Here is a 51,127-nt window from a genome sequence, read left to right as displayed (position 1 = left end):
TCCGCGAGGGCGGCCGCACCGTCGGTGCCGGCGTGGTCGCCGAGATCCTGGAGTAATCCCCCCGGAGTTAACAGGCTATGGCCGTCGAACAGCAACAAAAGATTCGCATCCGGCTGAAGGCGTACGACCACAAGCTGCTCGACCACTCGGCCGGCGAGATCGTCAACACCGCCAAGCGCACCGGCGCCCGGGTCAAAGGCCCGGTACCGCTGCCCACTCGAGTCGAGAAGTTCACCGTTCTGCGCTCACCGCACGTCGACAAGCGGGGCATGGAACATTTCGAGAGCCGCACCCACAAGCGTCTGCTCGACATCATGGATCCCACCGATCAGACGGTGGATGCCTTGATGAAGCTCGACCTGCCGGCGGGCGTGGACGTCCAGATCAAGCTTTGAGCGGGATGGACCAATGGCAATCGGCGTAATCGGCAAGAAGAAAGGTATGTCCCGCGTGTTTACCGAAGCCGGGGAAAGCATCCCGGTAACGGTAATCGAGGTGACCCCCAACCGGATCACCCAGGCCAAGGACATCGATACGGACGGCTACGCGGCCGTCCAGGTCACCACCGGCAGCCGCAAACCCAATCGCACGCCTAAGCCCATGGCCGGCCATGCGGCCAAGGCCGGTGTCGGGGCGGGGCGAACCTTCCGGGAGTTCCGTCCGGACGGCGACGAGGAGCTGCCCGAGGCCGGCGGCGCGCTTACCGCCGATCGCTTCGAGGAGGGTCAGGTGGTGGATGTCACCGGGCTGACCAAGGGGCGGGGCTATGCCGGCACCATGAAGCGCTGGAATTTTAGCGGTGGCCCCGCTTCCCACGGCGCCCACAAGATCCACCGTAAGCCCGGCTCGGTTGGGCAGATGCAGGATCCTGGGCGGGTGTTCAAGGGTAAGAAGATGTCCGGCCGCATGGGCGGGCGCCAGGCGACCCAGCAAAACCTCGAGGTAGTGCGGGTCGACAGCGAGCGCAATCTCTTGCTCGTCAAGGGTGCGGTTCCGGGCAGCAAGGAATCCGATGTACTGGTTCGCCCCGCGGTCAAGGGCTGAAAAGGGTAGAAAATGCAGATCCCAGTGAAGACCCCGACCAACCAGGAAAAGGGCGCCACCGACGTCAGCGACGCGGTGTTCGGCGCCCAATTCCGCGAGGGCCTGGTCCACCAGGTGGTAAACGCCACTCAGGCCGGCCAGCGCGCCGGAACCAGCGCCGCTAAGTCGCGCGGCCAGGTAGCCGGCGGTGGCAAGAAGCCCTGGCGCCAGAAAGGCACCGGCAATGCCCGCGCCGGGACCATCCGGAGCCCCCTGTGGCGCGGCGGCGGTATCATCTTCGGCCCCAAACCGCGTTCCTACGCGCAGAAGGTCAACAAGAAGATGCGGCTGGGGGCCATGCGCTCACTGCTGTCGGAACTCGCGCGCCGGGAGGAGCTCGTTGCTGTGGCCGATCTCGGCGTCAGCCAGGGCAAGACCCGGGAGCTCGCCACCACCCTGGATGCCCTGGGTGCCGACGACGCCCTGGTGGTCACCACCGCGGACGACACCCAAACGGCGCGGGCCGGCGGCAATATCCCCCGAGTTACGGTGATGCCGGCCCAGAACGTGGGGCCGCTGGCCCTGGTGCAGCACGCCCGGGTGGTGGTCACCGAGGACGCCCTGCGCGAGCTGGAGGAGCGCCTGACATGAATCATGAACGGCTGACCCAGGTGCTGCGGCGCCCCATCGTCACCGAAAAGTCCACCCGCGTGCGCGCCGAGGCCAATCAGCTGGCCTTCGAGGTGGCCAAGGGCGCCAACAAGCGTGAGATCAAGAAGGCGGTGGAGGACCGTTTCGGGGTCCAGGTTGAGAAGGTGACCACCACCAACGTCAAGGGCAAGCCAAAGCGTTTCGGGCGCATCCAGGGCCGCCGAAGCGATTGGAAAAAGGCCTACGTCCGGCTGGCCGAAGGCCAGGACATCGACTTCTTCGGCGCGGAATAAAAAGCAGGAGCCCCTAATGGGTACCAAAAAGCGGAAGCCTACCAGCCCCGGCAGCCGCTACCGCATCACGGTAGACGAGCCGTCGGTGCACAAGGGCAAGCCGGAGAAGAGCCTGCTAGCCAAGGGCAAACGGACCAGCGCCCGCAACAACGCCGGCCGCATATCCGTTCGCCGGCGCGGCGGGGCCCACAAGCGCCGCCAGCGCATCGTCGACTTCAGGCGGAACAAGGATGGCGTGCCCGCCCGAGTCGAGCGTTTGGAGTACGATCCGAATCGCACTGCCTATTTGGCTTTGCTGGTGTACGCGGACGGTGAAAAGCGGTATATTGTCGCTCCTCGCAACCTGAAGGCTGGCAATGAGGTTGTTTCCGGCGACGAAGCCCCCGTTCGCCCGGCCAACTGCCTTCCGATCCGGAATATCCCCACCGGGACCGTGATCCACAATGTCGAGCTCAGGCCCGGCAAGGGCGGCCAGATTGCCCGAGCTGCTGGTGCCAGCGCTCAGTTGTTGGCGCGCGAGGGCCGCGACGCTCAGATCCGCATGGCCTCCGGCGAGGTTCGCCGGGTTAGCGTGGATTGCCGCGCGGTCATTGGTGAGGTAAGCAACCGCGACCACGCCAATCAGGTCATCGGCAAGGCCGGAGCCAGCCGGTGGCGGGGGCGGCGTCCCAAGGTTCGCGGCGTCTCCATGAACCCGGTGGACCACCCGCACGGCGGCGGTGAGGGCCACACCAAGGGCGGCCGTCATCCGGTGACGCCTTGGGGACAGCCCACCAAGGGCCATCGTACCCGTAATAACAAGCGCACCGATAAGCTTATCGTCCGGCGCCGCAAGAAATAGGCCCGAGCGGTAACAGGGAGTCGCGAGAATGCCTCGTTCGATCAAGAAAGGCCCGTTTGTCGACGACCACCTTTTGAAGAAGGTGGATTCGGCAACGGTGGCCGGCGAAAAAAAGCCGATCAAGACCTGGTCGCGGCGGTCGACCATTACGCCCGAGATGATCGGTCTGACCATCGCCGTGCACAACGGCCGCCAGCATGTGCCGGTGGCGATTAACGAAAACATGGTCGGCCACAAGCTCGGGGAATTTGCCCCCACCCGTTTGTTCCGTGGGCATAAGGTAGACAAGAAGGCGCGTCGGTAATGAGTGAGGAAAAGCTCCAAGCGCGGGCCTCCACCAAGTCGGTGCGGCTATCACCGCGCAAGGCCCGGCTGGTGGTGGATCAGATCCGCGGAAAGACCGTCGAGCAGGCCCTTGAGTACCTGACCTTCGAGCGCCGCAAGCCGGCCCACTACATCCGCAAGACCCTGGACTCGGCGATCTCCAACGCCGAGCACAATGAAGGGCTGGACGTGGACCGGCTGGTGGTCAAGGAGGCCTTCGTCGACGAGGGCGCGACCCTGAAGCGGTTCCGCCCCCGGGCCATGGGCCGGGCCACCCCCATCAACAAGCCCACGAGCCACATCACCATCGTCGTGGCGCAGGCATAGAAGGGACGCGAGCATGGGACACAAAGTCCACCCGACCGGCATGCGCCTGGGCATCGTCAAGGATTGGGACAGCCGCTGGTTGGCCGAGCGCAGTGACTACGCCGGCCAATTGGCCGAGGACATCCGAATCCGCAACTACATCGAGAAGCGCCTCAAGCACGCGGCGATCTCCAGGGTGGTTATCGAGCGCCCGGCCCGCAATGCCCGCATCAGCATCTACACCGCCCGGCCCGGCATGGTGATCGGCAAAAAGGGCGAGGACATCGAGAAGCTCCGGAGCGAGGTGCAAAAGCTCTCTTCGGAACAGATCCACATCAATATTGAAGAGATTCGCAAGCCCGAGACCGATGCCCGCTTGGTGGCCGACAACGTGGCCCAACAGCTGGAACGACGGGTCTCCTTTCGGCGGGCCATGAAGCGCGCCGTGGGCAATGCCATGCGCCTCGGCGCTCAGGGCATCAAGATCTCTGCCGGCGGCCGCCTGGGTGGGTCCGAAATCGCCCGGACCGAGTGGTACCGCGAGGGCCGTGTGCCCCTGCACACCCTCCGAGCCGACATCGACTACGGGCTGGCCGAGGCCAAGACCACCTACGGGGTCATCGGCGTCAAGGTCTGGATCTTCAAGGGCGAGGTCCTTGAGGAGCAGGAGGTGGACACCGAGAGCCAAAGCCAGGCCCAGGCCCAGGCTGGTTAAGGGCCACAGGAGCGCAAGGCATGCTACAGCCCAAAAAGATCAAGTACCGCAAGCAGCAAAAGGGCAAGAACCGCGGTCTGGCTAGACGCGGGGACAAGGTTAACTTCGGCTCCTTTGCCCTCAAGGCGACCGGACGGGGCCGGTTGACCAGCCGGCAAATCGAGGCCGCCCGTATCGCCATTACCCGGCACATCAAGCGCCGGGGCAAGGTGTGGATCCGGGTGTTTCCGGACAAGCCGGTATCGAAAAAGCCGGCCGAGGTCCGCATGGGCAAGGGCAAAGGTAACCCAGAGTACTGGGTGGCCCAGATCCAGCCCGGCCGGGTGATCTATGAGCTGGAAGGGGTGCCTGAGGACGTGGCCGCCGAGGCTATGCGCCGGGCGGCGGCCAAGCTGCCGATGAGGACCCGCTTTATTACCCGCGGCGGGGGCAACTAGGAGGGTCGAATCATGGCAGACAACGCCAAAGAGCTTCGCGGCCAGGGCGGCGGCGAGCTGGAGAAGCAGCTCCAAGACCTGCGCGACGAGCAGTTTAATCTGCGTTTCCAGCACGCCACCGGCCAGCTGGAGAATACCTCCCGAATACGGCAGGTTCGCCGGGCCATCGCCCGGATCAAGACCGTTATGAACGAGAAGCGTAAGGCGGCGGAATAATGGCTCAGGAAACAAACAAGCGTCGCATGAACGGCGTGGTGGTCAGCACCCGGGGCAGCAAGACGGCGGTTGTGCGGGTCGACTACCGGCGACCGGATCCCCTGTACGGGAAGTACGTCCGGCGCTCGAGCAAGCTGCACGTGCACGATCCCGAAAGTGCCTGCGGCGATGGGGACTATGTTGCCGTCGAGGAGTGCCGCCGCGTATCCAAGACCAAGTCCTGGCGCCTGGTCGAGGTCCTGGAGAAAGCCGTCCAGGTCTGAGCACAGCGCAATCGCCAGGGCCTTCGAGCGCAGCGCAATGCGCCCGCGCATGGGACCTGTAGGGAGAGACGTCGATGATCCAGATGCAAACCCGGCTGGGGATCGCGGACAACAGCGGGGCCCGCGAAGTCCAGACGATCAAGGTCTTGGGCGGGTCGAAGCGGCGGTTCGCCAATATTGGCGACATCATCAAGGTAACCGTCAAGGAAGCGGCGCCACGAGGGCGTGTTAAGAAAGGCGGGGTTTATAACGCCGTGGTGGTGCGCTCGGCCAAGGGCGTTCGTCGCTCCGACGGCTCGGTGATCCGCTTCGACCGCAATGCCGCGGTGCTGCTCAATGATTCATTGGAGCCGATCGGCACCCGGATCTTTGGTCCGGTGACACGCGAGCTACGTGCCCAGAACTTCATGAAGATCATTTCCCTGGCACCGGAAGTGCTGTAAAGCCCCGGGAGAGGCCGAGATGGAACGAGTTAAGAAAGGCGACGATGTTGTCGTCCGCAGCGGCAAAGACGCTGGCAAGCGGGGCACCGTTCAGCGGGTGCTGCCCAGGGACAACCGGGTCGTCGTGGCCAACGCCAACATGGTCAAGCGCCACGTCCGGCCGAATCCCCAGGCGGGGGTGGCCGGCGGCATCCAGGAGCGCGAGGCGCCCATGGATTTGTCCAAGGTGAACCCCTACTGCCGCACCTGCGACAGGGGCGTCCGCGTCGGAATCAAGACCCTGGAAGACCGTCGCAAAGTGCGCATCTGCCGCACCTGCGGCGAGTCTCTGGACAGCTAGGAGGGCAGCAGTCATGGAAGCCCGGCTGCAACAGCGTTATCAGGAGGAAGTAGCGCCCCAGCTGTTGAAGGAGTTCGAGTACCGGACCCCGATGCAGGTGCCGAGGCTGAGCAAGATCGTGGTCAATATGGGGGTCGGCGATGCCCCCCGCGACCGTCAGGCCCTGGATAACGCCATGAATGAGCTAGCCAACATCACCGGCCAGAAGCCCATGGTCACCACCGCACGCAAATCCGTTGCGGGCTTCAAGATCCGCGAGGGCATGCCGGTGGGCTGCAAGGTGACCCTGCGCCGGGAGCGCATGTATGAGTTCCTGGACCGCTTTATCCAGGTGGCGCTTCCCCGCGTGCGGGATTTCCAGGGGCTCAACCCGAATTCCTTCGACGGTCAGGGCAATTACGCCATGGGCGTTACCGAGCAGATCATTTTCCCCGAGGTGGATTTCGAGAAGGTCGATCGCATTCGGGGAATGGACATCATCTTTTCCACTACGGCGTCCACCGACGAGGAGGCCAAAGCCCTCCTCGACGGCTTCGGGATGCCGTTCCGTAGCTAAGCCAAGGAGCGATAGGCTGTGCCACGCAAATCCCTAATCGCCAAGGCCAAGCGCAAGCAGAAGTTCAAGGTGCGGGAGTACAACCGCTGCAGTAATTGCGGTCGTGCGCGCGGCTATTACCGCAAGTTCGGCTTGTGCCGGCTGTGTCTCCGTAAGCATGCCCTGCAAGGGGAAGTCCCGGGCGTCGTGAAGTCCAGCTGGTAGGTGAGGATGAATCAATGAGCATGACCGATCCGATTGCCGACATGCTGACACGGATCCGCAACGGCCAGATGGCCGAGAAGCACACCGTGTCCATGCCCGGCTCCAAGCAGAAGACCGCCATTGCCCGCATCCTTCAGGAGGAGGGCTTTATCGCCGGGTACCAGGAGATCGAGGAGGGCAACAAAACGACCCTCACCATCGAGCTCAAGTACTTTCAAGGCGAGCCGGTCATTGCCAACCTGCAGCGGGCGAGCCGTCCCGGTCTGCGTCAGTACGCCAAGGCGGATGAAATTCCCAAGGTGCTGAATGGCCTGGGTGTGGTCATTCTGACCACCTCCAAGGGGGTCATGACCGACAGGCAGGCGCGGGCGGAGAACATCGGCGGCGAACTCCTCTGCACCGTCCACTAAGGGGAACCGAGCCATGTCCCGAATCGCAAACGCCCCGGTTCGATTGCCCGAAGAGGTGGAGGTCAGCCTCGACGGCGAGGCCGTTCGCGTAAAAGGCCCCCAGGGCGAGCTGGAACAGGACCTGCATCCCACCGTGAAGGTCGAGGAGGAGGAGGGGACCCTTCGCTTCCGTCCCCGGGAAGATTCCCGGAAGGCCGTGGCCTTCGCAGGAACCATGCGCTCGATCCTGGACAACATGGTCCATGGGGTGAGCCAGGGCTTCGAGCGCCGCCTGGAGATTACCGGCGTCGGCTATCGGGCGGACGTCCAGGGAAGCACCCTAAATCTGCAACTGGGCTTTTCCCACCCGGTTGCTTATGGAATCCCTGATGGGGTCAACGTCGAGGTGCAAGGTCAAACCAATGTGGTGGTTCGCGGCGCCAGCAAGGTACTGGTGGGCCAGGTGGCGGCGGATATCCGGGCCATGCGGCCTCCCGAGCCCTATAAGGGCAAGGGCATCCGGTACAGCGACGAGCGGATCATTCGCAAGGAAGCCAAGAAGAAGTAGGCGGAGCCATGAGCGACAACAACAAGTTTAAGCGGCGGCATCGGCGGGCCCAAAAGGCCCGTATGAAGATCCGGGAGCAGGGCAAGGCCCGCCTTTCGGTCTTCCGGTCCGCGAATCACATCTACGCCCAGGTGATCGATGACGGCCATGGTCACACCCTGGCCAGCGCATCCACCCTGGACAAGGGCGTGGCAGGCGATACCGCCCATTGCGGCAATACCGATGCCGCCCAAAAGGTGGGGGAGGCCATCGCCAACCGCGCCAAGGAGGCCGGGGTCGAGGACGTGGCCTTCGACCGCAGCGGCTTTAAGTACCAAGGCCGGATCAAGGCCCTGGCCGAAGCCGCTCGCGAGAACGGCCTCAAGTTCTAACGGATAGGAGACGGTAGTGGCAGGCGCGAACCCCAAAGCCGATTCCCCGGCAGACGATCTCAACGAGAAACTGGTCCATATCAACCGCGTGGCCAAGGCGGCCAAGGGTGGTCGGCAGTTCGGCTTCGCCGCGCTTGCCGTCGTCGGCGACGGCGCGGGCAAGGTCGGTTTCGGCCGGGGCAAAGCCCGTGAGGTGCCGGATGGCATCGCCAAGGCCATGGACCAGGGCCGGAAGGCCATGCGGCGCTATGATCTTAGCGGCGACACTCTGTACCACACAGTGGAAGGGACCCACGCCGGCGCCCGGGTCCTGCTCAAGCCGGCAAGCCCGGGTACCGGCATTATCGCCGGGGGGCCGGTGCGTGCCGTGATGGAGGTTATGGGCATCAAGGACGTGCTGGCCAAGTCCCATGGCTCATCGAACCCCATCAACGTCGTCCGCGCCACTTTCGACGCCTTGGACAGGATGATGAGTCCCGAACGCATGGCGGCCAAGCGCGGTAAGCCCGTCGACGAAGTGTGGAGCTAGCAACCATGGCGGGAACCATTCGACTCACGCTCAAGAAGAGCCTTATCGGTGCCAAGGCCAAGCACCGGGCCACCATCCGGGGCCTGGGCTTGCGGCGGCTTAATCATACCGTGGAGCGCGAGGACACGCCCCAAGTTCGGGGTATGGCCCGTTCCGTTGACCATCTCGTGGAAATCGAGGACGCCCAATGAAGCTCAACCAGATTAAGCCCGCCAAGGGCAGCCGAAGCCAACGCCATCGCGTCGGCCGAGGACGATCCTCGGGTTGGGGCAAGACCGCCGGGAAGGGCCACAAGGGTCAAAAGGCCCGCTCCGGTGGGGGCGTCAAGGCCGGCTTCGAGGGCGGCCAGATGCCACTGCAGCGGCGGGTGCCCAAACGCGGCTTCCACAACAAGTTCGCCGAGCGGCACAAGGAAATCCGTCTGGATGAGCTCAATCGCTTCGCCGACGGCACCGAAGTGACCGAAACGGAGCTGCGTCGGGCCGGTCTGATGAAGGGTGCGGACAAGTGGGCCAAGCTGCTCGGCTCGGGTGAGCTGGAACGCATGGTCACGGTGAAGCTGACCAAGGTTACCGCTGGCGCGCGCAAGGCGGTCGAGGCTGCCGGCGGCAGCGTGGAAGAGAAGTAAGCCGTGGCGGTCGGGAGCAACCTCGGGGGGCTGGCCCAGGTCGGTAACCTGACCAAGATCAGCGAACTCAAACGCCGTATCCTGTTTGTGCTGGGCGCCCTGATCGTTTACCGCATTGGCGCCCACATCCCTACCCCGGGAATCGATCCGCAGGCTCTGGCCCAGTTCTTCGAGCAGCAGCAGGGTTCCATGCTGGGCATGTTCGATATGTTCTCCGGGGGTGCGCTGTCCCGGCTGACCGTGTTCGCTCTGGGGATCATGCCCTACATTTCGGCCTCCATTATCCTTCAGCTGGGCACGGTGGTGTCCCCCAAGCTCGAGCAGCTGAAGAAGGAAGGCCAATCGGGCCAGCGTAAGATCAATATCTACACCCGCTACCTGACCATTGGCCTGGCGGCCTTCCAGGGGATGGGTGTATCGGTGGCCCTGGAGGGCATGCAGGGCGGTGATGTCGTGATTGATCCGGGCTGGGCGTTCCGTGCCAATACGGTACTTACCCTGGTGGCCGGCACCGCCTTTCTGATGTGGCTGGGCGAGCGCATTACCGAAAAAGGCATCGGTAACGGCATTTCCCTGATCATTTTCGCCGCCATCGTCTCGGGGCTGCCTTCGGCGCTTTACAATACGCTCGAATTGGCCCGCACGGGCGAATTCTCGCCTTTGTTCGTCCTGTTCCTGCTGGTGGGAGCTCTAGCCGTAATTGGTGGTATCGTGTTCGTCGAACGGGGCCAGCGGCGAATTACCATTCAGTACGCCAAACGCCAGGTGGGCCAGAAGATGTTCGGGGGCCAAAGCACCCACCTGCCCCTGAAGGTGAACATGGCCGGTGTGATACCGCCCATTTTCGCGTCCAGCATCATCCTGTTCCCGGTAACGGCGGCGGGTTGGTTCGGCAGCGCCGAGGGCATGGGCTGGCTGCAGGAGATCTCCCAGGCCATTCGGCCGGGTGAGCCTCTGTACGTGGTGCTTTACTCGGTGGCGATCATCTTTTTCTGCTTTTTCTACACTGCCATTGTGTTCAATCCGCGGGATACAGCCGATAATTTGAAGAAATCCGGCGGGTTTATCCCGGGAATCCGGCCCGGGGAGCAAACGGCTAACTACATCGACCGCGTGCTGACCCGACTGACTTTCTTCGGCGCAATCTATGTCACGTTGGTCTGTCTGCTGCCCGAGTTCTTGATGGTCAAGTGGAATGTGCCGTTCTATTTCGGTGGCACCTCTCTGTTGATCATCGTGGCCGTGACCATGGATACGGCCAATCAGATCCAGTCGCATCTGGTCACGCACCAATACGAAGGCCTCATGAAGAAGGCCCGTTTGAAAGGTGGACGCAGCTGATGCCCCCCATGGTACTGCTCGGCCCCCCCGGGGCGGGGAAGGGCACCCAGGGCCAGATGCTCGCGGAGGAGCTGGGCATTCCCCAGATCGCCACCGGCGACATCCTGCGGGCCGCGGTCAAGGCAGGTTCCGAGCTCGGCCAAAAGGCCAAATCCTACATGGATGCCGGGGACCTCGTTCCTGACGAGATCATGGTGGGCATAATCCGGGATCGCCTGCAGCAGCCGGATGCCGGCGAAGGCTATATCCTCGACGGCTTCCCCCGCACCGTGGCGCAAGCCGAAGCCCTAGACGACATGCTCGCCGCCATCGGCCAAAAGCTGGACCACGTGGTCCATATCGATGTAGACAACGAGTTGCTGGTGAAGCGTTTGTCGGGGCGGGTCATCTGCCGTGACTGCGGCGCCACTTACCACACCCGGTTTAATCCTCCGGCCAAGGATCGCGTCTGCGATTTGTGCGGCGGCGAACTGTTCCAGCGCGAGGACGACCAGGAAAAAACGGTTCGGTCGCGCTTGGCGGTGTTCCAGGAGCGCACCCAACCGCTGGTGGAGTATTACCGGCAGCAGGGCATTTACCGCAAGGTCGACGGCGACCAGGATCCCGAGACGGTTCGCGCCAGGATCCTGCAGGCCATCGAAGGGAAGTAAAGGCAGACAATGGCCAAGGAAGACACCATCGAGATGCAGGGCGAAGTGGTGGAGACCCTGCCCAACGCCACCTTCCGGGTGGAGCTGGAAAATGGCCACGAAGTGATCGCTCACATCTCTGGAAAGATGCGCAAGAACTACATCCGGATCCTGCCCGGGGACCGGGTTACGGTGGAGCTAACGCCTTACGACCTGAACCGGGGCCGGATTACCTACCGGGCCAAGTAAGGTCCCGGCCCGACCGAGTTCCGCTTTTCGCCCTAAAGGAAGGGGAGCATACCGATGAAGGTTCGCGCTTCAGTGAAGCCGATCTGTCGTAACTGCCGCGTTATCAAGCGCCGCGGCCGGGTCCGTGTGATTTGCTCGGATCCGCGTCACAAGCAGCGGCAAGGTTGACGAGGTCGGTTTTTTTCGCCTAAGATTGTTCGTTTACCCCTCGCCGGCTCGGCGAGACGAATTCGTACGTAGCTAGCGAGCGCTAACCCGATCAGTAGCCAGACGAGGACGAGCTATGGCCCGCATTGCAGGCGTCAATATCCCCGTGCGCAAGCGGGTAGTGGTGGCCCTCACCTACATCTACGGGGTCGGCGACAAACGCGCCATGAAAATTGTGGATAAGGCCGGCGTATCGGCCGATACCCGGGTGAAGGACCTCACTGACAGCGAAGAGGTCGCCATCCGCGATGCCGTCAATGAGTACAGCGTCGAGGGCGATCTTCGCCGCGAGGTCTCCATGAACATCAAGCGGCTGCGGGATATCGGGTCCTATCGGGGGATGCGTCACCGGCGCGGGCTGCCCGTGCGGGGCCAGAAGACCAAAAACAACGCGCGTACCCGCAAGGGGCCGCAGAAGCCGGCCAATCGCTAGCGTGACGGGAATACCACGAGGGGCAGTAACGGGAAATGGCTAAGCAACAGCGGCGCCAGAGCCGCACCCGGAAGAAGGTCAAAAAGAATATCGCCGAAGGGGTGGCCCATATTCAGGCCACCTTCAATAACACCTTGGTGAATATCTCGGACCGTCAGGGCAACACCCTGGCTTGGTCAACCCCAGGGGCGACCGGGTTCAAGGGCTCCCGGAAGAGCACGCCGTTCGCCGCCCAGTTGGCCGCCGAGGCGGCCGCGCGTTCGGCGCAGGAGCACGGCATCCAGAGCCTGGATGTTGAGGTGAACGGGCCGGGGCCGGGCCGGGAGTCCGCTGTCCGAGCCCTCCACGCGGCCGGCATCAAGATTTCCAGCATCCGCGACGTGACCCCGCTGCCGCACAACGGTTGCCGGCCGCCCAAAAAGCGTCGGGTGTAACCAAACAACGAGGGGTGGGAAGACAACCTTGGCTAAGTATACGGGTCCAAAGTGCCGGCTGTGCCGCCGGGAGGGCGAGAAGCTCTACCTGAAGGGCGAGAAATGCTACACCGATAAATGCGCCATCGAGAAGCGGCCATACCCGCCCGGGGAGGCGGGCCAGAGTCGCCGGCGCCAATCGGAGTACGGCCTGCAGCTGCGGGAGAAGCAAAAGGTCCGCCGCACCTACGGAGTAATGGAAGGCCAGTTCCGGCGCTATTATCAGGAGGCCGCCCGGCGCAAGGGAAATACCGGGGAGCTACTGCTCCAGTTGCTGGAACGGCGTCTGGATAACATCGTCTTCCGCATGGGCTTCGCGGGGTCCCGCTCCGAGTCACGCCAGGCGATCCGTCACAACCAGATACTAATCAACGGCTCGCGGGTTAACCTGCCCTCCTACCAGGTTAAGACGGGTGACGAAGTCACGGTGGTGAGCCATGCCCGCAATCACGACCGGATCCAGTACGCCGTCCAGCGCAGCGATGACCTAGGTCGCCCCGAATGGCTCGAGGTGGATGGCGGTAACTTCAAGGGCACAGTTAAGGCCCTTCCGGAGCGCGCCGATCTTTCCCCGGCCATCAACGAGCACCTCATCGTTGAGCTCTATTCCAAGTAAGTGCAGGTGACGGGCCGGCCTGACGCCGGCCCCCGGTCGACCGACCAAGGATGGCAGCGGCCCCGAGTCGCGCCATCGCAAACCAGTTTGGCGAAACGGAGTGGCGGCCATGCAGGACGCCTTAATCAAACCGGACAACATTGAAATCGAAAGCCTGGGGGACCGAGGGGCCAAGGTCACCCTCGAGCCCCTCGAGCGCGGATACGGGCATACCCTGGGCAACGCCCTGCGCCGGATACTGCTGTCCTCTATGCCGGGTACGGCGGTTACCAAGGTGCAGATCGAGGGCGTTCTCCATGAGTTCGGCTCCATCGAGGGGGTCCGCGAGGATGTGGTTGACATCATCCTCAACCTCAAGGGGCTGACGGTGGCCCTATCCGAGGACCACGACGAAATGACCCTGAGCTTGAATCGGACCGCCGAGGGCGCGGTGACCGCCGCCGATTTCGATGTACCCACGGGGGCGGAGGTGATCAATCCGGATCTGGAGATCGCCCACATCTCCTCGGGCGGTCAGTTGCAGATGGAGGTCACGGTGGCCCGCGGCCGGGGCTACGAGCCGGCTGCCACCCGGGAAGACGACGGCAGCTCCACCATCGGAGTGATTCCGGTAGATGCCACCTACACCCCCGTCACCCGGGCCACCTACAAGGTAGAGAATGCTCGTATCGGTCAGGTTACAGACTACGACCGGCTGGTCCTGGAAGTGGACACCGACGGCAGCCTCACCGCCGAGGAGGCCGTGCGGCGTTCGGCGGAGCTGCTGCGGGAGCAGCTGACCATTTTCGTGGACCTGGCGCCCTCCGAGCCCGGTGGCGGTCGTCCGGGAGAGGGCAGGGGCGTAGACCCCAATCTCCTGCGGTCGGTGGACGACCTGGAGCTGTCGGTCCGGTCGGCGAACTGCCTTAAGGCTGAGAACATCCACTTCGTCGGCGACCTGGTCCAGAGGACGGAACAGGAATTGCTCAAGACTCCCAATTTCGGCAAGAAGTCCCTCAACGAGATCAAGGAAGTGCTTGCCTCCATGGGGCTGTCGCTGGGTATGCAGCTGGAGAGCTGGCCGCCGGAGAATCTTCCCGAGCTGCCCGAGGGAGAGAGCGAGAACGACGGCCAGGAGGCCGGGTGAGGCGATCATCGCCTGCCGCGAGTGAAACGCCTAGCCCCTACCGGCCTTACTGACTAGTCAATCAAGGGATTCGAGTCATGCGTCATCGCAAATCCGGTCGCAAGCTCAGGCGCAGCGCATCCGAGCGCAAGGCTTTGCTGAGCAATCAGGCAAAGTCGTTAATCGAGCACGAGGCCATTACCACGACCGTGCCCAAGGCAAAGGAGCTGCGGCGGTATGTGGAGCCTCTGGTAACGAAGGCCAAGGAATCCAGCGTTCACCGCAAACGCCAGGCCTTCGGCAAGCTCCAGGACCGTAAGGCGGTTGCCAAGCTGTTCGATAAGCTGGGCCCCCGCTTCTCCAATCGGCCCGGTGGTTATACCCGGATCCTCAAGGCTGGCTACCGGGATGGGGATAACGCGCCCATGGCGGTTATAGAGTTCGTCGACCGGCCGGAGGCTGGCGAGGCCGAATAAGACTGCGTCCCATGGGGTAAACGAGGGCCGGGCTCCTTTCAGGGGCCCGGCCCTCGTCGTTTACGAGCGGGAAAAGAGAGAAGGTCATGTCGCAGCCCGTAATCGCTTTGTATACCGACTTCGGCAATACCGATCCTTACGTGGGGCAGATGCACGCTGCTCTGTTGACCAAGGCCTTGGGGACATCGGTGGTCGACCTTCACCATTATGCGCCGGCTTTCGCCCCCGGCCCTGCGGGTCTTCTGCTCGAGGCCTTGCTGCCCTTTTTACCCGAACAGGCGGTGGTGGTTAGTGTCGTCGACCCCGGAGTAGGAACCGACCGCGGTACGCTGGCCCTGTGGAGCCGGGGTCACTGGCTTGTGGGTCCCGATAACGGCCTTTTCGGGCCGCTCCTGGATGAGCCCGATGCGGTTGCCTATCGGTTGAACGTTAAGGGGCATGAGGCCGCCTCCGCCACCTTCCATGGCCGGGATGTCTTCGCTCCCGCGGCGGCGGAGCTTGCCCGTGGCCACCGCATGGTACTGGGTGAGTCCGTACCCCATCCGGTCCGCCTTGCGAGCCGTCGGGACCAGATCATCTATTGCGACCACTATGGCAATCTGATGACCGGCCTCCAGATTCCGGCGGACACCGGGTATTGGCTCCGGGTCCGGGACCGGGACCTAAGCTACGCAAGGACCTTCGGGGACGTTGCGCCGGGGGAGCCCTTCTGGTACGGCAACAGCCTAGGTTTGGTCGAGGTAGCAGTCCGCGAAGATTCGGCTCGGTATGCTCTGGATGCTGGCGAAGGGACGTCGGTGGCTTGGTCGCCGGCGCAAGCCCAACACCCAAAATAGTCCAGGTGACCCAGAAGGACCCCCAAAAAGGCCTCAGGCAAACGGGAGGCCTTAATGATGGGTGCCTCGGCTTTTGGTTACGTCGCTTCGGGTTTGATCTCAGGGGCCTGCGGCATTTGGGTAGCCTGGGCGGCTTCCCGCCTAGCTTCTAGCTTGGCGTCGATGGCATTTTTCAGGGCCATCAAAAAGCCGAGGACAATGAAGGCCCCGGGGGGCAGAATCATCAACAGGAAGGGCTTGTAATCCGGGAATACCGTGGTTTCCATCCACGCCATGCCGGGGCCGAACATGTTGCCGGCACCGGCGAACAGGGTGCCGCTGCCCAAAACCTCGCGAATCATGCCCAGAGCTACCAATACGCCCGAGAAGCCCAGACCCATCATGAACCCGTCCCAGGTGGCCAAGGGCACGGGATTCTTGGATGCGAAGGCCTCGGCCCGGCCCAGTATGGCGCAATTGGTAACGATAAGCGGCACGAACAAGCCTAGGACCTTGTGCAGGTCGTGGAAGTAGGCGTTCATCAGCAGGTCGATGGCGGTAACGAAGGAGGCAATGATGATGACAAAGGTGGGCATCCGGACCTCCTCCGGAACCGCCTTGCGAACCAGGGCCACCGCTGCCCCGGAAGCCGTTAGTACGGTTGTGGTTGCAATGCCCATGCCAATGCCGTTGACGGCGGTACCGCTGACGGCGAGCAGTGGGCATAGGCCCAAGACCTGGGTCAGGACCGGGTTGTTGTCCCAGAGCCCCTTACGGCCGACCTCCTTGAAGGCTTCGAGGTTGACCTCTTCGCTCATGCCGTCTCTCCCTTGGTAGGCCGAAGGCCGAGGTTTATCCGGCGCTGGAGCCCGAGGCCCCGTCGCTCTCGGCGAAAAGGGCTTCGGGGTCACGCAGCTCATAAAATTTCAACGCCCGGCGAACCGCCTTCACTACCGCCCGCGAGGTAATGGTGGCCCCGGTGATCTGGTCGAAGGTGCCGCCGTCTTTCTGAACCTTCCAGTCCTCCGGCGGCGGGTTGTCCAGGGAATGGCCGGCGAACTGGGTTATCCAATCGTTCTTACCGGTCTCGATCTGGTCCCCGAGACCGGGCGTTTCAGCGTGGTTGATGGCCCGCACCCCGGCAAGCTCGCCGTCGCTCCAGATGGCCACCAGGAGCTCGATACGGCCATTGTAGCCGTCGGGTGCAATGACCCGGAAGGCCAGCGCCACGGGCTCGCCGTCCTTGCGGGCGCGGTAAACGGTTACCGCCTCGGAGGTGCCCAGGTAGGCGGCGTCGGTAACCTCCAAGGTGTCCCGGAGGAGCTCGTTATCGAAACGCTCGGGCGGGATCAGCTCGCTGAGCTGCTTGAGCCGATCCGCCCGCAGGTTGGCCTGGATCACCGGTTCCGTAACTTGCTTGGTTCCCGCCAGCAGCCCGGCCCCCACCACCGCAATGAGCGCCAGGATGCCGCCGACAAGGCCTAACTGCCTCATTCCTCGCTACCCACCGGCGGCCCTCCGGCCTGCTCCTTGCCGAAAACGCGCGGCCGGGTGTAGTGGTCGATTAAGGGAACCCCGGCATTCATTAGCACCACGGCGAAGGAGACCCCTTCCGGATAGCCCCCCCAGGTGCGGATGATGTACGTAAGGACCCCGCAGCCGGCCCCATATACGAGCTGGCCGCGCGGGGTGGTGGGGCTGGTGACCATGTCGGTGGCGATGAAGAAGGCGCCGAACAGCAAAGAGCCGTTGAGCAGGTGGAAGGCCACCCCGGGAAAAGCAGAAGGGTCGTAAATATTAAAGACCAGTGCCATGGCGGCGGTTCCTGCGATCATGGAACCGGGGATCCGCCAGCCGATGACGCCCCGCCACCACAGGTAGAGCCCGCCCAACAGGACCAGCACGGCGGAGGTCTCGCCAGCGCTCCCGGAAAGGGAACCGAACAGGGCCTGGGTGTGGCTGTAGCCCTGGCCGAGAATCTCCTCCACCGTCAGGTTCATAGTCAGCTCGGTCTTCAGGTGCCCCAGCGGGGTTGCAGCCGAAGCCGCATCCGGGGGTAGTGCAGGGGTCTTGTCGCCGGCGAAGGTCACCCCCAGGCCTTCGGAGAAGGACAGGGCTTGGCCTGAGAAAAGGGGCTTGATCGCCGGCCATGTGGACAACTCCTTGGGAAAGGAGATGAGCAGCATGACGCGAGCGATCATGGCCGGATTGAAGGGGTTCGCACCAAGGCCGCCGTACAGCTGCTTGCCCACCCCGATCCCGAAAACGGCACCAAGGGCGGCGATCCACCAGGGTGTTGTTGCCGGCAGGGAAAGCCCCAGCAGCAGGCAGGTGACGGTCGCACTGCCATCGAGGAGATGGGGGCGCACAGGCCGGTCCATCAGCCGCAGCATGACCGCTTCGGTGGCAAGCCCCGCGGCCAAAGTGACCACCAAGAGGAACAGCACGGGCCAGCCGAACAGATACACCGAATAAAGAGATACCGGGGCCAGGCCAATGATGACCGCCGTCATCACCGAGCTGACGCTCCCCCCACCGTGGTCGTGGGGGGAGCTAGGAACAGCCAGGCTCGGTGTCCGGGATTGGGCTTGGGCCATGCGAGACCTTTAGCGCTGGTTCGATTCGTCGCTGGTGGCCGCGGTACCCGGACCCTCGGCGTCGCCTTCCTCGGCATCATTGCCGTCGTCGCTTGACTGCGGGCTTTTGCCGCGCATGCGGCGGCGCTTGTCGGCGGCCTTACGGGCGGCCTCCTCCCGCGGATCCGTCGTGTCGGATTCGGCCTTGGCGGCGTCAGTTTGCTTCTTCTTGGCGCGGCGCTTGGCCTCCTTCTCCTCCTTCTCCCGCCGGAGCCGGGCATCTCGGGCCTCGGTCCGGCGCCGGGCGATGTCGGCTACCTCCTTCTGCCGCTCCTTGGCCTGAATCTCGCTCTTGGCGTAGCGATAGTAGTGCACCAGCGGCAGGTTGGAGGGGCAGACCCAGGCGCAGCAGCCGCATTCGATGCAGTCGAACAGATCGTAGTCCTGTACCCGCTCGAACTCCTTGTTGCGGGCCAGGTGATACATCTCGTTGGGCACCAGGCTAACCGGGCAGGCCTCGACGCAGGCCCCACAGCGGATGCAGGGCATAACCGGTTCGTTGGGGACTTGCGACCGGGCATGGAAGATCAGCCCGTTGGTCTCCTTGACCATCGGCGGATCGGTGTTGTGCAGAGCCGAGCCAACAAACGGCCCGCCCATGATCAGCCGACCCAGATCGGCATAGCCGCCGCAGGCTGCTGCTATGGTCTCGATTGGGGTACCGAAACGCACCTCCAGGTTGGCGGGTTCGCGGATGGCCTCGCCGCTGACCGTGACCACGCGCTCGATCAGGGGCTCTCCGAGGACGATGGCGCGGTAGGTGGCATAGGCGGTGCCGACATTCTGGTTGAGCACCCCGACGTCCGCCGGCAAACGACCGCTGGGAACCTCCCGCCCGGTGACCGAGAGGATGAGCTGCTTCTCGGCACCCATGGGGTAGCGGTTCTCCACGGCAACCACTTCGATCTGTGGCCAGCCTACGGAAGCTCCTAGCATGGCGGAGATGGCCTGCCACTTGTTGGCCTCGATGGCCACCACAATGCGCTTAGCGCCCACGGTATAGCCGATGATGGAAGCCCCGTGGAGGATCTCTTTGGGGCGTTCACGCATGAGCCGGTCGTCGCAGGTGAGGTAGGGCTCGGACTCGCCACCGTTGAGGATGATCGTGTCCACGGCCCGGTCGGGCCCAGGGTTGAGCTTGACGAAGGTGGGAAAGCCGGCGCCCCCCATGCCCACCAAACCGGCCTGCCGGATGCGGCCCCGGATGCCGGCGGGCCCTAGCTTATGGAAATCGGGCCGGGGGTCGAGTTCGGTCCATTCGTCCCGGCCGTCCGCCTCCAGGTGGACGGTCGGCCCGTTTAGCCCGGAGGGGTGAGGGGCCGGGTAGTCCTCGATGGCAGTGACGGTTCCGGAGGTAGGGGCGTGGACGGGGGCGGACACGAACCCTTCCGGCTTGCCGATGACGTCTCCCTTGCGGACATGGTCCCCAGCCTTGACCAACGCCTGAGCGGGATTGCCGATGTGCTGCTTGAGGGGCACGTGCAGGACGTCCGGCACCGGCAGCCGTCGGATGGGCGACTCGCTGGTGAGCTCCTTGTGCTCCTCCGGCTCGATGCCGCCGGGGAAGAACGCCGGGAGGATGGGCGTATGCTGTTCAGCCACCGGCCGTCACCACCTTTTGGCTCGCCTCGTCGCGGATGGCCTCCTGCTTTTCGGGATGGCGCCACCGCCAATTCTCCAGGGTCTCGGGGATGGGCTCCATGTAGATGCAATCCACCGGGCACGGCTCCAGGCATAGCTCGCAGCCGGTACAGGCGTCCTCGATGACCGTGTGCATCTGCTTGGGCGCCCCCACGATAGCGTCCACCGGACAGGCCTGGATGCACAGGGTGCAGCCGATGCACTTGTCCTCTTCGATAATGGCCACCGACGGCGGGCGCTCCTCGCCTTCCAGACTGGGCGGCTCCACTCCCAGCAGCTCGGCCAGGGACTCGACGGTCTCCTGGCCGCCCGGGGGACAGCGATTGATCTCCGCTTCGCCGCGGGCGATGGCCTCGGCATAGGGATTGCAGCCCGGGTAGCCGCACTGGGCGCACTGGGTCTGCGGAAGACGGGCGTCGATCTCCTCCACCAGCGGATCCTTTTCCACCGCCAGTTTGCGAGAGGCGAAGGCGAGGAACAGTCCGATGGCTAGGGATAGGCCGCCAAGTATGAGAATTGCAGCCCACATGGGGTTAATGACCCCTTTCGGTATCTATACGAAACGGCAGCCAGCTAGATCCGGACCAGGCCGGTAAAGCCCATGAAGCCGAGTGACATCAGCCCGGCCGTGATCAAAGCGATGGGCATGCCTTTGAACGGTGTAGGAATGTCGGCAAGGGCGATTCGTTCCCGAATGCCGGAAAACAGGATCAGGACCAGGGAGAATCCCACGGCGGCGCCGAAGCCGTATACGGCGCTCTCCAGGAACCCGTGGCCCTGCTGCTGATTGAGCAAGGCCACACCCAGGACGGCGCAGTTGCTGGTGATCAAGGGCAGGAAGATTCCCAGCACCTGGTGCAGCAGGGGGCTGGTCTTGCGCACCACCATCTCCACAAATTGCACGATGGCGGCAATCAGTAGAATGAAGGCGAGGGTGCGCAGGTAGCCCACGCCGAAAGGTTGCAGGAGGAAGTTATCCACCACCCAAGAGGATACAGCCGCAAGGGTTAGCACGAAGGTGGTGGCCAGGGCCATGCCGGTGGCCGTCTCCAGGCGCTGCGAAGTCCCCATGAACGGGCACAGGCCCAGGAACTTCACCAGAACGAAGTTGTTTACCAGGACCGTGCCCAGGAGGATCGCCAGGTAGTGGCTCATGGTTGCCCGCCTTGTGGCCGGACCCCCCGAGGGCGGCACGCTCCCGCCGCAACGGGGACGGCCGCGGCTTCGATGAGGGCGTGGAATCTGTTATATTAGAAACAGCTAAATCAGGCGTCAACCGACAACCCGGCCGTGGGAGCCGTTTCAAGCCGACGCCGGGGATAGTAACATGGTTCCCTTACGGTCCACGCGGATCCGAAAAAACAGACCCTAAAACCCGACTAATAGGGTCGGGTAAAGAATCGCGTTTGGCAAGGAGTCTAGGCCATGGCAACGCCGACGGAAGAAGCCATCTGGGAAGCGCTAGGTCAGGTCACCGATCCCGACTTTAATGACAAGGACGTGGTTACCCTGGGCTTTATTCACGATTTGCAGGTAACCAAGAACAAGGTGGCGTTCAGCTTCGAGCCCGACACGCCGCTGTGCCCCTCGCGCCAAACGGTTGCCGAGCGGTGCCGCGAGGCGGTGGAGGGCCTGGAAGGGGTCAAGAAGGTCTCTATGAACGCCGAGCCCCACATCCAGACCCATCAGGTGCAGCAGGGTGTCCAGCTACTGGAGGGTGTCAAAAACGTCATAGCAGTGGCCTCGGGCAAGGGCGGCGTGGGCAAGTCCACCACGGCCGTCAACCTCGCGCTAGGTCTGGGCCAGTGCGGCGCCAGCGTCGGTATCCTCGACGCCGACATTTACGGGCCGTCCATCCCGCGCATGCTGGGAGTGTCGGGCAAGCCCACCTCCAAGGACGGCAAGACCCTGGAGCCCAAGGAGGCCTACGGGCTCAAGGCCATGTCGATCGGCTTCCTCATCGACGAGGAGACGCCCATGGTGTGGCGCGGACCCATGGTCATGCAGGCGCTGGAGCAGCTCATCGGCGATACCAACTGGGGCGAGCTGGACTACCTGGTGGTGGACCTGCCCCCGGGAACCGGCGACACCCAGCTGACCCTGTCGCAGAAGGTGCCGCTGACCGGCTCGGTGATTGTCTCCACGCCCCAGGATATCGCGCTGCTCGACGCCCGCCGCGGCTTCCAGATGTTCGAGAAGGTGGGCGTGCCCAGCCTGGGCATCGTGGAGAACATGTCGCTGTTCATCTGCCCGCATTGCGGCGAGGAGACCGACATCTTCTCCCACGGCGGCGGCGAGTCCTTCGCCAATGACTACGGGGTAACCTACCTGGGTGCGGTGCCGCTCGATGCCGCCATCCGGGAACAGGCCGACAATGGCCATCCCACCGTGGCGGCGGCTCCCGATTCCCGCCAGGCGGAGATCTATATGACCATCGCCAACGCGGTGGCCGTGGAGATCGCCAAACAAGCCGAGGACCATTCCCACAAGTTCCCCAATATCTCCATCCAGGCCGACTAGGCCCAGCTGAAACGGGAAACGCTACCGGCCCGGCGTGCGAGCGCCGGGCTTTTTGCGGGTGGCGGCACGCTGCGCCGGCCCTGCTAGAATGAGCGCTGTTTCCGGGTCGCACCGGCGAGGGATCGAATTCACGCGAGCGAGGCGAGACGCGTCATGGCCATCAAGTCCGACCGCTGGATCCGCCAGATGTCGCAGGAAATCGGCATGATCGAGCCCTTCGTCGACGGTCAGATCAAGGCCGACGACAACGGCGACAAGGTCATCTCCTTTGGGCTGTCGAGCTACGGCTACGACATCCGGGTTGCCGATGAATTCAAGGTGTTCACCAACGTGCGCAACGCCATGGTGGATCCCAAGGCCTTCTCCGAGGACAGCTTCGTGGACTTCAAGGGCCCGGAGTGCGTCATTCCGCCCAACAGCTTTGCCCTGGCCCGGACTCTGGAATATCTGCGCATCCCCCGCGACGTGCTAACTGTCTGCATCGGCAAGTCCACCTACGCCCGCTGCGGCATCATCGTCAATGTTACGCCGCTGGAGCCGGAATGGGAGGGCCACGTCACCCTTGAGTTTTCCAATACCACCCCGCTGCCGGCAAAGATCTATGCCAACGAGGGGGTAGCCCAGATCCTGTTTCTGGAGTCGGATGAAGCCTGCGAGGTGAGCTATGCCGACCGCGCCGGCAAATACATGGGGCAGGCGGGGGTGACGCTTCCCCGCTCCTGACGGGCTCGGAGGGCTTAATGGGCGGCGGGGTTTTGGTAGTAAACGCGCAAAAGGGTTACCGGCAGTCGCGTTTGCTGCCCTGGAACACCCCGGCAATCGTCTAATTTTACTGGCGGATTAGACTGTCTCGACCCGATCTCCGCCGGTGCTCTTTGCCCTCTGCGGGGCTTGGTCGGCGCGCCGGAGAAGCTCGTCGCGCTCGTCGCTCGGTTGGGTCTCGGCCACCACGTAGCTCGCTGTGATCCAGCCTGTCTCCTCGAACTGTGAACCCCGAACGGTATCGGCCACTTTGGCAGCAAGGTGCTAGGTTCTCTCGCGCTCGGTCTGGGGCGCCAGGATCACGAACTCCTCGCCACCGGTTCGGGCCAGGGTGTCCGATTGCCCCAGGAGGCTTCCAATCGTCCGGACAAACTGGATCAGGACCTGGTCGCCCACCTCGGGGCCATAACGGTCGTTAACCCTTTTGAAGGGGGTCGATGTCGATTGGAACCAGGGATACCGGCGTGCCGTAACGCCGGCGCAGATGGAGCTGATGGTCCAGCAATTGGTAGAAGTGGCGCCGGTTGGCAGCACCGGTGAGGGGATCGGTGCTCGCCAGCTGGTCTAGCTCGGCTTCCCTGGCCTTACGCTTGCTGATGTAACGGGCTACCGAGACGACGTACTCGCGGCCCTGAAAGCTCACCAGCCGGGTGGTGACCTCCACCGGCAGGCCCCCTCGTTGGCATCCAGAAGGCGACCGCTGTCGGCGTCGATAAAGAACAGGGATTCCTGCGATTCGTCGATGGCGCTGCGGAACAGCTGAAGGGCGTGCTGGTCGCCGCACCCAGGGGCCAAGTTGCGACTTCGGCCCAAGGCCTGGTCGGATGCCGTGGGCTCCGGGGACTGGGCGCAGAAAGCGTAGTAGCGCCGTCCAAGGAAGCTGGACCCAATCGCGGCCCATAACAGAGCCGTAATGACAGTAACCACGCCCAGGGAGAGGACGGCCGCAAACAGGAGCGGGGCCGCGCCCCTGCGACGCCGGCCATCACCAAGGCTTCCCGGACAGACTGGCGGTCGGGCAGGAGGAAGGGCCGCAGTAGGTGCGGCTTAATCGGCCCATGGGCCTTTATCCGGACACTAGCTGCCCCATCTGGCGAGGCCATTCTAGGCCTCGGCCAGGCTGGAGGGAATCGTCCCCCATGGATCAGGCGCCGGTGGAACCGAAGCCACCCAACCCTCGCTCGGAAGAAGCCAGGTCATTCGCCTCCCGCCACGCCAGCCTGGTGACCACCGCCGCAACCAGCTGGGCGATACGGTCGCCGCGCTGGAAGGTCACCGGCTCGTCACCCAGGTTGATCAGGATCACCTTTACCTCGCCGCGGTAGTCGGCGTCGATGGTGCCCGGGGTGTTGAGCACAGTTATCCCGGACTTGGCGGCCAGGCCCGAGCGCGGCCGGACCTGGGCCTCGTGGCCGGGGGGCAGGGCCATGGCCAGACCCGTGGGGACCAGGGCCCGGGCCATTGGCTCCAGGGTCAAGGGCTCGTCCAGCGCCGCAAGCAGATCCAGCCCGCTGGCGTGGGCGGTGGCGTATTCGGGCAGAGGCAGGTCGGCGGCGTGGTCCAATCGTTGGACCGGCACTTCGATAGGGGTGTCGGGCATGGGCAAGTCCTGTTGCGGATGAATGGACAGCAGAGTCGGCGAAGGCGCCTTTGCGGTTACTAAGCTCTCCCCGCCAGCTCGGTTGCCAGACGCTTGAGCAGGGCCCGGGCCACCTCTCGCTTGCTGCCGAAGGGCAGAGCCTGCTCACCCTCGGGACCGATCAGGGTCAGGCGGTTGGTCTCGGTCCCGAATCCGGCATCAGGGCGGCTGATATCATTCACCGCCAGGTAGTCCCCACCCTTGGCCCGACGTTTGTCTCTACCGGAGGCCAGGGCGGACTCCGTTTCGGCGGCGAATCCCAGGATGAGTGGGCGGTCGTTGCGACCGGCCGCCTCGGCCAGAATGTCCGGGGTGGGGGTCAGGGCCAGCTCGAAGGCCTCCTTGCCCTTGCGCTTGCTCGCCAGCCGCTCCTCGGGTCGGTGGTCGCTCACCGCGGCCACCGCGGCGAACAGATCGGCCTCGCTCAGCCGGTCACGCACCGTTGCCGCCATGGCCTCGGCGGTCTCCACCGGTACCACCGTAATCTCTTCCGGGTCGCGCAGGTGGGTGGGCCCCGTCACGAGGGTGACTTCGCCCCCCAGCTCGGCAGCGGCCGCCGCCACGGCATAGCCCATCTTCCCCGTGGAGCGGTTGGACAGGAAACGCACCGGGTCCACGGGCTCGCGGGTGGGCCCGGCGGTTACCAGCACGCGCCGGCCGGCCAGTGGCTTGGGGGCCAGGTGGCGGCGCAGGTGCTCGACGATGACTTCGGGCTCGGCCATGCGGCCCTCGCCTTCCTCCCCGCAGGCCTGGTCCCCGGCCGCCGGGCCGATCCGATCCACCCCGTCGTCGGCTAGCTGGTCGGCGTTGCGCCGGGTTGCGGGATGGGCCCACATGCGGTGGTTCATACCGGGGGCGACCGAAACCGGGGCATCGGTGGCGAGATAGACAGCCCCCAAGAGGTCGTCGGCCCGCCCCTGGCTCAGCCGCGCCAGGGAGTCGGCCGAAGCAGGGGCGACGAGCAGGCGGTCGGCCCACCGGGCCAGGGCGATGTGGTCCATGGCCGATTCCTCGGTCGGATCCAGCAGCTCCGTCCGAACGGGCTCGCCACTTACCGACTGCAGCGCTAGCGGGGTGACGAATTCGCAACCGCCCCGGCTCAGCACCACGCGCACCTCCGCCCCCGCACCCCGCAGCCGGCGCACCAGATCCGGTGTCTTGTAGGCGGCCACCGACCCGGTCACGCCCAGCAGGATGCGGGCGCCGGTCAGCGGATCGCGGGCGGGGTCGTCGGGCATGGGATTCCAGGCGGCAAGTTTTAAGTTTTAAGTGTTAAGTTTCAAGTGAAACCCCCGGACCGGCCGGGCCTTGCCGTTCCTTAAAACTTTAAACTTAACACTTAAAACTCCGGCAGAACTTACCACAGTACCCCCGGCCACACCCAGTAAAACAGCGCGGTAATCAGGACCGTGAGAACAGCGGTCATGACCAGATTGAGCACGATGCCGGCACGCATCATGTGGGCCTGGCGCAGGTGGCCGGCGCCGAAGACGATGGCGTTGGGCGGCGTGGCTACCGGCAGGGCGAAGGCGAAGCTGGCGGCGACGCCACCGGCGACCGCCAGAAAGACCGCGGCGGCCTGCTCGGACAGGCCCAGGGTGCCGGCCAGGATGCCGCCCAGGCCCACCAGCAGGGGGGCGAGGATGGTGGCGGTGGCGGTGTTGGAGGTGACCTCGGTGAGGAAGATCACCAGCAGCACCACCGCCGCAACCACCAGCATGATGGGTGCGCCCACCAGGGCCTGGAAGAAGCTCTCCCCCAGCCAGGCGGGGGCGCCGGTCTTGGCGAAGGCGTCGGCCAGGGCGATGCCGCCGCCGAACAGAAGAAGGGTGCCCCAGTCGATGTCGGCCAGCTCGTCCCAGTCCATGGTGTCGGCCAGCACCAGGGCGGGTATGGCGGTCAGGCCTACCACCACATAGTAAAGGATGCCCTGATGGCCGTCGGTGGTCCCCAGCAGGGTGGCGCCGTCGCCCCCGAACAGGGTGGTCTGAACCGCCTAGGGCAGGATCCCGGCGGTGAGGAAGTCCAGCCCGCCGAGCACCCACAACCCGGCGATCACCGCGAAGATCCACGCCACTCGGCGGCCGGCCGGATCCAGTCGGCCCTCCGCCGCCAGCACCAGCAGCCGGGGCGAGGTGCCCATGAGCGCCATCAGCCGCAGGGCGATGCGGCGGTCGATGCGGTATTTCTGCAGGGCGCTGGCGAGCATGAAGCCGGCGAGGAACAGGAAGATCAGGGGATCGGCAAAGCCGGCCAGGGCCGGCTCCATGTCGGCGTGGACGCCGAGCACGGTGAGGACCACCGGGATGGCCAGGGCGGTCACTGCCAGCGGCAGGGCGGCGGTGACCCACAGGAAGGCGGCGAAGAACAGGGTGGCCAGGGCGTACTGGCCCTCCAGGGCCAGGCCGTCCGGGCGGGGGGCGGCGGCGATGGCGGCAGTGCCCAGGACGGCGGCGGCGAACAGCAGCAGCCGGCGCCCGGCGGATCGATCGGCCAAGGCATCCCCCAGTCCGTTGCCCAAAGGGTGGGCCGTAGCCTACCAGAGCCTCGGACCACTGGCCTTGCGCGGTGAGATGCGGCATCCTGAAGAAAGAAAACGAATCGAGAACGAGGCATGCCCGCGACGGTGACCGCCCACCCCACTCAGGACCTCCTCGGTGACCTGCGCCGCGACGAGGCGTTCGCGCGTGAGCAGGCCGCCTACCGCTATGTTCCCCCCAAAGGCGGCGAATACGCCGACTTGGCGGTGGACGCCCGTCTGCGCCAGGTGCTCGCCGACCGCGGGGTGGAGCGGTTCTACAGCCACCAGGCCGAGGCCGTGGGGGCACTGCGCCGCGGCGAGCACGTGGCGGTCATGACCCCCACGGCCTCGGGCAAGAGCCTGATCTACAACCTGCCCGTGGTGGAGACCGCCCTCACTGACCCCGGGGCGCGGGCCCTGTACATCTTCCCCCTCAAGGGCCTGGAGCGGGATCAGGTGGATGGCCTCAACGACCTGCTCGACGCCCTGGCGCTGGCCCCCGAGCCCCGGGCGCGCGAGCGCCGGCCGCTGGCGGGGGCGGAGGTCTACGACGGCGACACCCCCGGCCACCGCCGGGACAAGATCCGGAACCGGCCGCCCACGGCGGTGCTCACCAATCCGGACATGCTGCATCTGGGCATCCTGCCCCACCACCCCCGCTGGGCCGAATTCTTCGCCAACCTGCGCTATGTGGTCATCGACGAGATCCACACCTACCGCGGCGTGTTCGGCTCCCACGCCGCCCAGGTTTTGCGCCGCCTGCGGCGGGTGGCGCGCCATTACGGCGCCGAGCCGCAGTTCATCGCCTGCTCCGCCACCATCGCCAATCCCCGGGAGCTGGCCGAAAACCTGACGGGATTGGCCTTCACCGCGGTCACCGATTCCGGGGCGCCCGCCGGGGGCAAGCACTTCTTTCTGGTCAATCCGGAGGACAGCCCCCCGACAGCGGGGACCCGCCTTTTCCGGCGCTGCCTGTCGGCGGGCCTGAAGGCCATCGCCTTCACCCCCTCGCGCCGGGTTACCGAGCTGGTCTCTCAGTGGGCGGGGGAACGGGATCCGGCCCTATGGGACCGCATAAGCCCCTACCGGGCCGGCTTCCTGCCCGCGGAGCGGCGCGATATCGAGGCCCGGCTGTTCAGCGGTGAGCTGGACGGGGTAGTGTCCACCTCGGCGCTGGAGCTGGGCGTGGACATCGGCGAGCTCGACGCCTGCGTGCTGGTGGGCTATCCCGGCTCGGTGGCGAGCACCTGGCAGCGCGCCGGGCGGGTGGGCCGCCGCGACAGCGACGCCGTGATCCTCCTTATTGCCCAAGAGGATGCCCTGGACCAGTACGTCATGCGCCACCCGGAGACCTTTTTTGGCGCCAGTCACGAGGCGGTGGTCATCGACCCGGCCAATACCCGCCTTTTGGCGCAGCATCTGCCCTGCGCCGGTGCGGAGGTGGCCTTGGGCGATGACGAGCCGGTGTGGCCCGAGGGAGGTTACATCGAGGCCCGGGGGCGGCTGGCGGAGGACGGCGTCCTGCGCCCCGAAAGCGGCGGCTGGGTGCCGCACCATCCCAGCCCCGCCCGTTCCGTGGGGATCCGGGGCATGGGGGCGACAGTGCGCATCGTCGACGAGCGCGATCGGCCCCTGGGTGAGGCGGACTTTGATCGCGCCATGCGCGAGGCCCACGATGGCGCCATCTATCTGCACCGGGGTCGAACCTACCGCATCCGCCACCTCGACCTGGAGGCCCGCCGCGCGGTCGCGGAGCCGGCGCGGGTGAGCTACCACACCCGGGCGCTGTCCGATGAGCAAACCGCCATCCGGGACGAGCGGGACCGGCGCCGGGGCCGGCGGCTGACAGCCAGCTTCGGCGACCTGCGCATCACTACTCGGGTTACCGGCTACGAGCGGCGCAATAACGCCGATGGCAAGCGCCTCGACAAGGAGGACTTGGACCTGCCCGCCACCACCTTCGACAGCGAGGGGCTGTGGCTATCGGTGACCGAGGCGGCCCGGGGCGTTCTGGTCGATGGCGGCTTCGACGTGGCGGGATCCCTGCACGCCGCCGAGCACGCCCTGATCAAGCTTCTGCCGCTATTCGCCCTGTGCGACAAGCAGGACCTTGGGGGTATCAGCTACCCGTTTTATCCGGACCTGGGCGGGCCGGCCATCTTCGTCTACGACGGCCCCGAAGGCGGTATCGGCTTCTCGCGGCGGGGGTTCGAGATTCTCGGCGATTGGCTCATCGCTACCCTAGACGCCCTGCGTGTCTGCCCTTGCGAGGCCGGCTGCCCCAGCTGCGTCCAGGACCCGCAGTGCGGCAACGGCAACGAGCCCCTGGACAAGCTCGGCGCCATCGCCTTGCTGGGCCATTGGCTCAACCGCTAGGCGGGATCAGGCCTCGTCCGGGGTCAGCCTGGGGCCGCCGGTCGGTCCGGGATGGGGGCCGGCCAGGGCCTCCAGAAGGGCCGCAGGCTCTTCGGCCACTTCCAGCAGGGCGCGCTGGTCAGGGCGCAGGAAGCCGGCGCCGACCATATCTTCCAGAAAGCGATTCAGGGGATCGTAGTAGCCGTCGGTGTTGAGTAGGCCGCAGGGCTTGTGGTGGATGCCGAGCTGGGCCCAGGTAAATACCTCGAACAGCTCCTCCAGGGTGCCAACCCCGCCCGGAAGGGCGACGAAGGCGTCGGCGTAGTCGTTCATCAGGGCCTTGCGGGTGTGCATGGAATCCACAACCTCAAGCCGCGTCACGCCCTCGTGGGCCAGCTCGCGGTCGCGCAGGGCCTCGGGAATAACTCCGATCACCTCGCCGCCGGCTTGCAGGGCGGCATCCGCCAGAAAGCCCATGAGGCCGGTATGGCCGCCGCCGAATACAACGCCCAGCCCGCGCCGGGCGAGCATATCGCCCAGGGCCGTGGCGGCCTCGGCGTAGGCTGCGCGGTGGCCCGAACCGGAGCCGGCGAATACGCAGATCCGCTCCATTTTCCCCTCCCTGGCATGATGGCTGGTGGCGGCTGCTTAATCCTGCCAGCTTGCGGGTCCGGTCGGAAGTGGGCGGGTTGGCCGGGTTACCACCAGAATTGGGGATAGCGCCGGCTGTGGGGAAGGTTATTCACCCCCAGGCCCACCGCCAGCATAATCAGGGGCCCGGCTCCGGCGGGGACCAGTGCGAACAGATAACCTAGTTCATGAACCCGCTCGGTCCCTATGACGGCGATCAATGCGGTGGCGCCTCCTGGGGGGTGGAGTGTGCGGGTGGCGTGCATGAGCGCAATCGCCGTGGCCACAGCGGTGGCGATGGCCACTTCGGGAATGCCACCCAGCCACTGGTAGCAGGCAACGCCCACCAGGGCTGACAGCACGTGGCCGCCGACCAGGTTTCGGGGCTGGGCCAACGGGCTGCGAATGGCACCGAACACCAGCAAGGCTGATGCTCCGAAGGACCCCATGAGCATCATCAGATCGGTATGCGAGACCAAGTCCTGGTGCACTAGGCCAAGGGCGCCCATGCCCAGGAAAGCTCCCAGCCACGACCAGGCGATCTCGGATGACGGTGCGGCCGGGGGACCTTGGGTGGTTCCGCGCATCTTCAGGAAGTAGATGAGCAACCGCCGGAAAGTGCGACCCTCCCCGCGCAAAATGCCTTGCATGGTGCTTGGTTTCGTCTCAGGAGAGCTCGGTATCGGTAGGAACAGGCAAAACTTACCGGATCAAAACCCGTAAGCAGGTTGCCCCGACGCAATTAAAGGTGCAACTGGAATGCACCAATGGCACACATAGAGCGTCACCGGGATCCCCCGCCGAAAGCGTTTGGCAGGGAGGAAAGTAGCGGTAGGGGGATCGAGTCCGTGCTCCGGGGCAAATTCCCCGGTCCCCTTCCGCGTCCTCCGCCTGGTCGGCACGCGCTGGCCCTTCAGTTGGGATCGGAGCTGTCGAGGGCGGCCAGGACCGATGGCACCAGATCCCAAGGGGAACCATGCCCTTTAGCCGGTGCTACCTGTCGGTGTCAGGCAGGCGCTTGACCTGCAATCGCCTGAAACGGGCAGCAATATGGGCCAGCCGCGTGTCTTCCTCCAGCGTTGCCACCTCCCGCGCCACGATTCAGCAGCGACATGGGCATAGCCTGATTGGCCCTTCCTATGATCCTCCTGCCCGTTGGCTGGTCAAATCTCGATGACCGTACGTCCATCTTCCTCACGGGCGTGGGTGGCGAAATCGTGCTCGGAAATGATGCCAACCGCGCGGTTGGCGTCGTCCAAAACCACCAGCCCGGAGATGCGGTGCCGCATCATGAGGTCCGCCACCTCGGGGAGGGGGGTGTGGAGACCCACCGTGACCACCTCGGGTTTCAGCAGGTCGCGGCTTTGAAGGGCCTGGCTGAGGCGTTTCAGGGCGTGCTCAAAGGCGAGGCGATAGAGCGCGCGGAAATCTGCGGAGGTAATATCGATATAGGCCGGAACCGAGGCCATCGCCGATTGAATGTCCGATTCGGTGAGTGCCAGCTCGACCGGCGATATCTATTCTTCAGCGGGGAATTCGGCCCTGAAGGCATCTTCCCTGGGTAGAGTTGTGGCAAAAAATAGACATCTTTTAAGGCGGCGTTCGTCCACAGACAGGCTCGGGCCCTGGTAGGGGCCGAGGGCCCTTCCGGTCGTTTCCGCCGCGGCCTGTGCTAGGCTGGTCGCAGTGCCACCAAGCAAAAGGGGGAGGGCATGGCCATTACTGACTGGCCGGCCACCGAGCGCCCGCGGGAGAAGCTCGCGGACCGTGGCCCGGAGGCCCTGACCGACGCCGAGCTCCTTGCCATCTTTCTGCGCACAGGGGTCCCCGGGCGCTCGGCGGTGGACCTGGCGGCTGAGCTCCTGGAGCGCTTTGGCGGCCTGCGGACCCTGCTTGCGGCGGATCGGGAGGCCTTCTGCGCCGGGCCCGGGCTGGGTAGCGCCAAATACCTCCAGCTGCAGGCGGTGACGGAGATGACCCGGCGTTTTTTGGCCGAGAGCCTGCATCGCGAGGAGGCCATCGAATCGGCCTCCGCTGCCCGGGATTACCTCACCGCCCGTCTGCGGGACCGCGAGCGCGAGGTGTTCGCCGCCTTGTTCTTGGACACGCGGCACCGGGTTTTGGCCTTCGAGGAGCTGTTCACCGGCACCATCGACGGCTCGGAGGTGCACGCCCGCGAGCTGGTCCGGCGCGCCCTTCACCACAATGCCGCGGCGGTCATCATCGCCCACAATCACCCCTCGGGGGTGGCCGAGCCCTCCGCCGCGGACGCCGACCTCACCCAACGCCTGCGCAGTGCCCTGGAGCTGATGGAGGTGCGGCTCTTGGACCATTTCGTCATCGGCGACGGCGCGGTGGCCTCATTTGCCCAGCGCGGGGAACTTTAGCGGCCCGCCCCAACGGAGCGCACCATGGGTCAAGGCATCCGGCTCGGCCGCGTGTTTGGCATCGATATCCACCTGGACTGGAGCCTGCTGATCATCTTCTTGCTCATCGTGGTCAGTCTGGGCGCCGGCACTGTCCCCGCCCTGCACCCCCAATGGTCGGCGGTCACGGTGTGGGGCACAGCCCTGGTGGCGGCGGTTCTGTTCTTCGCCTCGGTGCTGACCCACGAGTTGTGCCACGCCCTGGTGGGCCGCCTCCACGACATCCGTGTGCCCCGAATCACATTGTTCATTTTCGGCGGCCTGGCGCAGATGGAGAACGAGCCGGCCCACTGGCGGGATGAGCTGTGGATGGCCCTAGCCGGGCCGGCGGCGAGCCTGGTGCTGGGAGTGATCTTCATCACTCTGGGCAACCTGGTTATGGGACCGGAGACCTTTGACCCAGGTCAGCCGCGGGAGAGCCTGGAGCGGTTGTCGCCGCTGGCTACCCTGCTCATGTGGCTGGGGCCCATCAACATTGTGCTGGGGCTGTTCAACCTGGTGCCCGGCTTCCCCCTCGACGGCGGTCGGGTGCTGCGGGCCGTGATGTGGGGGGCATCGGGCAACCGGCGGCGTGCCACACGCTGGGCGTCCCGGGGCGGCCAGGCCTTTGCCTGGCTGCTTATCGCCACCGGAGTGGCCATGGTCCTGGGAGCCCAGGTGCCATTGTTCGGCCGCGGCCCCGTGAACGGCCTGTGGCTGGTTCTCATCGGTTGGTTCCTGAACAGCGCGGCCCTTTCCAGCTATCAGCAGATGCTGGTGGGGCAAGCCCTGCGCGGTGTCTCCGTCCGTGGTCTGATGCGCTCCGATCTGGTAACCGTGTCGCCGCGGCTGACCCTCAATGAGCTTGGCGAGGCGTATCTGGGGCCGGGGGGGCAGCGCGCCTTTCCGGTTGTGGAAGGCAAGCGGTTGGTGGGCCTGGTGACCCTGACCGACGTGCGCGCCGTTGACCGTGCCGTATGGGGCGAAAGCCCGGTTAGGGAAATCATGGTCCCGGCCAACGAGCTGGTGACGGTTTCCCCCGACGATGACGCCTTCAAGGCCTTGACCACGCTCACCCGCAGCGGGGTGGACCAGCTGCCGGTGGCTGGGGATGGCCAATACCAAGGCACGGTTCGGCGCCGGGACATCCTCAACTGGCTGTCAGTGTACGGCGATCCCCAGGTGGCCCGTCAGCTGGAAGAGGATTAGCGCGGAGCCCCACGCCGGCCCATCACCAGGCGTTCCAGCCCACGATCGGTGGGTGGCAGCAGCAGGAACCGCGCGATCAGCCGTTTCACCTCCGGGCGCGGCACCTTGATGGTGTCATGGGCGTCGAGGATCCGGTGGGGCTCGGCCGCCAACCGGTCCAGGGTCCGTCGTGCGAGAACGGCCGGAAGGCCGGCGGCCGCCCGCTGGCGGATCCAGTGGTAGGGCAGATGGTGGAAAAACTCCAGCCCTTTCTCCAGATCGGCTTGGGCGGCCTCGAGGTGGCCCCCCAGCAGAGGCTTGAGCCGCTTCATGGCGTCCGGGAAGTACAGATCGCGAGGGTCCAGGCCGTGGTCTGCCAGCTCGTTGGCGGGCAGGTAGCAGCGTCCCCGGCGCAGGTCCTTGGCCAGGTCGCGTAGGACATTGACTCGCTGCAAGGCCTTGCCCAGGTAGACCCCGGACTGCTCGAGGCTTTGCACGTCAAGCCCGGTAAAGCGATGGGAGGTGGTGGCCAGCTCCTGGGCCCAGTAGCCCCCCACGCAGCCGGCATTGCCGTAGAGATAGGTGTCCAGGGACGAGGGATCGGGCAGCGCCACCACGCGGTCGCTATTGATTCCGAAGCGGGCAAGGTCGCGGCGCATGGCCGCAAACAGGATGGTGCAAACCTCCCCGGCGCGCTTGCGGGCCGGCACCTCCAGCTCGTTCACCCACCCTGCCACCATAGGGAGCTGCGCCAGGAGGGTGCGCTCCTCGACAAGGCCGCCGGAGCCCAGCGGGGCCGCCTCCAAAGCGATGGGCTCGCCGCGGGCAAGGCGCCTGGCGGCGGCCTCCAGTTGGGCCAGCATGCGCTCCCGGGCCGCAGGGTCCACCGCCTCGGTGTCGGCCACGGTATCCCCCGCGCGCGCCAACAGGTAAGCGCGCGCGAAATGCTCCCGAAGCCTCGCCGGCAGGAAACGCAGGCTCAGGACGAAAGAGCGTGCCAGGCGGTTCAGGAGAGCGGCAGGCGCGAATGCCTCGGGCGTGGCCCCGGAATCAGCACTGGCGGCCGAAATGGCTGTCCTTCTCCCGGAAGTAGTTGTGCACCTGATCCTCGAAATCGTTCGGCACCGAGCCGGCCACGGCCGGCCGCTCCCTGAGGGCCGTCCACCAGCCCCGGAGGTTGGTGAAGTCGGCGTAGTCCGGTAGAGCGGTAATGCGGTCCACGACCTCGTAGCGCTGGAGGAGGGGAGCCACCGCCGCATCCACCAGGCTGAACGCCTCCCCGCGCCACAGGGGTCCGGCCACGGCGGCGTCGACGCGAGCTAGGCGGGGCTCCGTGTCGTGCCAGGCCGCCTCGAAGGTGTTGGCGTCCTCGGCCATCATCAGTCGGTACTGGTCGAACAGCAGGGTCTCGGCGAAGGCGATCCAGGCCCGGTCGTGGGCCTTGGCCACGGGGTCTTGGGGATGGAAATCGCCGGGAGTGACCTCGTTGACAAATTCGTTGATCACCGCTGATTCGAAGATCACGTGCTCGTCGTCCACCCGCAGCACGGGCACCTTGCCCAGGGGGCTGAGGGCTAAGAACCACTCGGGCTTGTTGGCCAGATCGATGTAGGTGACCTCGTAGGCCGCGCCCTTTTCCAGCAAGGTGATCACCGAGCGCTGGACGAAGGGGCAGATGGGGAAACTGATTAGGTCGAGCTTCATGGGCTTTTCTACTTGTGAAAGGCCGGGAAAACGCCAGGATGGGCTCCCAGTGTAGGGGCAAACCGGGCTGCAAGCTAGCCCGGCGCCGGGTCGGCAAGCCCGCCCCCGGCCGGCTACAATCGCCCCTACCATGCCACCCCGCCGGAGGCGAGCCGTGAAGATCGCTACCTGGAACGTCAATTCCGTGCGCAGCCGCGCCGACCACATCCGCACCTTCCTGAAGGAGCAGGCCCCGGATGTCCTCGCCCTGCAGGAGCTCAAGGCAGTGGCCGATCAGGTCCCGTTGGCGGCCTTCGCCGAAGCCGGTTACCAGGCCACGATTTTTGGCCAGAAGGCCTACAATGGCGTCGCCTTCCTTAGCCGGGAGGACATCTCCGAGCCGGCCGAGGTTCAGCGTGGCTTTCCCGATGATGGCGACGACGCCCCGGCCCGGCTGCTCAGCGCTCGTTTCGGGGACCTGCGCCTGATCAATGTCTATTTGCCCAACGGCTCGGAGGTGGGCTCGGACAAGTACAATTACAAGCTGGACTGGATGGAGCGGCTACGCGGGTGGCTGGACGCCGCCTTCGACCCGGCGGATCCGGTGGTGCTGGTGGGTGATTTCAACGTCGCGCCCGAAGACCGTGATGTCTACGATCCCGCGGCCCTGCGCGACCGGATCCTGTTCTCCGAGCCCGAGAAGCAGACCCTGGAGCGTATCCGCGACTGGGGTTTCACCGACTGCTTCCGCCGCTTCCACGAGGGTGCCGGCCACTTCTCCTGGTGGGATTACCGCATGAACCAATTCCGGCGGGGCAACGGCCTACGCATCGACCATATCTGGACCACCCCGGCCGCCGCCGGGGCCTGTACCAGCTGCGACATTCTCATCGAGCCCCGCCGCTGGGAGCGCCCCTCCGACCATGCGCCGGTGGTGGCGGAGATCGAGCTATAAAACAGGGTGTTCAGTGTTCAGCTTGCCGTATTCAGTGAGCTACCCACTCTCTGGCGGTCTCCGGGCTTCTTACCACCATGGCTCGGGAACCTTGCCGATCCTACCGTCTAATTCCTGAACACTGAACACTGAACACTGAACACTGAACACTGAACACTGAACACTGAACACTGCCCGAGCCCGCCCGGACGCCGAACGACCCACTCGGCCTAACCGCCCTCCGCCTGCTGCGCCCCCTGCACGGCGATGGCCGTCATGTGCACCACATCGGTGACCGGGGCGCCCCATTCAACGATCTGAACCGGTTTGTCCATGCCCACCAGGATGGGCCCCACCGCCTGGGCCTGGCCCATGTGTACCAAAAGCTTGTAGGTGGCGTTACCGGCGTCCAAATCCGGGAACAGCAGCACATTGGCGGCACGGCTGAGGCGGGCGGCGGGCAGCAGGGCGGCCAGCCTGTCGGGCTCTACCGCCACATCGGCCTGCATCTCCCCCTCCACTTCCAGCTCCGGGTGTTCGGCGTGGAGCAGTGCCACTGCTTGCCGCACCTTTTCGGCGCGGTCGCTGCGGGCGGCGCCGAAGTTGGAGAAGGACAGCAGCGCCATATGGGGTGCCATCCCGAATTCGCGCGCCAGGCGATCGGCCTCCACTGCCATGGCGGCCAATTCCTCGGCGGAGGGGTCGATGGTCACGGTGGTGTCTCCCAGCAGATACAGCCGCTCGCCGATGAACAGCATGTGCATGCCGAAGGCGTGCCGGTGAGGGATGATCTGCAGGGCTGGTCGCAGTAGAGTAGTATAATGGTTTTCCACCCCACCCACCATGGCGCCGGCGTCGCCCCGACGGACCATCATGGCTGCCAAGCGGAAGGGATCGGTGCGCACTGCCCGCTGCGCGTCCCCCAGGCTCATGCCCTTACGCCCGCGTAAGGCATGCAATTCAGCGACATAATCCTCGTCGGCTGCGAAATGGGCGGGGTCGACGATTGCCACCGCCTCGCCGGCTATGCCCTCCTCGGCCATGCGCTCGCGGATCACCTGCTCGCGCCCGATGAGAACGGGCCGGGCGATGCCCTCGTCCAGCACGGCGTCCACGGCCCGCAGGACGGTGCGGTTCTCGCCCTCGGGATAAACCACCTGGCGCGGATCCCGATGGGCCCGGTGCATGACCTTGCGCATCCAGAGCATGGATCGGTCCTGCATGCCTTCCAGCTGGGCGGCGTATTCGGCGGCCGGGGGTGGCGCCACTGTGGCCGTTCCGGTCTCCTCAGCGGCGTGGGCCACCGCCGGCGGTACCCACTGGATCAGGCGCGGATCCAGCGGCTTGGGGATGAAATAGTCGGGGCCGAAAGTGAGCCGGTCGACCTCATAGGCTTGGGCCACCTCGTCGGGCACCGGCTCTCGGGCCAATACCGCCAGGGCCCGGGCGGCGGCCAGCTGCATTTCGGTGTTGATGCCGCTGGCGCGCACGTCGAGGGCGCCGCGGAAGATGAAGGGAAAGCCCAGGACGTTGTTCACCTGGTTGGGGTAGTCGGAGCGTCCAGTAGCCATGATTAGGTCATCCCGAACCGCGTGGGCGTCCTCGGGCAGGATCTCGGGATCGGGGTTGGCCAGGGCGAATACCACGGGGCGCTCGGCCATTGCAGCCACGTGACGGGGCTCCAACATGCCGCCCACGGACACCCCGATGACCACGTCGGCGCCGGCCACGGCATCGTCCATGGTCCGCTCCTCGGTGGCCACGGCGAACTCGGCCTTGTATTCGTCCACCTCCTCGGCGCGGCCGGCGTGGATGATGCCCTTGCGGTCCACTAGGCGGATGTTGGCCGGGTCGGCCCCCATGGCACGGAGCAGGCGCAGCGTGGCAATGCCGGCGGAGCCGGCGCCCAGGCAGGTGATTCGGGCGTCGGCGATGCGTTTGGCCTGCAGATCCAAGGCATTGATCAGCCCGGCCGCCGTAATGATGGCGGTGCCGTGCTGATCGTCGTGGAACACCGGAATGGCCATGCGCGCTTTGAGCGTTTCCTCGATCCGGAAGCAATGAGGCGCGCCAATATCCTCCAGATTGATGCCGCCGAAGGTGGGCTCCAGCCGGGCCACTGTCTCGATGAAGGCGTCGGGGTCGTTGACATCGAGCTCCAGGTCGAAGACGTCGATGTGGGCGAAGCGCTTGAATAGCACAGCCTTGCCCTCCATGACCGGCTTGGCGGCCAGCGGCCCGACATCCCCCAGCCCGAGCACTGAAGTGCCGTTGCTGATCACCCCTACCAGGTTGGCGCGGTTGGTGTAGTCGTAGGCAGTGGCCGGGTCGGCGTGGATGGCGCGCACTGGCTCGGCCACGCCGGGGGTGTAGGCCAGCGAGAGGTCGCGCTGGGTAGAGCAGGGCTTGGTGGACTCCACCGATACCTTCCCCGGGCGGGGGTGGCTGTGGTAGCGCAAGGCGTCGGCTCGAAAGGAATCCTGGCTCGACATGGGGTGGCTTCCTCAGCGGTTACGGCATGTAGATGCGGCGGTCGTCGAAGTCGGCCTGGTCCAGGGCATCCACCGCCGCCGGGACTTCGGGAGCGTGAAGAGTGGCGACCAGGACTACGCCGCCGTCGGTGATACGGGTCTGCCAGAAGGGGGCCTCCTCTTTGGGGACCCCGTACGCCACCAGGGTGCCGGTTTGATCGCCCCGGAACAGGTCAAGATAAAAGCGGGCGAACCAGCCCCAGACAAAGCCGATGGCGACCACGCCCGGAAGCCACAGCCAGTGGAAGCCAGCGGCCCAGAGGGCGATGCCGATGGGCACGGCATAGGCGCCGGCTCTGCGTGCCCAGCGCCAGGGCGAAGTTACCCGGGGAAAGTGCTGGGGGGCTTCCTCGGCGGTGACCCCGCTGGGGAGCTGCTGGTGGAAGATATGCACTTGGCTGGGGGCAATGCCGGAATCGGTCAGGGCACGGGCTGCCCAGCCGGCCTGGTCCAGGTTGGTAGCCGAGGCGACGACTCGGTGACTTAAGCCGGTATCGCCGGTCATGGCACCGTTTCGACCTGCAGCGAGTGGAATAGCCGCATGCGTGGGCTCCCGTTGCGCATGCGAACCCAGCCCCGTACCACGATGGTGCGCCCGAGAAGGGCTTCCGGGCCTTTGCCCGCCTGGTTGAATGCCTCGGTGCGGTCTTTTGGCAACAAGGCTTGAAGGCCCGAGGCGAAGCCCAGATACACATACTTGCGCTTGGGCGTCACCGTGGCCACCCGGCCCCGGAGACGGCGGAAGGTGTTGCGCAGATCCCGGGACTGTGCCGCCGGCCTGACCGCGTAATGAGGCCGGTCCCACAGCCCGCGGTTGGCCTCCCGGGCCTGGCGCTCCACTTTGGAATAGGCGCGGGCCTTCGCCGTATTGGGCGGACGGGGGGTGACGAAGGCGTGGCCGGCGGCGAGCAGCCGTTTGGCCACATTGGTGCCGTCTTCCAGGAAGACGTGGGCCAGGGTGCGGTCGTACTTGTCGGTGGCCTCGGCGCCGAGGGTTAGCCGCACCCGTTTACCCGCCACCAAAGCCTGCAGGAAGCGCCGGGCCTGCGGGCCGCCCGCTTCTGCCGGATCGTCGCGATGGGCCACCTCGGGGGCGTTGATGCCGATCACTCGGACCTCAGTGCCGTCCGCCAAGTGGATGGTATCGCCGTCGGGAATGCGCTCGACGCCCCGATAACGGGTGCCGTCGTCCTCGTTCCCGCCGTCGTCCAGGCGCTCGGCGTCCGGCGGTGGGCGGTCGCCAAAGTGCGCTTGGCCGTCCTCGTCGGTCCAGCGGAAGATGCCGTCCGCTGCTACTGATGGCAGGGCTGCTAGCAAAAAGAGGGCGCCAATTGGCGCCCTCGCTCGTTTACGCACCGCCGTGCCGAGCGTGGCCCTAGCTGTTATCGGCCTGGCTCTGGCCATACTTGCGGCGGAACTTCTCGACCTGGCCGGCGGTGTCTACGATGCGCTGCTTCCCGGTGAAGAAGGGATGGCAGGCCGAGCACACGTCGACATGGATGTGCTCCTTGATGGAGCGGGTCTGGAAGCTGCTGCCGCAAGCGCACGTCACGGTGGCTTCTACGTATTCGGGATGGATCCCTTCCTTCATTACAGGGTCCTCGACGCGCTGGGTGGCCGTTGGCAAAGGGACGGAATGCTAACGATTCCGGAGCCCGCTGGCAAGTCAGCGGTTCATGCTGGCGAAGAAGTCCTCGTTGTCCTTGGTCGCCTTGAGCTTCTCCTGCAGGAATTCCATGGCCTCGATGGGATCCATGGGATGCAGCAGCTTGCGTAGGATCTGGGTCTTCTGAAGCTCCTCCTGGTTTAACAGGAGCTCCTCCCGCCGGGTTCCGGACTTGTTGATATTGATGGCCGGGTACACGCGCTTCTCGGCCATCTTGCGGTCCATGTGGATCTCGAGGTTGCCCGTGCCCTTGAACTCCTCGAAGATCACCTCGTCCATGCGCGAGCCGGTATCCACCAGGGCAGTGGCCATGATGGTTAAGCTGCCGCCCTCCTCGATATTGCGGGCGGCGCCGAAGAAGCGCTTGGGCTTGTGCAGGGCGTTGGCGTCGACGCCGCCGGTTAGGACCTTGCCCGATGAAGGCACGGTGGTGTTGTAGGCGCGCGCCAGCCGGGTTATGGAATCGAGCAGGATGACCACGTCGTGCTTGGCCTCGGCCAGCCGCTTGGCCTTCTCGATGACGATCTCGGCCACCTGGGTATGGCGCTGGGCCGGCTCGTCGAAGGTTGAAGAGATCACCTCGCCGTTCACCGAGCGCTGCATCTCGGTGACCTCCTCCGGCCGCTCGTCGATGAGCAGCACAATGAGGTAGCACTCGGGATTGTTGGCGGCGATGGAATGGGCGATGGACTGCAGCATCAAAGTCTTGCCGGCCTTGGGCGGCGATACCAGCAGTCCCCGCTGACCCTTGCCCACCGGCGCCACTAGATCGATGATCCGGCCGGTTAGCTCCTTGGGATCACCGTTCTCCATCTCCATGCGCAGCCGCTGTTCGGGGAACAACGGCGTCAGATTGTCGAGCAGCACCTTGTTCTTGGTGCTCTCGGGCGCCTCGAAGTTGATCTCCTCAACCTTGAGCAGGGCGAAATAGCGCTCACTGTCTTTGGGGGGCCGGATCTGACCGGCGACCGTGTCGCCCACCCGTAGGTTGAACCGGCGGATTTGGCTGGGCGAGACGTAGATGTCGTCGGGCCCGGCCTGGTAAGAAGCATCAGCTGCCCGCAAGAACCCGAAGCCGTCGGAGAGGATCTCCAGCACGCCTTCGCCGTAGATGCTCTCGCCCTGCTTGGCGTGGGCCTTTAGGACATTGAAGACCAGTTCCGGCTTGCGCAGGCGGCCGACGCCCTCGATGCCCATTTCCTGGGCGACTTCATTGAGTTGTTGGGCGGTCTTCGCCTTGAGATCATTCAGGTTCATGGGTCCAGATAGGTCCTGCTGCGGTTGGCGTAAGCGAATCCAGAGCGGGATTTCGGGTCGGGTGCTGGGATAATGCGACCGGTTTGGGCAAGGCCGCCGCGGGACGGCTGGATAAAGCGGCGGCTGCGGGCACCGCTATGGGTATGGGTGATCACGGCAAGCGCGGCGGCCGTGGGATCGGTTTTTGCTGGTCACGGAGGTTTCGGGGATGCAAGCGACCTCGCGGCGATGGGGCTTTGCCGCTGACGAGGTCGAAAAAACCTTAGCATCCGACTCTGGGGTCGTCCAGCGCTTCACCGCTGACCCCCGGGTTGCGAGCGGGGCGGGCAATGCCCCGCTCCATCAACCCTTAAAGGTTCTCTTCGATGAAGGCCTGGAGCTGGGCCTTGGATAGGGCGCCCACTTTGGTTGCCTCGACGTTGCCGTTTTTGAACAGCATCAGGGTCGGAATACCGCGCACCCCGTATTTGGGCGGCGTATTGGGGTTCTCGTCGATGTTGAGCTTGGCCACCTGGAGCTTATCGGCGTACTCGTCCGATATCTCGTCCAGGATCGGAGCCGTCATCTTGCAGGGCCCGCACCACTCGGCCCAGTAATCCACGAGGACAGGCTTGTCGGCATTCAGCACCTCATCTTCAAAGGTGCTGTCGGTGACATCTACAGTCGAACTCATCCCTTCCTCCTGCGAGGATCGGCCCCAATTGGTGGCAAGGAGGGGCTCGATCGCGGTGTGGGTATCCGCATTGGGAAACCCGGCTTTCCTGAGCCGCGTCAGTGACTGCGCGCCGCCAGTCAACTCCGCCGGGTCGCGAAACCGGCGGCCCTTGGCGCTCCCGCCTTCACCTCCGATCCGTGAAGGCGAGCGACAGTGGCGTGGTCAATTTAAGGGGACGGTTGGCGACGGTCAACCCATTGGTGCGCTTTTTAGGAGGCCGCCAGGTGCCGATCCACCGCTTCCTGAAGGATGCCCGCGTCAAGCAGGGCGTAGCTCGGTTCGCCAAAAAAGACAAAGCTTTCGCATCCCTTTGCCGCCCGCTGCAATAGGTGCGAGGCGAAGGTCTCAAGGGTTTCCGGGTGGTAGCGCCCAGGGCCTTCCAAGCGCCAGTAAAGGAACCCGCCCTGGGGCTCTGGAGTCCCGATGGGCAGCTCGGTCAACGGTCCAGTGGCGCTATCCACATGGTAGACCCCGGGCCAGAAGTCTTCCGCTTGTGTGGAGGGGGTTTGGGGCCATAGCACCACCGCCAGCTTGTCCTCCAACGGGGCCAGGGCCTTGGCGAGGGGCCGCAGATCCCCGCCGGCGGCAAGGTGTTGTCCCCAATCCCCCACCAAGGGCAGGGCCAGGGCTGCGTCTTCCAGGGTTTCGGCTTCCCATTGGGCGACATCCTCGGAATCGGGGAGCGCCCACTGCGGCGGCAGCTCTAGGGCATGGAACTGCGTGGTATAGAGCTCCAGCCGCCAGTCCGGGGGCAGGTCCTCGGGAAAAAAGCCGCTGACGTCGTGAGGGTAGTGCCATCCGCGGGTGCCGATGTGGATTCGCGTTTGGCGCCGATCCATGAGGATGTGTTCCTTTTGCTGAGCGGTAGGGGATGGTTTGGTAAGATTTAGGGTCCAATTCTAGCAAGCCCGAGGGTCACCCCCTACCGGTTGGCTTTCGGGGTGCGGCGATTCCGGAGGATGCCATGGAGCGTTTCTGGCCGGCTTGGCGGCGTTCACACGCCAACTCTGAAGCCGATGAGTCCCGCCGCGGTTTGCTGCGCGGCCTAATCGGTACCATGGGCGGAGGCGCCCTTGCCCTTGGCGGCGCCCGTACGGCGCAAGCCCAAGATCCCCTGGCCATGCCGGGCGATGAGCCCGAGGTCAAAGTTTTGTATCAGCTTAACAAGGGCGATCCCGAGTACCAGGGCCACATCGTCCACAGCGCCTCGGTCGTACTGCAGCACTACGACAACCGGGTGGGCATCGTGATAGAGGTCTTTGGACCGGGGATCCACATCCTGCTCCAGGAACCGGGGCGCCCGGTGGATCCGGCGATCCGTGAGCGGGTGACAAGCCTGTCGGCCTATGGTGTCAAGTTCCACGCTTGCGGCGAGACCCTGAAGGCCCTAGGGCTGGACCAGGAGGCCTTGATCGACGAGGCCATTTACGTCGATAGCGGTGTGGTGGACATGGTCGAGCTGCAGCACCAGGAAGGCTACTACTACGTTGCCTGGTAACCGAGAGAGAACCAAGGAGCACCCATGCTGGGTAAGATCATTCTCGCCGGGGGCATGGTCTCGGTCCTCACTGGCGGTGTTGGCGGGTTCCTAACCGAATTCCAGTCGGCCATCTATGTTCTGGTCCCTGCCGGGGTGCTGATGCTTACGGTGGGCGCCGTACAGTCCCTTAACACACCCGACGAGTAACGGCGAAGCCATGGCCACCCTCTATCATTACCCCTTTTGTCCGCCCGCCCAGCGGGTGCGGCTTGCCCTGGGAGCCAAGGGGCGGGAGGCGGCGGAGACCGTCCTTCCCTATACCGATGTTGAAACCCCTGTCGAGCTCGCTGGCCGCAAGCAGGTTCCCATCTACGTTACCGACGACGGCGAAGCCCTCCTGGAATCGGAAGCCATTCTGCGCCGCATCGAGGTGGAGGCCCCCGAGCCACCCCTGTTCGATGGCGCCATCGAGCCGGCCGATTACCAGGCCCTGAAGGGCTGGATGGCCGAGTTCGACCCGCTTGTGGACCGCCTGCGGGGTCCCACTCAGCTAGGTTATGCCGGACTCGGTGACGACCCCGATGCCGCCGAGTATTTCCGCCGCCAGGTGGAGACTCGCACCGGCGCCCAGCTCGAGGAGCTGGTGAACGCCCGCTACGCCGATTACCTGGACTTCGAGGCCCGGGCCGGGCTCAAGCGCTTCGCCAACGTCCTTGCCAAGGGCCGTTTCTTCAGTGGCCGGCTGTCGGTGGCCGATCTCTACATCGTCAGCGAATGGGGCTTTCTGCGCTGGGTGGATGGCGTCTCGCCGCCCTTGGATCTGCTCTACTATTTCGCGCGGGTGGAGGATGCCTGTGGGGTTAAGCTAGCCAGCGGGGATGAAGCGCTGTTCTGACGGCAAAAGGGCCCTTCCAAGGCTCAGACCTTGGGCTTGGTCCAGTGCGCCGCCCATCCGCTCACACCCCCTTGTAGAAGCGCATGCTGCCGGCGTCTGGGTCCAAGTCCACCAGATAGCCGTTATTGTCGGCGGTTTCGTGAAGCCGGGACAAGGGTTGGATGTGCTCGTGCCGGTTAGCCCCTAGCAGCGCCTGAGCCGGGTACAAGCCGGGTCGCTTGAGATCCGGCTTTTCGTTGAGCGGATCCAGATGCTGGGCCATGGCAATCAAGTCCTGGGCGGGCTCGCCCTCGAACCAGACCACCACCTCGTTGCCGTTATGCAGGGCTTCGGATAGCAGATCCAGGCTGTTCCCGTCCTGCCATTGGATCTCCTGCGCCATGATCATCTCCTTATTGATTGCCGTCGCCGCCCCCACATGGGGACGTTCAGGTCGGTTACAGGCGTTGTGAGCCTCCGGGGCCCCGGCTATAGGGGGCCTCGGGACCCTCATCGATCTGGTAGTCGGCCTCCTTTTCGGGCTGGGCTTCCCCCTGCTCGATCTTGGCCATTTTGATGGCCAAGCGCACGTCGTTGACCGAATCGGCGTGGCTTTGGGCCTCATCACCGGTGATAAGACCCGCGTGGTAGAGGTCAATCAGGGCCTGGTCGAAGGTCTGCATGCCCTCATCGCGAGAGCTCTCCATGATCTCCTTGACCTGGCCGAATTGCCCCTGAGCGATGGCGTCCGCGAGCGTCGGTGTGTTGAGAAGGACCTCCACCGCGGCCACCTGCCCCTGGCCATCGGCGCGCGGCACTAGGCGCTGGGAGACGATCGCCTGTAGATTCAAGGACAAATCCATGAGGGTTTGGTTGTAACGGTCCTCGCTGAAGAAGTTGACGATACGCTCCAGGGCTTGGTTGGCGTTGTTACTGTGCAGGGTGGAGATGGCCAGGTGGCCGGTGTCCGCAAAGGCAATAACGTGGTCCATGACCTCGGCGTTGCGGATCTCGCCCACCAGGATGACGTCCGGGGCTTGGCGCAGCGTGTTCTCCAGCGCGGACTCCCAGCTGCGGGTGTCCATGCCGATCTCGCGCTGATTGACCACGGATTTGTGGTGCTGATGGACGTACTCGATGGGGTCCTCGACGGTGATGATATGCTCGGCGTGAGCCCGGTTGCGGTGGTCAATCATGGCCGCCAAGGTGGTGGATTTACCCGAGCCCGTAGCGCCCACAACCAGGACCATGCCGCGCTGGGTCTCAATGATGTCGCTCACCTGGGACGGCAGATTGAGCTCCTGGAAAGAGGGCATCTGGTCGTAGATGCGCCGGATGACCAGGCCCACCGTGCCCCGCTGGCGGAAGATGTTGACGCGGAACCGGCCCAGACCGGAGTAGGAAAGGGCCAGGTTGAGCTCCATCTCCTGCTCGAACTGGGCCTTCTGGGAGTCATTGAGAATGGCTTCGGCAATGGCCTCGGTGTCCTCGGGCGTCACGCTTTGCTTGCCGATTCGGGCAAGCTTGCCGTCCACCTTCATGGACGGCGGCGTGCCGGTGCTCAGGTAGAGATCGGAGCCCGTTTTGTCCACCATGAATTTTAGAAACGGTTTTAGGTCCATGGTCTCGTGCCCTTGGCCGGTTCGGTAACGATTGCCAACGCTGCGATCGTAATCGCCGAAATGTCCACCTATCCCTACCACAATGGAGCCGCCGTGTGCAGGCGCAACGCCCCGGAGCCCAGCCCCGGCGAAGGCACCCCGCTCAAGTATGGCTGGGCAATTCTGGCTTTCTTGCTGATTGGCGTTTCCCCTCCGAACCAAGCCGATGGGCTGCGCGTGACCATCAATCTGCCCGCCTATAGTTTGCGCCTGTTCGATGGTGACGAGCTGGTGATGGAGCGGCCGGTAACCATCGGAGCCCCCGAGCATCCCACGCCTGTCGGCCGTTGGCGGGTAGAACGCCTGATCTGGCAGCCCAACTGGATGCCGCCGCCCTCGGTTTCGGCCGGAAGGGCCGAGCCGGTCCCTCCTGGCCCCGACAACCCCATGGGTGCGGTCAAGCTGCCCCTTACGGGGGCCATCTACCTGCACGGAACCGAGCGCCGTGGCCGCCTGGGTCAGCCGGCGAGCCATGGCTGCATCCGTTTGGCCAATGAGGATGCCCGAGCGCTGGCCGAGCACCTGCAGCGACGCCTGCTCGCGCAGGCCGACCGCCGCCGGATCCAGCGCCGGCGCCAGGCCCGGCCCGATCAGCCGGTGAGGGTTCGGCTGCCCGAGGCCCTCCCGGTGCGGGTGCGCTACCAGCCCCTGGAGATGGGGCAGGGCCGCGGGGTCCTGCACCCCGACGTCTACAATCGCATAGCCGATGAGCGCAGCTACCTGCGGCGGGCTCTGGCCCGGAGCCTGGGAATTCCGGCGAAGCAGCTGAGCCTCACTGACGGCGAGCTGCTTAACCGACTGAACGGGGACGCCGAGGGTCCCCTACGCTTCGATCTGGAAATCGATTAGCCTGCGGCTTTCACTAAGCGCCGCTGACCAAGGCGGCAGGATGCAAAAGAATGGATACCCTTCAGGAAGCTGGCAAAACCGTGCGATTACCCGTGACGGGGATGACCTGTGGCCACTGCGAGGCCTCGGTGGAGCAGGCCGTTACCGGCATTGACGGTGTCGCCGGTGCCGAGGCCGACGCCCACAACGACCGGCTGGCCTTGACCTTGGACGGTGATCCCGGCGAGGTGGTAGCGGCGGTCGCCGAGGCCGTTGCCGAAGCCGGTTACCAGGTCGATGTGCGTACCGAGACCTTTACCGTCACGGGCATGACCTGCGGCCACTGCGAGGCCGCCGTAGCGCATGCCCTGAACGGCCTCGATGGGGTCCTGGCCGCAAGCGCCGACGCCGGCGATGACAGCGTTACCGTGACTTGGGAGCCCCAGCGGGTGGACGAGACCGCCATGGCCACGGCCGTGGCCGAAGCCGGTTATTCCCTGGTGACCCAGGAAGTCGTTCCTGCCGGATCCGGGGACGAGGCCGGCGAGGAGCCGTTGCCGGTTCTGCCCGCGGCCACCACCAACGCCATTTTGCCGGTTTCCGGCATGAGCTGTGCCGCCTGCGTTGCCCGCGTGCGGGAGGTCCTCCTGGGCCTGAAGGGCGTGGCCGCCGCCGAGGTCGACGTGGCGGCGGAACAGGCCAACGTTCGGTATGACCCCGAAAGGGTCGATGCCGGCGATCTCGTCGCAGCCGTCCAGGAGGCGGGCTACGAGGTGCCGGTGGCGACCGCCCGCTACCCCGTGCGCGGTATGCAGTGCGCCTCCTGTGTCAGCAAAGTGCAGGGCGCCCTACTCGACCTGCCGGGGGTGGTGGAGGTGAGCGTCAATCTGGCCCTGGAGGAGGCCACGGTCACCTACGTCCCGGGCCGGGCGGGCTTCGCCGATTTCCAGCAAGCCGTCAAGGCCACCGGCTTTGAGCTGATCAAGCCGGCCGGGGACGACGAGGCGGTCCTGGAGCGCGAAGAGGCCGAGCGCACCCAGCGCTTGGGCCGCCTCAAGGGCCGCTTCCTGATCGGTGCCGGGCTGCTGGTGCCCATCCTAATCCTGGCCAACTGGTCCCATCTGGGTCTGAGCGCCCTGGCGGGGCTTCCCTCGGGGGTCAACCACGGTCTGCAGTTGCTGTTCGCTTTGCCCTTGCAGGCCTACGTGGCCGCTCCCTTCTACGCTGGCGCCTGGCGGGTGGGCCGTCACGGTGCCACCGATATGAACACTCTGGTGGCGGTGGGCACCACCGCCGCCTTTGCCTACTCCTTGGCGGCCATGGTGTGGCCCGACTTCTTCCGGGCGGCGGGACGGGATGCGGCGGTCTACTTTGATACCGCCGGGGCCATAATCGTCATCCTTCTGCTCGGGCGCTGGTTGGAGGGCCGGGCCAAGGGGCGCACCTCCGAGGCCATCAAGCGCCTCATGCGGCTGGCCCCCCGCCGGGCGCGGGTGCTTCGGGACGGTAAGGTCCACGACCTGCCAGTGGACGAGGTGGTGGAGGGCGACCAGCTGGTGGTCCGGCCCGGCGAGCAGGTCCCGGTGGACGGCACCGTCATCGAAGGCCGGTCCAGCCTCGACGAGTCCATGGTCACGGGCGAGTCTCTGCCGGTGGAGAAGACCGCCGGCGATGAGGTGGTGGGTGGCACCATGAATCAGCACGGAACCTTCCGTTTCCGCGCCGACAAGATCGGGAGCCAAACGGTGCTGGCCCGCATTGTCGAGCAGGTCCGCCAGGCTCAGGCCCAGCAGCCCCCGGTGGCCCGGCTTGCCGATCAGGTGGCGGCGGTGTTCGTCCCCGCCGTAATGGCGGCGGCTGGGGTTACGTTTGGTGTGTGGTGGGTCTTCGGCCCCGAGCCGGCGCTCACGTTCGCGGTCCTCAATGCCATCGCGGTTCTCATCATCGCCTGCCCCTGCGCCCTGGGCTTGGCCACGCCCACCTCGGTCATGGTCGGTATCGGCTTGGGCGCCGCCCGCGGCATCCTCATCCGCAGCGCCGAGGCCCTGGAGAGCGCCCACAAGATCGACACCGTGGTGTTTGACAAGACCGGGACCCTGACCCAGGGGCGACCGCGGGTCACCGAGGTGGTCGCTTCCGGGGATCGTGCCGAGTCCGAATGGTTGCCGTTGGTAGCGGCGCTAGAGGCGGGTAGCGAGCACGTCTTGGCCGATGCCGTGGTGGCCTACGCCCGCGAGCAGGGTTACGAGGTTCCCGCTGCCGAGGATTTCGAGGCCCAGCCCGGACAGGGTGTGCGCGGGAAGGTGGATGGGGCTTGCGTGATCGTCGGCAACGCTTCGCTGGCCGGCGGCGAAGGCGCCGCTACCGCTCCCTTAAGCGAGCGGGCCCAGAACCTGGAGGAGAACGGCCGAACGGTGCTGTGGGTGGCGGTTAACGGAGAGCTGGCCGGGCTGGTGGCCGTCGCCGATCCCCCGCGAGCCGAGGCGGCCGAAGCCGTGCGCGAGCTGCAGGACAGCGGTGTACGCGTGGTTCTGCTCACCGGTGACAATCCGCGTACCGCCAATGCGGTGGCCCGCCAGGTGGGCGTCGGTCAGGTTCTGGCCGGAGCCCTTCCCGAGCGCAAGGCGGACGAGATCCAGCGCTTGCGCGACGCCGGGGCCCGTGTGGCCATGGTGGGTGACGGCATCAATGACGCGCCGGCCCTGGCGAGGGCCGATATCGGCATCGCCATGGGCCAGGGCACCGACGTCGCCATCGAGGCGGCCGATATCGCCCTGCTGCGCGATGATCCGCGCCACGTACGCCGGGCCGTCCGGCTTTCCCGGCTGACCCTGCGCAACATCAAGCAGAATCTGTTCTGGGCCTTTGCCTACAATGTCACGCTCATCCCGCTGGCCGCCGGGGTGCTGTATCCATTCACCGGGTGGACGCTGTCGCCCATCCTGGCGGCGGCGGCTATGGGGCTTTCTTCGGTTTCGGTGGTCTCCAATGCCCTGCGCCTGCGGGGGATGCGTCTGTGAGCTCCGAGCTGGCCTGGTGGCTGATCACCGCAGCCGCCTTTGTCGCCGCCTACGCCATCGGGTCGCTTACCTCGGCGGTGGCGGTGGCCAGGGCCATGGGACTGCCCGACCCCCGCTATCACGGCTCGGGCAATCCAGGGGCCACCAACATTCTGCGCCTGGGTGGCAAGCTATCGGCAGGGCTGACCCTGGCCACCGACATCCTCAAGGGGACCCTGCCGGCTGCGGGGGCCTTGCTCTGGCTCGAGGGCTGGCAACTGTCGGTGGTGGCGGCGGCGCCCTTTCTGGGCCATCTGTTCCCGCTCTATTCGGGCTTCCGCCACGGAGGCAAGGGGGTTGCCACCGGGCTGGGGGTCTATGCGGCCCTGGCGCCTCCGGTGGCCGGCCTGCTCATCGCCACCTGGCTGGTGGTGGCCGGTGTTACTCGTTACTCCTCGGCGGCGGCGTTGGTGGCCGCGGTGAGCCTGCCGCTGTGGTCGGCGCTGTGGTATCCGGGACAGCGGCCGCTGCTGGCCCTGGGCGTGTTCCTGGCGGCGCTGCTGATCTACCGCCATCAGGGCAACATCGCCCGCTTGCTGCACGGTGAGGAATCGCGCATGGGGCGGAAGTCGTGACGACAGGAACAGAAAGTTTTCAGTCGACAGTTTTCAGTGTTCAGTAACGGCCCACGGCGAATGGCAAGCCGGCTGGAAAGTCGCCGAGCCTGTTTCTGCCAACTGCCAACTGCCAACTGCCAACTG

General features: G+C 65.2%; 69 protein-coding genes and 1 pseudogene. 43 read left to right on the top strand and 27 right to left on the bottom strand.

Annotation, left to right across the window (positions count from 1 at the left end; genetic code table 11):
- Positions 1-77: 77 nt before the first annotated feature.
- The 31 genes from rpsJ to V5A19_RS08030 all read left to right on the top strand — a co-directional run bounded on the left by rpsJ (position 78) and on the right by V5A19_RS08030 (position 15,462).
- A complete protein-coding gene (gene rpsJ, locus V5A19_RS08180) occupies positions 78-395 on the top strand; it encodes a 30S ribosomal protein S10 (protein ID WP_332318669.1) in 318 nt (105 codons plus the stop codon).
- Between the two features lie 13 nt (positions 396-408).
- Positions 409-1,044 (top strand): 50S ribosomal protein L3, encoded by a 636-nt coding sequence (rplC, locus tag V5A19_RS08175; RefSeq protein WP_332318668.1) that lies wholly within the window; start codon positions 409-411, stop codon positions 1,042-1,044.
- 12 nt (positions 1,045-1,056) lie between these two features.
- On the top strand, positions 1,057-1,674 hold the full coding sequence (rplD, locus tag V5A19_RS08170) for a 50S ribosomal protein L4 (protein WP_332318667.1): 618 nt from the start codon (positions 1,057-1,059) through the stop codon (positions 1,672-1,674).
- Entirely contained in the window at positions 1,671-1,967 is a 297-nt protein-coding gene (gene rplW, locus V5A19_RS08165) for a 50S ribosomal protein L23 (protein WP_332318666.1), read from the top strand. The genes rplD and rplW overlap by 4 nt, the downstream gene beginning before the upstream one ends.
- A gap of 16 nt (positions 1,968-1,983) precedes the next feature.
- On the top strand, positions 1,984-2,808 hold the full coding sequence (gene rplB, locus V5A19_RS08160; RefSeq protein ID WP_332318665.1) for a 50S ribosomal protein L2: 825 nt from the start codon (positions 1,984-1,986) through the stop codon (positions 2,806-2,808).
- 28 nt (positions 2,809-2,836) lie between these two features.
- Positions 2,837-3,112: a 30S ribosomal protein S19 gene (gene rpsS, locus V5A19_RS08155; protein WP_332318664.1), complete on the top strand. Its 276-nt coding sequence runs from the start codon at positions 2,837-2,839 to the stop codon at positions 3,110-3,112.
- Entirely contained in the window at positions 3,112-3,459 is a 348-nt protein-coding gene (gene rplV / locus V5A19_RS08150) for a 50S ribosomal protein L22 (protein ID WP_332318663.1), read from the top strand. The genes rpsS and rplV overlap by 1 nt, the downstream gene beginning before the upstream one ends.
- A 13-nt stretch (positions 3,460-3,472) precedes the next feature.
- Positions 3,473-4,153 (top strand): 30S ribosomal protein S3, encoded by a 681-nt coding sequence (gene rpsC, locus V5A19_RS08145; RefSeq protein ID WP_332318662.1) that lies wholly within the window; start codon positions 3,473-3,475, stop codon positions 4,151-4,153.
- A gap of 20 nt (positions 4,154-4,173) precedes the next feature.
- The gene (gene rplP, locus V5A19_RS08140) at positions 4,174-4,590 is read left to right on the top strand and encodes a 50S ribosomal protein L16 (RefSeq protein WP_332318661.1); all 417 of its coding nucleotides are present in this window, start codon (positions 4,174-4,176) and stop codon (positions 4,588-4,590) included.
- 12 nt (positions 4,591-4,602) lie between these two features.
- Positions 4,603-4,806 carry a 50S ribosomal protein L29 gene (gene rpmC / locus V5A19_RS08135; protein WP_332318660.1) on the top strand — a complete coding sequence of 68 codons (204 nt, stop codon included), beginning with the start codon at positions 4,603-4,605 and terminating at the stop codon, positions 4,804-4,806.
- Positions 4,806-5,069, top strand: a complete 264-nt coding sequence (rpsQ, locus tag V5A19_RS08130) for a 30S ribosomal protein S17 (RefSeq protein ID WP_332318659.1) — start codon at positions 4,806-4,808, stop codon at positions 5,067-5,069. The genes rpmC and rpsQ overlap by 1 nt, the downstream gene beginning before the upstream one ends.
- A 74-nt stretch (positions 5,070-5,143) precedes the next feature.
- Positions 5,144-5,512: a 50S ribosomal protein L14 gene (gene rplN, locus V5A19_RS08125; protein ID WP_332318658.1), complete on the top strand. Its 369-nt coding sequence runs from the start codon at positions 5,144-5,146 to the stop codon at positions 5,510-5,512.
- 19 nt (positions 5,513-5,531) lie between these two features.
- Positions 5,532-5,852 (top strand): 50S ribosomal protein L24, encoded by a 321-nt coding sequence (rplX, locus tag V5A19_RS08120; protein WP_332318657.1) that lies wholly within the window; start codon positions 5,532-5,534, stop codon positions 5,850-5,852.
- A gap of 13 nt (positions 5,853-5,865) precedes the next feature.
- Complete coding sequence (rplE, locus tag V5A19_RS08115) at positions 5,866-6,408, top strand: 50S ribosomal protein L5 (RefSeq protein WP_332318656.1); 543 nt, start codon at positions 5,866-5,868, stop codon at positions 6,406-6,408.
- An 18-nt stretch (positions 6,409-6,426) separates the two neighbouring features.
- Positions 6,427-6,612 (top strand): type Z 30S ribosomal protein S14, encoded by a 186-nt coding sequence (locus V5A19_RS08110; protein WP_332318655.1) that lies wholly within the window; start codon positions 6,427-6,429, stop codon positions 6,610-6,612.
- Positions 6,613-6,626: 14 nt separating this feature from the next.
- The gene (gene rpsH / locus V5A19_RS08105) at positions 6,627-7,022 is read left to right on the top strand and encodes a 30S ribosomal protein S8 (RefSeq protein WP_332318654.1); all 396 of its coding nucleotides are present in this window, start codon (positions 6,627-6,629) and stop codon (positions 7,020-7,022) included.
- A 13-nt stretch (positions 7,023-7,035) separates the two neighbouring features.
- Positions 7,036-7,569 (top strand): 50S ribosomal protein L6, encoded by a 534-nt coding sequence (gene rplF, locus V5A19_RS08100; RefSeq protein WP_332318653.1) that lies wholly within the window; start codon positions 7,036-7,038, stop codon positions 7,567-7,569.
- Positions 7,570-7,577: 8 nt separating this feature from the next.
- Positions 7,578-7,940 (top strand): 50S ribosomal protein L18, encoded by a 363-nt coding sequence (gene rplR / locus V5A19_RS08095; protein WP_332318652.1) that lies wholly within the window; start codon positions 7,578-7,580, stop codon positions 7,938-7,940.
- A 16-nt stretch (positions 7,941-7,956) separates the two neighbouring features.
- Entirely contained in the window at positions 7,957-8,469 is a 513-nt protein-coding gene (gene rpsE / locus V5A19_RS08090; RefSeq protein WP_332318651.1) for a 30S ribosomal protein S5, read from the top strand.
- Between the two features lie 5 nt (positions 8,470-8,474).
- Positions 8,475-8,660: a 50S ribosomal protein L30 gene (gene rpmD / locus V5A19_RS08085; protein WP_332318650.1), complete on the top strand. Its 186-nt coding sequence runs from the start codon at positions 8,475-8,477 to the stop codon at positions 8,658-8,660.
- Complete coding sequence (rplO, locus tag V5A19_RS08080) at positions 8,657-9,097, top strand: 50S ribosomal protein L15 (RefSeq protein ID WP_332318649.1); 441 nt, start codon at positions 8,657-8,659, stop codon at positions 9,095-9,097. The genes rpmD and rplO overlap by 4 nt, the downstream gene beginning before the upstream one ends.
- A 3-nt stretch (positions 9,098-9,100) precedes the next feature.
- Positions 9,101-10,438 (top strand): preprotein translocase subunit SecY, encoded by a 1,338-nt coding sequence (gene secY, locus V5A19_RS08075; RefSeq protein WP_443081430.1) that lies wholly within the window; start codon positions 9,101-9,103, stop codon positions 10,436-10,438.
- A complete protein-coding gene (locus tag V5A19_RS08070; RefSeq protein WP_332318648.1) occupies positions 10,438-11,088 on the top strand; it encodes an adenylate kinase in 651 nt (216 codons plus the stop codon). Before secY ends, V5A19_RS08070 begins: the two co-directional genes overlap by 1 nt.
- A gap of 9 nt (positions 11,089-11,097) precedes the next feature.
- A complete protein-coding gene (gene infA, locus V5A19_RS08065; RefSeq protein WP_332318647.1) occupies positions 11,098-11,316 on the top strand; it encodes a translation initiation factor IF-1 in 219 nt (72 codons plus the stop codon).
- 54 nt (positions 11,317-11,370) lie between these two features.
- Positions 11,371-11,484 (top strand): 50S ribosomal protein L36, encoded by a 114-nt coding sequence (gene rpmJ, locus V5A19_RS08060; protein WP_332318646.1) that lies wholly within the window; start codon positions 11,371-11,373, stop codon positions 11,482-11,484.
- A gap of 115 nt (positions 11,485-11,599) precedes the next feature.
- Positions 11,600-11,956, top strand: coding sequence for a 30S ribosomal protein S13 (rpsM, locus tag V5A19_RS08055; RefSeq protein WP_332318645.1), 357 nt, complete (start codon positions 11,600-11,602; stop codon positions 11,954-11,956).
- 35 nt (positions 11,957-11,991) lie between these two features.
- Positions 11,992-12,390 carry a 30S ribosomal protein S11 gene (rpsK, locus tag V5A19_RS08050; RefSeq protein WP_332318644.1) on the top strand — a complete coding sequence of 133 codons (399 nt, stop codon included), beginning with the start codon at positions 11,992-11,994 and terminating at the stop codon, positions 12,388-12,390.
- Between the two features lie 28 nt (positions 12,391-12,418).
- Entirely contained in the window at positions 12,419-13,045 is a 627-nt protein-coding gene (rpsD, locus tag V5A19_RS08045; RefSeq protein ID WP_332318643.1) for a 30S ribosomal protein S4, read from the top strand.
- Between the two features lie 109 nt (positions 13,046-13,154).
- Entirely contained in the window at positions 13,155-14,171 is a 1,017-nt protein-coding gene (locus tag V5A19_RS08040) for a DNA-directed RNA polymerase subunit alpha (protein ID WP_332318642.1), read from the top strand.
- Positions 14,172-14,248: 77 nt separating this feature from the next.
- Entirely contained in the window at positions 14,249-14,626 is a 378-nt protein-coding gene (rplQ, locus tag V5A19_RS08035; RefSeq protein ID WP_332318641.1) for a 50S ribosomal protein L17, read from the top strand.
- A gap of 86 nt (positions 14,627-14,712) precedes the next feature.
- Entirely contained in the window at positions 14,713-15,462 is a 750-nt protein-coding gene (locus V5A19_RS08030; protein WP_332318640.1) for an SAM hydrolase/SAM-dependent halogenase family protein, read from the top strand.
- 77 nt (positions 15,463-15,539) lie between these two features.
- On the opposite strand, the gene V5A19_RS08025 is transcribed toward V5A19_RS08030, so the two are convergent.
- From V5A19_RS08025 to rsxA, 6 genes are read right to left on the bottom strand one after another with little or no spacing between them, the layout of a single operon-like run.
- The gene (locus V5A19_RS08025; RefSeq protein WP_332318639.1) at positions 15,540-16,259 is read right to left on the bottom strand and encodes an electron transport complex subunit E; all 720 of its coding nucleotides are present in this window, start codon (positions 16,257-16,259) and stop codon (positions 15,540-15,542) included.
- Positions 16,260-16,293: 34 nt separating this feature from the next.
- The gene (gene rsxG, locus V5A19_RS08020; protein ID WP_332318638.1) at positions 16,294-16,935 is read right to left on the bottom strand and encodes an electron transport complex subunit RsxG; all 642 of its coding nucleotides are present in this window, start codon (positions 16,933-16,935) and stop codon (positions 16,294-16,296) included.
- The gene (locus V5A19_RS08015) at positions 16,932-18,038 is read right to left on the bottom strand and encodes an RnfABCDGE type electron transport complex subunit D (protein WP_332318637.1); all 1,107 of its coding nucleotides are present in this window, start codon (positions 18,036-18,038) and stop codon (positions 16,932-16,934) included. Before V5A19_RS08015 ends, rsxG begins: the two co-directional genes overlap by 4 nt.
- Positions 18,039-18,047: 9 nt before the next feature.
- Positions 18,048-19,679, bottom strand: a complete 1,632-nt coding sequence (rsxC, locus tag V5A19_RS08010) for an electron transport complex subunit RsxC (RefSeq protein ID WP_332318636.1) — start codon at positions 19,677-19,679, stop codon at positions 18,048-18,050.
- Entirely contained in the window at positions 19,672-20,247 is a 576-nt protein-coding gene (rsxB, locus tag V5A19_RS08005) for an electron transport complex subunit RsxB (RefSeq protein ID WP_332318635.1), read from the bottom strand. Before rsxB ends, rsxC begins: the two co-directional genes overlap by 8 nt.
- 44 nt (positions 20,248-20,291) lie before the next feature.
- Positions 20,292-20,873, bottom strand: a complete 582-nt coding sequence (gene rsxA / locus V5A19_RS08000; RefSeq protein ID WP_332318634.1) for an electron transport complex subunit RsxA — start codon at positions 20,871-20,873, stop codon at positions 20,292-20,294.
- A 270-nt stretch (positions 20,874-21,143) separates the two neighbouring features.
- On the opposite strand from rsxA, the gene apbC reads away from it, so the two are divergent.
- Both apbC and dcd read left to right on the top strand, forming a co-directional pair.
- Positions 21,144-22,238: an iron-sulfur cluster carrier protein ApbC gene (apbC, locus tag V5A19_RS07995; protein ID WP_332318633.1), complete on the top strand. Its 1,095-nt coding sequence runs from the start codon at positions 21,144-21,146 to the stop codon at positions 22,236-22,238.
- 153 nt (positions 22,239-22,391) lie between these two features.
- Positions 22,392-22,961 carry a dCTP deaminase gene (gene dcd / locus V5A19_RS07990; RefSeq protein ID WP_332318632.1) on the top strand — a complete coding sequence of 190 codons (570 nt, stop codon included), beginning with the start codon at positions 22,392-22,394 and terminating at the stop codon, positions 22,959-22,961.
- A gap of 117 nt (positions 22,962-23,078) precedes the next feature.
- Here dcd and V5A19_RS07985 read toward each other — a convergent pair whose 3' ends face one another.
- The 7 genes and pseudogenes from V5A19_RS07985 to V5A19_RS14365 all read right to left on the bottom strand — a co-directional run bounded on the left by V5A19_RS07985 (position 23,079) and on the right by V5A19_RS14365 (position 27,085).
- Entirely contained in the window at positions 23,079-23,249 is a 171-nt protein-coding gene (locus V5A19_RS07985) for a hypothetical protein (protein ID WP_332318631.1), read from the bottom strand.
- Positions 23,250-23,264: 15 nt separating this feature from the next.
- The gene (locus tag V5A19_RS07980) at positions 23,265-23,396 is read right to left on the bottom strand and encodes a diguanylate cyclase domain-containing protein (protein ID WP_332318630.1); all 132 of its coding nucleotides are present in this window, start codon (positions 23,394-23,396) and stop codon (positions 23,265-23,267) included.
- A gap of 19 nt (positions 23,397-23,415) precedes the next feature.
- Positions 23,416-23,664, bottom strand: a complete 249-nt coding sequence (locus V5A19_RS07975; protein ID WP_332318629.1) for a GGDEF domain-containing protein — start codon at positions 23,662-23,664, stop codon at positions 23,416-23,418.
- A complete protein-coding gene (locus V5A19_RS07970; protein WP_332318628.1) occupies positions 23,640-23,795 on the bottom strand; it encodes a hypothetical protein in 156 nt (51 codons plus the stop codon). The genes V5A19_RS07975 and V5A19_RS07970 overlap by 25 nt, the downstream gene beginning before the upstream one ends.
- 349 nt (positions 23,796-24,144) lie before the next feature.
- Positions 24,145-24,600 (bottom strand): dUTP diphosphatase, encoded by a 456-nt coding sequence (gene dut, locus V5A19_RS07965; RefSeq protein ID WP_332318627.1) that lies wholly within the window; start codon positions 24,598-24,600, stop codon positions 24,145-24,147.
- 59 nt (positions 24,601-24,659) lie between these two features.
- Positions 24,660-25,877: a bifunctional phosphopantothenoylcysteine decarboxylase/phosphopantothenate--cysteine ligase CoaBC gene (coaBC, locus tag V5A19_RS07960; RefSeq protein WP_332318626.1), complete on the bottom strand. Its 1,218-nt coding sequence runs from the start codon at positions 25,875-25,877 to the stop codon at positions 24,660-24,662.
- Between the two features lie 119 nt (positions 25,878-25,996).
- Positions 25,997-27,085: pseudogene (locus V5A19_RS14365) on the bottom strand (SLC13 family permease).
- A 168-nt stretch (positions 27,086-27,253) separates the two neighbouring features.
- Here V5A19_RS14365 and V5A19_RS07945 point away from each other — a divergent pair.
- On the top strand, positions 27,254-29,536 hold the full coding sequence (locus tag V5A19_RS07945) for a DEAD/DEAH box helicase (protein ID WP_332318623.1): 2,283 nt from the start codon (positions 27,254-27,256) through the stop codon (positions 29,534-29,536).
- 6 nt (positions 29,537-29,542) lie between these two features.
- Here the strand turns inward: V5A19_RS07945 and V5A19_RS07940 are convergent, their stop codons facing one another.
- The 3 genes from V5A19_RS07940 to V5A19_RS07930 all read right to left on the bottom strand — a co-directional run bounded on the left by V5A19_RS07940 (position 29,543) and on the right by V5A19_RS07930 (position 31,614).
- Complete coding sequence (locus tag V5A19_RS07940; RefSeq protein ID WP_332318622.1) at positions 29,543-30,127, bottom strand: TIGR00730 family Rossman fold protein; 585 nt, start codon at positions 30,125-30,127, stop codon at positions 29,543-29,545.
- A gap of 86 nt (positions 30,128-30,213) precedes the next feature.
- Positions 30,214-30,795 (bottom strand): HPP family protein, encoded by a 582-nt coding sequence (locus V5A19_RS07935; RefSeq protein WP_332318621.1) that lies wholly within the window; start codon positions 30,793-30,795, stop codon positions 30,214-30,216.
- Between the two features lie 513 nt (positions 30,796-31,308).
- The gene (locus V5A19_RS07930; protein ID WP_332318620.1) at positions 31,309-31,614 is read right to left on the bottom strand and encodes a CBS domain-containing protein; all 306 of its coding nucleotides are present in this window, start codon (positions 31,612-31,614) and stop codon (positions 31,309-31,311) included.
- A gap of 243 nt (positions 31,615-31,857) precedes the next feature.
- On the opposite strand from V5A19_RS07930, the gene radC reads away from it, so the two are divergent.
- Both radC and V5A19_RS07920 read left to right on the top strand, forming a co-directional pair.
- Positions 31,858-32,532, top strand: a complete 675-nt coding sequence (gene radC, locus V5A19_RS07925) for a RadC family protein (RefSeq protein WP_332318619.1) — start codon at positions 31,858-31,860, stop codon at positions 32,530-32,532.
- A 24-nt stretch (positions 32,533-32,556) separates the two neighbouring features.
- Positions 32,557-33,759: a site-2 protease family protein gene (locus V5A19_RS07920; RefSeq protein ID WP_332318618.1), complete on the top strand. Its 1,203-nt coding sequence runs from the start codon at positions 32,557-32,559 to the stop codon at positions 33,757-33,759.
- On the opposite strand, the gene V5A19_RS07915 is transcribed toward V5A19_RS07920, so the two are convergent.
- Together V5A19_RS07915 and V5A19_RS07910 are read right to left on the bottom strand one after the other, a co-directional pair.
- On the bottom strand, positions 33,756-34,739 hold the full coding sequence (locus tag V5A19_RS07915; protein ID WP_332318670.1) for a phytoene/squalene synthase family protein: 984 nt from the start codon (positions 34,737-34,739) through the stop codon (positions 33,756-33,758). The genes V5A19_RS07920 and V5A19_RS07915 overlap by 4 nt on opposite strands.
- A 49-nt stretch (positions 34,740-34,788) precedes the next feature.
- Entirely contained in the window at positions 34,789-35,442 is a 654-nt protein-coding gene (locus tag V5A19_RS07910) for a glutathione S-transferase family protein (protein ID WP_332318617.1), read from the bottom strand.
- A 154-nt stretch (positions 35,443-35,596) separates the two neighbouring features.
- On the opposite strand from V5A19_RS07910, the gene xth reads away from it, so the two are divergent.
- Positions 35,597-36,376, top strand: coding sequence for an exodeoxyribonuclease III (gene xth / locus V5A19_RS07905; protein WP_332318616.1), 780 nt, complete (start codon positions 35,597-35,599; stop codon positions 36,374-36,376).
- Between the two features lie 209 nt (positions 36,377-36,585).
- Here xth and V5A19_RS07900 read toward each other — a convergent pair whose 3' ends face one another.
- The 7 genes from V5A19_RS07900 to V5A19_RS07870 all read right to left on the bottom strand — a co-directional run bounded on the left by V5A19_RS07900 (position 36,586) and on the right by V5A19_RS07870 (position 43,363).
- Positions 36,586-38,847, bottom strand: coding sequence for an NADP-dependent malic enzyme (locus V5A19_RS07900; RefSeq protein ID WP_332318615.1), 2,262 nt, complete (start codon positions 38,845-38,847; stop codon positions 36,586-36,588).
- 19 nt (positions 38,848-38,866) lie between these two features.
- Positions 38,867-39,391 carry a hypothetical protein gene (locus V5A19_RS07895; RefSeq protein ID WP_332318614.1) on the bottom strand — a complete coding sequence of 175 codons (525 nt, stop codon included), beginning with the start codon at positions 39,389-39,391 and terminating at the stop codon, positions 38,867-38,869.
- Positions 39,388-40,203, bottom strand: a complete 816-nt coding sequence (locus tag V5A19_RS07890) for a thermonuclease family protein (protein WP_332318613.1) — start codon at positions 40,201-40,203, stop codon at positions 39,388-39,390. The genes V5A19_RS07895 and V5A19_RS07890 overlap by 4 nt, the downstream gene beginning before the upstream one ends.
- Positions 40,204-40,261: 58 nt before the next feature.
- Complete coding sequence (rpmE, locus tag V5A19_RS07885) at positions 40,262-40,477, bottom strand: 50S ribosomal protein L31 (protein ID WP_332318612.1); 216 nt, start codon at positions 40,475-40,477, stop codon at positions 40,262-40,264.
- A 75-nt stretch (positions 40,478-40,552) separates the two neighbouring features.
- Positions 40,553-41,809, bottom strand: a complete 1,257-nt coding sequence (gene rho, locus V5A19_RS07880; protein ID WP_332318611.1) for a transcription termination factor Rho — start codon at positions 41,807-41,809, stop codon at positions 40,553-40,555.
- Positions 41,810-42,158: 349 nt separating this feature from the next.
- Complete coding sequence (trxA, locus tag V5A19_RS07875) at positions 42,159-42,482, bottom strand: thioredoxin TrxA (protein WP_332318610.1); 324 nt, start codon at positions 42,480-42,482, stop codon at positions 42,159-42,161.
- Between the two features lie 251 nt (positions 42,483-42,733).
- Entirely contained in the window at positions 42,734-43,363 is a 630-nt protein-coding gene (locus V5A19_RS07870; RefSeq protein ID WP_332318609.1) for a hypothetical protein, read from the bottom strand.
- 125 nt (positions 43,364-43,488) lie between these two features.
- On the opposite strand from V5A19_RS07870, the gene V5A19_RS07865 reads away from it, so the two are divergent.
- From V5A19_RS07865 to V5A19_RS07855, 3 genes are read left to right on the top strand one after another with little or no spacing between them, the layout of a single operon-like run.
- Positions 43,489-44,022 (top strand): DsrE family protein, encoded by a 534-nt coding sequence (locus V5A19_RS07865; protein ID WP_332318608.1) that lies wholly within the window; start codon positions 43,489-43,491, stop codon positions 44,020-44,022.
- Positions 44,023-44,046: 24 nt separating this feature from the next.
- The gene (locus V5A19_RS07860) at positions 44,047-44,211 is read left to right on the top strand and encodes a hypothetical protein (protein WP_332318607.1); all 165 of its coding nucleotides are present in this window, start codon (positions 44,047-44,049) and stop codon (positions 44,209-44,211) included.
- 10 nt (positions 44,212-44,221) lie between these two features.
- Positions 44,222-44,899, top strand: coding sequence for a glutathione S-transferase N-terminal domain-containing protein (locus tag V5A19_RS07855; RefSeq protein WP_332318606.1), 678 nt, complete (start codon positions 44,222-44,224; stop codon positions 44,897-44,899).
- 61 nt (positions 44,900-44,960) lie between these two features.
- Here the strand turns inward: V5A19_RS07855 and V5A19_RS07850 are convergent, their stop codons facing one another.
- Entirely contained in the window at positions 44,961-45,281 is a 321-nt protein-coding gene (locus V5A19_RS07850) for a hypothetical protein (protein ID WP_332318605.1), read from the bottom strand.
- A gap of 55 nt (positions 45,282-45,336) precedes the next feature.
- A complete protein-coding gene (locus V5A19_RS07845; RefSeq protein WP_332318604.1) occupies positions 45,337-46,500 on the bottom strand; it encodes a PilT/PilU family type 4a pilus ATPase in 1,164 nt (387 codons plus the stop codon).
- Between the two features lie 93 nt (positions 46,501-46,593).
- On the opposite strand from V5A19_RS07845, the gene V5A19_RS07840 reads away from it, so the two are divergent.
- The 3 genes from V5A19_RS07840 (at position 46,594) to plsY (ending at position 51,001) form a co-directional block, all read left to right on the top strand.
- Positions 46,594-47,388 carry a L,D-transpeptidase gene (locus V5A19_RS07840; RefSeq protein ID WP_332318603.1) on the top strand — a complete coding sequence of 265 codons (795 nt, stop codon included), beginning with the start codon at positions 46,594-46,596 and terminating at the stop codon, positions 47,386-47,388.
- 80 nt (positions 47,389-47,468) lie between these two features.
- The gene (locus V5A19_RS07835; RefSeq protein ID WP_332318602.1) at positions 47,469-50,387 is read left to right on the top strand and encodes a heavy metal translocating P-type ATPase; all 2,919 of its coding nucleotides are present in this window, start codon (positions 47,469-47,471) and stop codon (positions 50,385-50,387) included.
- Complete coding sequence (gene plsY, locus V5A19_RS07830) at positions 50,384-51,001, top strand: glycerol-3-phosphate 1-O-acyltransferase PlsY (RefSeq protein ID WP_332318601.1); 618 nt, start codon at positions 50,384-50,386, stop codon at positions 50,999-51,001. Before V5A19_RS07835 ends, plsY begins: the two co-directional genes overlap by 4 nt.
- Positions 51,002-51,127: the final 126 nt, after the last annotated feature.

This window comes from Thiohalorhabdus sp., from assembly GCF_036628635.1.
GTDB lineage: Bacteria > Pseudomonadota > Gammaproteobacteria > Thiohalorhabdales > Thiohalorhabdaceae > Thiohalorhabdus.
The sequence above is the reverse complement of the archived record's forward strand: the minus strand, read 5'-3'. Positions and strand labels throughout refer to the sequence as shown.

Coding starts and splice junctions, on each gene's coding strand:
- rpmC (WP_332318660.1), top strand. CDS start 4,603: ATGGCAGACAACGCCAAAGAGCTTCGCGGCCAGGGCGGCGGCGAGCTG.
- V5A19_RS07865 (WP_332318608.1), top strand. CDS start 43,489: ATGGAGCGTTTCTGGCCGGCTTGGCGGCGTTCACACGCCAACTCTGAA.
- V5A19_RS08040 (WP_332318642.1), top strand. CDS start 13,155: ATGCAGGACGCCTTAATCAAACCGGACAACATTGAAATCGAAAGCCTG.
- rsxA (WP_332318634.1), bottom strand. CDS start 20,873: ATGAGCCACTACCTGGCGATCCTCCTGGGCACGGTCCTGGTAAACAAC.
- rpmE (WP_332318612.1), bottom strand. CDS start 40,477: ATGAAGGAAGGGATCCATCCCGAATACGTAGAAGCCACCGTGACGTGC.
- rpmJ (WP_332318646.1), top strand. CDS start 11,371: ATGAAGGTTCGCGCTTCAGTGAAGCCGATCTGTCGTAACTGCCGCGTT.
- rsxG (WP_332318638.1), bottom strand. CDS start 16,935: ATGAGGCAGTTAGGCCTTGTCGGCGGCATCCTGGCGCTCATTGCGGTG.
- rsxB (WP_332318635.1), bottom strand. CDS start 20,247: ATGTGGGCTGCAATTCTCATACTTGGCGGCCTATCCCTAGCCATCGGA.
- infA (WP_332318647.1), top strand. CDS start 11,098: ATGGCCAAGGAAGACACCATCGAGATGCAGGGCGAAGTGGTGGAGACC.
- V5A19_RS07935 (WP_332318621.1), bottom strand. CDS start 30,795: ATGCAAGGCATTTTGCGCGGGGAGGGTCGCACTTTCCGGCGGTTGCTC.
- rplX (WP_332318657.1), top strand. CDS start 5,532: ATGGAACGAGTTAAGAAAGGCGACGATGTTGTCGTCCGCAGCGGCAAA.
- trxA (WP_332318610.1), bottom strand. CDS start 42,482: ATGAGTTCGACTGTAGATGTCACCGACAGCACCTTTGAAGATGAGGTG.
- rplO (WP_332318649.1), top strand. CDS start 8,657: ATGAAGCTCAACCAGATTAAGCCCGCCAAGGGCAGCCGAAGCCAACGC.
- rpmD (WP_332318650.1), top strand. CDS start 8,475: ATGGCGGGAACCATTCGACTCACGCTCAAGAAGAGCCTTATCGGTGCC.
- rplE (WP_332318656.1), top strand. CDS start 5,866: ATGGAAGCCCGGCTGCAACAGCGTTATCAGGAGGAAGTAGCGCCCCAG.
- rpsC (WP_332318662.1), top strand. CDS start 3,473: ATGGGACACAAAGTCCACCCGACCGGCATGCGCCTGGGCATCGTCAAG.
- rpsQ (WP_332318659.1), top strand. CDS start 4,806: ATGGCTCAGGAAACAAACAAGCGTCGCATGAACGGCGTGGTGGTCAGC.
- V5A19_RS07895 (WP_332318614.1), bottom strand. CDS start 39,391: ATGACCGGCGATACCGGCTTAAGTCACCGAGTCGTCGCCTCGGCTACC.
- V5A19_RS07850 (WP_332318605.1), bottom strand. CDS start 45,281: ATGGCGCAGGAGATCCAATGGCAGGACGGGAACAGCCTGGATCTGCTA.
- apbC (WP_332318633.1), top strand. CDS start 21,144: ATGGCAACGCCGACGGAAGAAGCCATCTGGGAAGCGCTAGGTCAGGTC.
- V5A19_RS07930 (WP_332318620.1), bottom strand. CDS start 31,614: ATGGCCTCGGTTCCGGCCTATATCGATATTACCTCCGCAGATTTCCGC.
- V5A19_RS08030 (WP_332318640.1), top strand. CDS start 14,713: ATGTCGCAGCCCGTAATCGCTTTGTATACCGACTTCGGCAATACCGAT.
- rplP (WP_332318661.1), top strand. CDS start 4,174: ATGCTACAGCCCAAAAAGATCAAGTACCGCAAGCAGCAAAAGGGCAAG.
- rpsS (WP_332318664.1), top strand. CDS start 2,837: ATGCCTCGTTCGATCAAGAAAGGCCCGTTTGTCGACGACCACCTTTTG.
- V5A19_RS08070 (WP_332318648.1), top strand. CDS start 10,438: ATGCCCCCCATGGTACTGCTCGGCCCCCCCGGGGCGGGGAAGGGCACC.
- V5A19_RS07860 (WP_332318607.1), top strand. CDS start 44,047: ATGCTGGGTAAGATCATTCTCGCCGGGGGCATGGTCTCGGTCCTCACT.
- V5A19_RS08015 (WP_332318637.1), bottom strand. CDS start 18,038: ATGGCCCAAGCCCAATCCCGGACACCGAGCCTGGCTGTTCCTAGCTCC.
- dcd (WP_332318632.1), top strand. CDS start 22,392: ATGGCCATCAAGTCCGACCGCTGGATCCGCCAGATGTCGCAGGAAATC.
- V5A19_RS07945 (WP_332318623.1), top strand. CDS start 27,254: ATGCCCGCGACGGTGACCGCCCACCCCACTCAGGACCTCCTCGGTGAC.
- rpsH (WP_332318654.1), top strand. CDS start 6,627: ATGAGCATGACCGATCCGATTGCCGACATGCTGACACGGATCCGCAAC.
- rplB (WP_332318665.1), top strand. CDS start 1,984: ATGGGTACCAAAAAGCGGAAGCCTACCAGCCCCGGCAGCCGCTACCGC.
- V5A19_RS07870 (WP_332318609.1), bottom strand. CDS start 43,363: ATGGATCGGCGCCAAACGCGAATCCACATCGGCACCCGCGGATGGCAC.
- rplN (WP_332318658.1), top strand. CDS start 5,144: ATGATCCAGATGCAAACCCGGCTGGGGATCGCGGACAACAGCGGGGCC.
- V5A19_RS08025 (WP_332318639.1), bottom strand. CDS start 16,259: ATGAGCGAAGAGGTCAACCTCGAAGCCTTCAAGGAGGTCGGCCGTAAG.
- V5A19_RS07845 (WP_332318604.1), bottom strand. CDS start 46,500: ATGGACCTAAAACCGTTTCTAAAATTCATGGTGGACAAAACGGGCTCC.
- V5A19_RS07940 (WP_332318622.1), bottom strand. CDS start 30,127: ATGGAGCGGATCTGCGTATTCGCCGGCTCCGGTTCGGGCCACCGCGCA.
- rpsK (WP_332318644.1), top strand. CDS start 11,992: ATGGCTAAGCAACAGCGGCGCCAGAGCCGCACCCGGAAGAAGGTCAAA.
- rplV (WP_332318663.1), top strand. CDS start 3,112: ATGAGTGAGGAAAAGCTCCAAGCGCGGGCCTCCACCAAGTCGGTGCGG.
- rho (WP_332318611.1), bottom strand. CDS start 41,809: ATGAACCTGAATGATCTCAAGGCGAAGACCGCCCAACAACTCAATGAA.
- rpsJ (WP_332318669.1), top strand. CDS start 78: ATGGCCGTCGAACAGCAACAAAAGATTCGCATCCGGCTGAAGGCGTAC.
- radC (WP_332318619.1), top strand. CDS start 31,858: ATGGCCATTACTGACTGGCCGGCCACCGAGCGCCCGCGGGAGAAGCTC.
- rplW (WP_332318666.1), top strand. CDS start 1,671: ATGAATCATGAACGGCTGACCCAGGTGCTGCGGCGCCCCATCGTCACC.
- V5A19_RS07900 (WP_332318615.1), bottom strand. CDS start 38,847: ATGTCGAGCCAGGATTCCTTTCGAGCCGACGCCTTGCGCTACCACAGC.
- coaBC (WP_332318626.1), bottom strand. CDS start 25,877: ATGCCCGACGACCCCGCCCGCGATCCGCTGACCGGCGCCCGCATCCTG.
- rplF (WP_332318653.1), top strand. CDS start 7,036: ATGTCCCGAATCGCAAACGCCCCGGTTCGATTGCCCGAAGAGGTGGAG.
- rplR (WP_332318652.1), top strand. CDS start 7,578: ATGAGCGACAACAACAAGTTTAAGCGGCGGCATCGGCGGGCCCAAAAG.
- V5A19_RS07855 (WP_332318606.1), top strand. CDS start 44,222: ATGGCCACCCTCTATCATTACCCCTTTTGTCCGCCCGCCCAGCGGGTG.
- dut (WP_332318627.1), bottom strand. CDS start 24,600: ATGCCCGACACCCCTATCGAAGTGCCGGTCCAACGATTGGACCACGCC.
- rplD (WP_332318667.1), top strand. CDS start 1,057: ATGCAGATCCCAGTGAAGACCCCGACCAACCAGGAAAAGGGCGCCACC.
- rplC (WP_332318668.1), top strand. CDS start 409: ATGGCAATCGGCGTAATCGGCAAGAAGAAAGGTATGTCCCGCGTGTTT.
- rplQ (WP_332318641.1), top strand. CDS start 14,249: ATGCGTCATCGCAAATCCGGTCGCAAGCTCAGGCGCAGCGCATCCGAG.
- V5A19_RS07920 (WP_332318618.1), top strand. CDS start 32,557: ATGGGTCAAGGCATCCGGCTCGGCCGCGTGTTTGGCATCGATATCCAC.
- V5A19_RS07910 (WP_332318617.1), bottom strand. CDS start 35,442: ATGAAGCTCGACCTAATCAGTTTCCCCATCTGCCCCTTCGTCCAGCGC.
- rpsM (WP_332318645.1), top strand. CDS start 11,600: ATGGCCCGCATTGCAGGCGTCAATATCCCCGTGCGCAAGCGGGTAGTG.